General features: G+C 58.7%; 48 protein-coding genes, 1 tRNA gene and 2 pseudogenes (2 of these 51 cut by a window edge). 28 read left to right on the top strand and 23 right to left on the bottom strand.

Annotated features, from left to right (window positions below):
• The 14 genes and pseudogenes from IEU99_RS08630 to IEU99_RS08690 form a co-directional block, all read left to right on the top strand.
• On the top strand, positions 1-1,160 hold the 3' portion of the coding sequence (locus IEU99_RS08630; RefSeq protein ID WP_229718447.1) for an alpha/beta hydrolase-fold protein. It extends 718 nt beyond the left edge of the window; the window shows 1,160 of its 1,878 coding nt (coding positions 719-1,878); the start codon falls outside the window, past its left edge; the stop codon is at positions 1,158-1,160.
• Complete coding sequence (locus tag IEU99_RS08635) at positions 1,161-1,634, top strand: hypothetical protein (protein ID WP_128889068.1); 474 nt, start codon at positions 1,161-1,163, stop codon at positions 1,632-1,634. It begins immediately after the preceding gene.
• The gene (locus IEU99_RS08640; RefSeq protein WP_128889069.1) at positions 1,631-2,530 is read left to right on the top strand and encodes a cutinase family protein; all 900 of its coding nucleotides are present in this window, start codon (positions 1,631-1,633) and stop codon (positions 2,528-2,530) included. The genes IEU99_RS08635 and IEU99_RS08640 overlap by 4 nt, the downstream gene beginning before the upstream one ends.
• A gap of 63 nt (positions 2,531-2,593) precedes the next feature.
• Positions 2,594-4,372 (top strand): FadD32-like long-chain-fatty-acid--AMP ligase, encoded by a 1,779-nt coding sequence (locus IEU99_RS08645; RefSeq protein WP_128889070.1) that lies wholly within the window; start codon positions 2,594-2,596, stop codon positions 4,370-4,372.
• Positions 4,373-4,385: 13 nt separating this feature from the next.
• Complete coding sequence (locus tag IEU99_RS08650) at positions 4,386-5,075, top strand: glycosyltransferase family 2 protein (protein WP_128889071.1); 690 nt, start codon at positions 4,386-4,388, stop codon at positions 5,073-5,075.
• The gene (locus IEU99_RS08655; protein ID WP_128889072.1) at positions 5,072-5,896 is read left to right on the top strand and encodes a phytoene/squalene synthase family protein; all 825 of its coding nucleotides are present in this window, start codon (positions 5,072-5,074) and stop codon (positions 5,894-5,896) included. Before IEU99_RS08650 ends, IEU99_RS08655 begins: the two co-directional genes overlap by 4 nt.
• The gene (gene crtI, locus IEU99_RS08660) at positions 5,893-7,368 is read left to right on the top strand and encodes a phytoene desaturase family protein (RefSeq protein ID WP_128889073.1); all 1,476 of its coding nucleotides are present in this window, start codon (positions 5,893-5,895) and stop codon (positions 7,366-7,368) included. Before IEU99_RS08655 ends, crtI begins: the two co-directional genes overlap by 4 nt.
• Positions 7,369-7,668: a lycopene cyclase domain-containing protein gene (locus IEU99_RS08665; protein WP_128889074.1), complete on the top strand. Its 300-nt coding sequence runs from the start codon at positions 7,369-7,371 to the stop codon at positions 7,666-7,668.
• On the top strand, positions 7,665-7,922 hold the full coding sequence (locus tag IEU99_RS08670) for a lycopene cyclase domain-containing protein (protein WP_128889075.1): 258 nt from the start codon (positions 7,665-7,667) through the stop codon (positions 7,920-7,922). The genes IEU99_RS08665 and IEU99_RS08670 overlap by 4 nt, the downstream gene beginning before the upstream one ends.
• The gene (locus IEU99_RS08675; RefSeq protein WP_128889076.1) at positions 7,919-8,752 is read left to right on the top strand and encodes a prenyltransferase; all 834 of its coding nucleotides are present in this window, start codon (positions 7,919-7,921) and stop codon (positions 8,750-8,752) included. Before IEU99_RS08670 ends, IEU99_RS08675 begins: the two co-directional genes overlap by 4 nt.
• Before the next feature lie 25 nt (positions 8,753-8,777).
• A pseudogene (locus IEU99_RS11070) lies at positions 8,778-8,933 on the top strand (acyl carrier protein); the annotation flags it as partial.
• 108 nt (positions 8,934-9,041) lie between these two features.
• Positions 9,042-13,421 (top strand): annotated as a pseudogene (locus IEU99_RS08680) (alpha/beta fold hydrolase); the annotation flags it as partial.
• Positions 13,422-13,473: 52 nt separating this feature from the next.
• A complete protein-coding gene (locus tag IEU99_RS08685; protein WP_371869483.1) occupies positions 13,474-15,021 on the top strand; it encodes an acyl-CoA carboxylase subunit beta in 1,548 nt (515 codons plus the stop codon).
• A gap of 215 nt (positions 15,022-15,236) precedes the next feature.
• A complete protein-coding gene (locus tag IEU99_RS08690; protein ID WP_229718449.1) occupies positions 15,237-16,517 on the top strand; it encodes an MFS transporter in 1,281 nt (426 codons plus the stop codon).
• On the opposite strand, the gene IEU99_RS08695 is transcribed toward IEU99_RS08690, so the two are convergent.
• A complete protein-coding gene (locus IEU99_RS08695) occupies positions 16,509-17,360 on the bottom strand; it encodes a LysR family transcriptional regulator (RefSeq protein WP_164931122.1) in 852 nt (283 codons plus the stop codon). The genes IEU99_RS08690 and IEU99_RS08695 overlap by 9 nt on opposite strands.
• 70 nt (positions 17,361-17,430) lie before the next feature.
• Between IEU99_RS08695 and IEU99_RS08700 the strand changes: the two genes are divergently transcribed.
• A complete protein-coding gene (locus tag IEU99_RS08700; RefSeq protein ID WP_128889081.1) occupies positions 17,431-18,306 on the top strand; it encodes an SLAC1 family transporter in 876 nt (291 codons plus the stop codon).
• On the opposite strand, the gene IEU99_RS08705 is transcribed toward IEU99_RS08700, so the two are convergent.
• The 5 genes from IEU99_RS08705 to trmB are packed head-to-tail and all read right to left on the bottom strand — an operon-like array spanning position 18,239 to position 23,059.
• Positions 18,239-18,544, bottom strand: coding sequence for a DUF3054 domain-containing protein (locus IEU99_RS08705; protein WP_123959294.1), 306 nt, complete (start codon positions 18,542-18,544; stop codon positions 18,239-18,241). The two genes, IEU99_RS08700 and IEU99_RS08705, sit on opposite strands and share 68 nt — an antisense overlap.
• Positions 18,541-19,566, bottom strand: coding sequence for a lysylphosphatidylglycerol synthase transmembrane domain-containing protein (locus tag IEU99_RS08710; protein WP_128889082.1), 1,026 nt, complete (start codon positions 19,564-19,566; stop codon positions 18,541-18,543). Before IEU99_RS08710 ends, IEU99_RS08705 begins: the two co-directional genes overlap by 4 nt.
• 4 nt (positions 19,567-19,570) lie before the next feature.
• Positions 19,571-21,748, bottom strand: coding sequence for an MMPL family transporter (locus IEU99_RS08715; RefSeq protein ID WP_128889083.1), 2,178 nt, complete (start codon positions 21,746-21,748; stop codon positions 19,571-19,573).
• Positions 21,741-22,340 (bottom strand): NYN domain-containing protein, encoded by a 600-nt coding sequence (locus IEU99_RS08720; RefSeq protein ID WP_338323370.1) that lies wholly within the window; start codon positions 22,338-22,340, stop codon positions 21,741-21,743. Before IEU99_RS08720 ends, IEU99_RS08715 begins: the two co-directional genes overlap by 8 nt.
• Positions 22,337-23,059: a tRNA (guanosine(46)-N7)-methyltransferase TrmB gene (gene trmB, locus IEU99_RS08725; RefSeq protein ID WP_128889085.1), complete on the bottom strand. Its 723-nt coding sequence runs from the start codon at positions 23,057-23,059 to the stop codon at positions 22,337-22,339. Before trmB ends, IEU99_RS08720 begins: the two co-directional genes overlap by 4 nt.
• 218 nt (positions 23,060-23,277) lie before the next feature.
• On the opposite strand from trmB, the gene IEU99_RS08730 reads away from it, so the two are divergent.
• A complete protein-coding gene (locus IEU99_RS08730; protein ID WP_123959304.1) occupies positions 23,278-25,065 on the top strand; it encodes a phosphoenolpyruvate carboxykinase (GTP) in 1,788 nt (595 codons plus the stop codon).
• Here IEU99_RS08730 and IEU99_RS08735 read toward each other — a convergent pair.
• Positions 25,043-25,723: a class I SAM-dependent methyltransferase gene (locus IEU99_RS08735; protein WP_123935818.1), complete on the bottom strand. Its 681-nt coding sequence runs from the start codon at positions 25,721-25,723 to the stop codon at positions 25,043-25,045. The two genes, IEU99_RS08730 and IEU99_RS08735, sit on opposite strands and share 23 nt — an antisense overlap.
• Before the next feature lie 19 nt (positions 25,724-25,742).
• On the opposite strand from IEU99_RS08735, the gene IEU99_RS08740 reads away from it, so the two are divergent.
• Entirely contained in the window at positions 25,743-26,813 is a 1,071-nt protein-coding gene (locus tag IEU99_RS08740; RefSeq protein WP_128889086.1) for a glycosyltransferase family 4 protein, read from the top strand.
• Here IEU99_RS08740 and IEU99_RS08745 read toward each other — a convergent pair.
• The gene (locus tag IEU99_RS08745) at positions 26,714-27,973 is read right to left on the bottom strand and encodes a hypothetical protein (RefSeq protein ID WP_128889087.1); all 1,260 of its coding nucleotides are present in this window, start codon (positions 27,971-27,973) and stop codon (positions 26,714-26,716) included. The two genes, IEU99_RS08740 and IEU99_RS08745, sit on opposite strands and share 100 nt — an antisense overlap.
• Complete coding sequence (locus tag IEU99_RS08750) at positions 27,958-28,680, bottom strand: porin PorA family protein (RefSeq protein WP_164931123.1); 723 nt, start codon at positions 28,678-28,680, stop codon at positions 27,958-27,960. Before IEU99_RS08750 ends, IEU99_RS08745 begins: the two co-directional genes overlap by 16 nt.
• Positions 28,681-28,710: 30 nt before the next feature.
• On the opposite strand from IEU99_RS08750, the gene IEU99_RS08755 reads away from it, so the two are divergent.
• Positions 28,711-29,709 carry an acyltransferase family protein gene (locus tag IEU99_RS08755; RefSeq protein WP_229718450.1) on the top strand — a complete coding sequence of 333 codons (999 nt, stop codon included), beginning with the start codon at positions 28,711-28,713 and terminating at the stop codon, positions 29,707-29,709.
• A 1,881-nt stretch (positions 29,710-31,590) separates the two neighbouring features.
• Here the strand turns inward: IEU99_RS08755 and IEU99_RS08760 are convergent.
• Positions 31,591-34,278 (bottom strand): alpha-(1->3)-arabinofuranosyltransferase domain-containing protein, encoded by a 2,688-nt coding sequence (locus tag IEU99_RS08760; RefSeq protein WP_308488785.1) that lies wholly within the window; start codon positions 34,276-34,278, stop codon positions 31,591-31,593.
• Positions 34,233-34,433, bottom strand: coding sequence for a DUF2613 domain-containing protein (locus IEU99_RS08765; RefSeq protein ID WP_123932966.1), 201 nt, complete (start codon positions 34,431-34,433; stop codon positions 34,233-34,235). Before IEU99_RS08765 ends, IEU99_RS08760 begins: the two co-directional genes overlap by 46 nt.
• Positions 34,434-34,454: 21 nt before the next feature.
• On the opposite strand from IEU99_RS08765, the gene IEU99_RS08770 reads away from it, so the two are divergent.
• Positions 34,455-36,071 (top strand): VanW family protein, encoded by a 1,617-nt coding sequence (locus IEU99_RS08770; protein WP_229718452.1) that lies wholly within the window; start codon positions 34,455-34,457, stop codon positions 36,069-36,071.
• On the opposite strand, the gene IEU99_RS08775 is transcribed toward IEU99_RS08770, so the two are convergent.
• Genes IEU99_RS08775 through IEU99_RS08785 form a run of 3 tightly spaced genes read right to left on the bottom strand, consistent with a single transcriptional unit; the run spans position 36,068 to position 39,753 of the window.
• Complete coding sequence (locus IEU99_RS08775; protein WP_128889091.1) at positions 36,068-36,850, bottom strand: potassium channel family protein; 783 nt, start codon at positions 36,848-36,850, stop codon at positions 36,068-36,070. The genes IEU99_RS08770 and IEU99_RS08775 overlap by 4 nt on opposite strands.
• Positions 36,851-36,853: 3 nt before the next feature.
• Positions 36,854-38,998, bottom strand: coding sequence for a YhgE/Pip domain-containing protein (locus IEU99_RS08780; RefSeq protein WP_128889092.1), 2,145 nt, complete (start codon positions 38,996-38,998; stop codon positions 36,854-36,856).
• Positions 38,995-39,753, bottom strand: coding sequence for an ATP-binding cassette domain-containing protein (locus IEU99_RS08785; RefSeq protein WP_229718453.1), 759 nt, complete (start codon positions 39,751-39,753; stop codon positions 38,995-38,997). The genes IEU99_RS08780 and IEU99_RS08785 overlap by 4 nt, the downstream gene beginning before the upstream one ends.
• Positions 39,754-40,018: 265 nt before the next feature.
• On the opposite strand from IEU99_RS08785, the gene IEU99_RS08790 reads away from it, so the two are divergent.
• The 5 genes from IEU99_RS08790 to IEU99_RS08810 all read left to right on the top strand — a co-directional run bounded on the left by IEU99_RS08790 (position 40,019) and on the right by IEU99_RS08810 (position 44,999).
• Entirely contained in the window at positions 40,019-42,241 is a 2,223-nt protein-coding gene (locus IEU99_RS08790; protein ID WP_128889093.1) for a carbon starvation CstA family protein, read from the top strand.
• Positions 42,238-42,399 carry a YbdD/YjiX family protein gene (locus IEU99_RS08795; RefSeq protein ID WP_123932974.1) on the top strand — a complete coding sequence of 54 codons (162 nt, stop codon included), beginning with the start codon at positions 42,238-42,240 and terminating at the stop codon, positions 42,397-42,399. Before IEU99_RS08790 ends, IEU99_RS08795 begins: the two co-directional genes overlap by 4 nt.
• 39 nt (positions 42,400-42,438) lie before the next feature.
• Complete coding sequence (locus IEU99_RS08800; RefSeq protein WP_128889094.1) at positions 42,439-44,013, top strand: Na+/H+ antiporter NhaC family protein; 1,575 nt, start codon at positions 42,439-42,441, stop codon at positions 44,011-44,013.
• Entirely contained in the window at positions 44,010-44,612 is a 603-nt protein-coding gene (locus tag IEU99_RS08805) for a DUF998 domain-containing protein (RefSeq protein WP_128889095.1), read from the top strand. The genes IEU99_RS08800 and IEU99_RS08805 overlap by 4 nt, the downstream gene beginning before the upstream one ends.
• Positions 44,613-44,783: 171 nt before the next feature.
• Positions 44,784-44,999, top strand: a complete 216-nt coding sequence (locus IEU99_RS08810) for a hypothetical protein (RefSeq protein ID WP_128889096.1) — start codon at positions 44,784-44,786, stop codon at positions 44,997-44,999.
• A gap of 202 nt (positions 45,000-45,201) precedes the next feature.
• On the opposite strand, the gene IEU99_RS08815 is transcribed toward IEU99_RS08810, so the two are convergent.
• The 5 genes from IEU99_RS08815 to IEU99_RS08835 form a co-directional block, all read right to left on the bottom strand.
• Positions 45,202-45,771 carry a TetR/AcrR family transcriptional regulator gene (locus tag IEU99_RS08815; RefSeq protein ID WP_128889097.1) on the bottom strand — a complete coding sequence of 190 codons (570 nt, stop codon included), beginning with the start codon at positions 45,769-45,771 and terminating at the stop codon, positions 45,202-45,204.
• Between the two features lie 20 nt (positions 45,772-45,791).
• Positions 45,792-46,652, bottom strand: coding sequence for a CPBP family intramembrane glutamic endopeptidase (locus IEU99_RS08820; RefSeq protein WP_128889098.1), 861 nt, complete (start codon positions 46,650-46,652; stop codon positions 45,792-45,794).
• A gap of 48 nt (positions 46,653-46,700) precedes the next feature.
• Positions 46,701-47,603 (bottom strand): PrsW family intramembrane metalloprotease, encoded by a 903-nt coding sequence (locus IEU99_RS08825; protein ID WP_128889099.1) that lies wholly within the window; start codon positions 47,601-47,603, stop codon positions 46,701-46,703.
• A complete protein-coding gene (locus IEU99_RS08830; RefSeq protein ID WP_128889100.1) occupies positions 47,600-48,208 on the bottom strand; it encodes a hypothetical protein in 609 nt (202 codons plus the stop codon). Before IEU99_RS08830 ends, IEU99_RS08825 begins: the two co-directional genes overlap by 4 nt.
• A gap of 209 nt (positions 48,209-48,417) precedes the next feature.
• Positions 48,418-48,491, bottom strand: a tRNA-Gly gene (locus IEU99_RS08835).
• Between the two features lie 61 nt (positions 48,492-48,552).
• Between IEU99_RS08835 and dcd the strand changes: the two genes are divergently transcribed.
• From dcd to IEU99_RS08855, 4 genes are all read left to right on the top strand, one after another.
• Entirely contained in the window at positions 48,553-49,116 is a 564-nt protein-coding gene (gene dcd / locus IEU99_RS08840) for a dCTP deaminase (protein ID WP_123932982.1), read from the top strand.
• A 4-nt stretch (positions 49,117-49,120) separates the two neighbouring features.
• Positions 49,121-50,347 (top strand): UDP-glucose dehydrogenase family protein, encoded by a 1,227-nt coding sequence (locus IEU99_RS08845; protein ID WP_206423907.1) that lies wholly within the window; start codon positions 49,121-49,123, stop codon positions 50,345-50,347.
• Between the two features lie 99 nt (positions 50,348-50,446).
• Positions 50,447-52,054, top strand: coding sequence for a sodium-dependent transporter (locus IEU99_RS08850; RefSeq protein WP_229718454.1), 1,608 nt, complete (start codon positions 50,447-50,449; stop codon positions 52,052-52,054).
• On the top strand, positions 52,055-52,213 hold the full coding sequence (locus tag IEU99_RS08855; RefSeq protein WP_128889101.1) for a methionine/alanine import family NSS transporter small subunit: 159 nt from the start codon (positions 52,055-52,057) through the stop codon (positions 52,211-52,213).
• Between the two features lie 64 nt (positions 52,214-52,277).
• On the opposite strand, the gene IEU99_RS08860 is transcribed toward IEU99_RS08855, so the two are convergent.
• The 4 genes in view from IEU99_RS08860 to IEU99_RS08875 are tightly spaced (at most 13 nt apart) and all read right to left on the bottom strand, a layout consistent with a single transcriptional unit that may run on beyond the window.
• On the bottom strand, positions 52,278-53,459 hold the full coding sequence (locus tag IEU99_RS08860; protein ID WP_128889102.1) for a YibE/F family protein: 1,182 nt from the start codon (positions 53,457-53,459) through the stop codon (positions 52,278-52,280).
• Between the two features lie 13 nt (positions 53,460-53,472).
• Positions 53,473-54,720 (bottom strand): pyridoxal phosphate-dependent aminotransferase, encoded by a 1,248-nt coding sequence (locus tag IEU99_RS08865; protein WP_128889103.1) that lies wholly within the window; start codon positions 54,718-54,720, stop codon positions 53,473-53,475.
• Positions 54,721-54,729: 9 nt separating this feature from the next.
• Positions 54,730-55,335 carry a DUF1707 SHOCT-like domain-containing protein gene (locus IEU99_RS08870; protein WP_128889104.1) on the bottom strand — a complete coding sequence of 202 codons (606 nt, stop codon included), beginning with the start codon at positions 55,333-55,335 and terminating at the stop codon, positions 54,730-54,732.
• Positions 55,328-57,671, bottom strand: the 3' portion of a protein-coding gene (locus IEU99_RS08875) for a heterodisulfide reductase-related iron-sulfur binding cluster (protein WP_128889105.1). Its footprint extends 593 nt past the window's final position; only the last 2,344 of its 2,937 coding nucleotides appear in the window; its start codon lies off the right edge, out of view; the stop codon is at positions 55,328-55,330. The genes IEU99_RS08870 and IEU99_RS08875 overlap by 8 nt, the downstream gene beginning before the upstream one ends.

A 57,671-nucleotide genomic window follows, 5' to 3' on the forward strand; every position in this document is an offset into this window, starting at 1 on the left:
CGGGTGGCTACGATGCCACCGCCATGTGGGGTCCATACGGCTCCCAAGACTGGATCGACCACGACCCCAAGCTGGGTGTAGAAAACCTTCAGGGCAAGACGGTCTATGTTTCTGCCGGCTCCGGCAATGATGACTATGGCAAGCCAGAATCTGTGGCCAAGGCTCCTGCGCAACCCGCCGGCGTTGGCCTTGAGGTGATTTCCCGAATGACCTCACAGACCTTCGTCGACAGGGCAAAGCGCGCCGGCATTGAGCCCGTGGTGTCGTTCCGTCCTTCCGGTGTGCATGACTGGCCGTATTGGCAGTTCGAGATGGTGCAGGCTTGGCCATATATGGCTGATGCGCTCAAGCTCGGCGATGAAGACCGCGGTAGCTCCTGCATGCCCGTGGGAGCCATTGCCGAGGCCACGAAGAACGGCGTGATTGGCGATTGCGTCAATAACGAATACGACGTCCCCGGTGGTAAGGCAGAAGACTTCGTTTCCGGTCGCGCCTATTGGTCGCCAAAGACTGGCGCTCATCCGCTGTGGGGCCGCATTGGATCCCGCTATGCAGAAATGGGCGGCCCGGAGTCCTGGTTGGGCTATCCCACCTCTTCCGAGATCGAGCTGAAGAAGGGCCGTATGGTCACCTTCGAGCACGGCAATATCTACTGGTCGGTGGAAACCGGTCCGGTGGCAGTGCCCAATGACATCATCGAGACCTGGGGCACGCAGGGCTTTGAAAACGGCGACCTCGGCCTGCCCATTAAGCCCATGGAAGAAAAGAATGGCTACCGCATTCAGCAGTTCCAAGACGGCATTGTGGTGAATAAGGATGGCGAGCCCGGGCATTGGCTCAAGGGCGTGATTGCCAAGAAGTACCTTGAGATGGGCACCGTTGAATCCCCGCTCGGGGCTCCGAAGTCCAATGAGATTTCCATTCCAGGTGGCGCCTTCCAGCGCTTCGAGCGCGGCAACCTGTACTGGTCGCTGCCCACCAACGCTCATGCCATCTACTACGGTGACATCTTCGATGCCTGGGGTAAGAAGGGCTATGAGCAAGGCGAGTATGGTTACCCCACCAGCGATCAAAGCGAGATCCCCGCAGGTGGCCAGGAAATCACCTTTGAGCACGGCAAGATCAGCCAGATCAATGGCCAAATCAAGGAGGAGAAGTAGATGAAGCGCCTCGCGGGCTCTGTAGTGGCTGCGGTGTTGGCTTCGGCTACCTTGGCTGCTTGTGGCAGTGCCACGGTGGAAGATGAGTCCACCTCGGTGGCTCCCTTGAGCAAAACGGCAAGCTCGACGCCCTCGCAGTCGAAGAAGTCGAAGGCGACCCAGGAGCAAACTGAGCAAAATCAAGACCGCCCGGCCCAGGAGATCGACCAGGTGCCGGAAGAGAAGCTGGTGTTGAGCAAGCAGGACTCCGCGTATTTGGATCAGCTTGCTAAAGATGGCGTTGATACCAAGGGCGTGGAGCGAGAACTGCTCACTGTCGCCTCCTTGGTGTGTTCTGAGAATGGCAGCCCGATGAATTCGGCTACTGTGCAGGCCGTTGCCGGACAGTTGGTGGAACAGGGCAAGACGGATAAGGATTTCGAGCAGACTGCGCAGGCACTTGAGGCCAGCGCAAAGAAGGCATATTGCGCATGAAAAAACTCCTGATGGCGGCAGCCGCGATCATCATTGTGATCGTGATTGTGTTGGGTGTTGCCCGCTGGTTAGAGCAACGTCCGAATGAGCAGACGGGTGCCCAACAGCCGCCTTTGGCGCAGCCAGAACACTGCGCTGATGTGGAGTTTATTTCTGCTCCCGGTACGTGGGAGTCGAATGCGGTGGATGATCCTTTTGCCCCTCAGGCAAATCCGAATTCCTTGATGTTGCAGATCACCAACCCCCTGACTGAGCAGTTCCAGGGCCAGAAGGTGAAGATCTGGACGCTTCCTTATACTGCGCAGTTCCGCAATATCAACGCTCAAGACGAGATGAGCTACGACGATTCTCGTGAAGAAGGCATTGCCAGGGTGGAGCAGGAATTGCGTGATGTGCACGCAGAATGCCCCCAAACCGATTTCATCTTGGCTGGTTTTTCTCAGGGCGCAGTGCTGCTTGGAGATGTAGCCAATAAGATCGGCGTGCACGGTGAGGTGATCCCTGCAGACAGGATCCGTGGCGTTGCCTTGCTTGCCGACGGCCGCCGTGTGCCAGAAGCCGGCCAGTTCGTTGGCAATCCTGTCGCTGGTGTGGGGGCGGAGGTTGCCCTTGAGCCGGTGAATCTTTTGGTGCAGCCGATTGTTCCCGGTGCCACGATGCGTGGGCCACGCGATGGGGGATTCGGGGTGCTCAATGATCGAGTGATGGAGATTTGCGCTCCCGACGATACGGTGTGCGATGCTCCTCGCAATGTGGTCAATGGTGTGGCGCGGGCTCGACAATTAATTGAGTCCAATGGTGTGCACGGAATGTATGCCACCAACCCGAATGTGATTCCTGGTACCACTGCGGTGCAGTGGGTGATTGATTGGGCGCGAGACCTTATCCAGCAATAACTTGCGTAACTTGCGTAACATTGTTAAGGTTTCGCTACCAAAATATAATCCTGAAGGAGAGTTATGGACATCCAAGCGGCAATGGGTCGTTTCTTTGACGAACAAGGCAACATTGCGCTCACCCCTGAGCTCACGCTCGCGGCCTTGAGCGAAATCGTCTACCAAATGGACCTCGCCGCTGGCCAAGGCGAGCGCCACTGCATGCGTTTTTGGGATTACTCCCAGTCCCGTGAAGGCGAGGCCAAAGACTATAACCGCACCCAAATCAACACTCGCGTCAAGGTCATTGCAGCCCGCCTTCAGCAAACCGCACAACCAGGCGCCCGCGTAGCCATCCTGGCTAATAACAGCCCCGAGTACATCTTCTCGTTCCTCGGCATCCTCTATGCGGGCATGACTCCCGTGCCGCTCTATGATCCCACCGAGCCAGGCCACGCCCACCACCTGGAGGCCGTCATCGGCGATGCACGCCCCGAGATCGTGCTCACCAACTCCACCTCTGCTTCGGCAACCCGCCGCTTCTTTGCCTCCACACCGGGCAGCGAGCGCCCGAGGATCCTCTCAGTGGATGCCCTGCCGGATAGCCTGGCGGCACAGTGGCAACAGCCTCAGCCGGCCACAAATACCGATCCGGTGGATACCCCGGCCCTGCTGCAATACACCTCGGGTTCGACCCGCACCCCGGCAGGCGTGATTCTTACGCACCGTTCGGTGATCACGAACGTGCTGCAGATCTTCCGCTCCGCGCAGGTGATGACCCCGCTGCGCATGGTCACCTGGTTGCCCCTGCACCACGACATGGGCATCATTGTTGCCGCCTTGGTCAATGTTTTGGGTCTGCAATTCGAGTTCATGAGCCCGCGCGACTTCATCCAGCAGCCGGAACGCTGGCTCAAGCAATTGTCTGAAGGCGAAGGCAACGTCTACACCGCAATCCCGAACTTTGCACTGGAGATGTCGGCTCGCGTCGATGCACCCGAAGGCCTCGACCTTTCCAAGGTGGTCGGCTTGATCGTTGGCTCCGAGCCAGTGACCGAGAAGGCAGTGCAGAACTTCCTGGATAAGTTCGAGCCCTTTGGCTTGCAGCGTCAAGCTCTTCGCCCCTCCTATGGCCTGGCCGAGGCAGCATTGCTGGTTTCTACGCCTCAAACTGAGCAGCGTCCAGTCATTCGGCACTTCGACCGCGAGGCATTGGCCAATAACGAAGCCAAGCTCAGCGAGGGCGGCGTACCCATGGTCGGCTGTGGCCAGGTTGTCAATGCCCAGCACTTGGTCATCGTCGACCCAGACACCAAGGCCGAACTGCCAGAAGGCAAGATCGGTGAGCTGTGGGCTCATGGCCAGAACATGGCCGCAGGCTACTTGGGCCGGGAGGCAGAAACCCAGGCCACCTTCCGCAATACGCTCGGAGAGCGCATCACCGAAGGCCTGCCGGAGGATGACTTCTGGATGGCTTCGGGCGATCTGGCCATGATCGTCGACGGCGAGCTCTTTATCACTGGCCGCCTCAAAGACCTCATCATCGTCGCAGGGCGTAACCACTATCCGCAGGATGTGGAGTACACCGTGGATCACGCCAGCGAGCAGGTGCGCCCCTATGCCGTCGCCGCTTTTGCTATCGAAGGCGATGACGTGGAAAAGCTCATCATCTTGGCCGAGCGTGATCCTGAACGCGGCGAAGAAGGCGATGCAGAGGCCATCGAGGCCATCCGCGCGGCCGTCACGCAGAACCACGGTGTGCAGCCAGCCGATATCCGCATCATGGATCCAGATACCATTGCCCGTTCCTCCTCCGGCAAGATTGCACGTCGAGTAGCAAAGCAGCGCTATCTTTCCAGCTAGGATCTAAAGGATCATGCCTAGTGTTGCCGTGATCCTTCCTTGCCACAACGATGCCGCGTTGCTGCGCCGTGCACTCCATCACCTGCACGGTGCCGACGAGCTCATCGTTGTCGATAACGCCAGCACCGATGCATCGGCCGAGGTTGCTCGCGCCTATGGCGCGCGTGTGATCTACGAGCCCCAAGTGGGCATTCCTTATGCGGTGCGTGCAGGCTTTGATGCCGCACGCGCCGATATTTTGGTTCGCATCGACGCTGACGTGCTGCCGGGGGAAGACTTTATCCAGCGCATCCGCGAAGCCTGGGATCAAGCCGATGAGCACACCGTGGCCATGACGGGTTGGGCATGGTTTGAACATCGCCCGCGCTGGCAAAGCATCGCCTACCTTGGCGCCTACTACCTATCTGTGGGTTCTGCCCTGGGGCACTGGCCACTATTTGGCTCGAATTGTTCGCTTCGACGCTCCTGGTGGCTGGAAGCGGGTGTGCAGTTTCCTGATGCCGAGGTGCATGAGGATATGCACATGTCGTTCGCCCTTGGTCCGCGGCAGCGCGTAGGATTGTTGCCGAATCCCGTTTTTATGCACCCCCGAGCACTTGAGGGCGATCTGGGTACGCGTTTTCGCCGCGGCTGGCACACCATCGCGGTGAATTGGCGCACCCAACCGCCTTGGCGCAGGCTTCCCGAAAGGCTTTTGCAATGAACCACATGCTTGAGCATTACGACGCCATGGCCTGCAAAGCCGCTGCCGAAGTGATCTCCCATTACTCCACCAGCTTCGCTGCCGCCACCAGCATGCTGGCACCGCGGGTGCGAAGCGATATCACCAACCTATATGCCATGGTGCGCATCGCAGATGAGATCGTCGATGGCACTGCGCAATCCAATCAACTCGCCTTGCTCGACGCCTACGAGCAACAGGTGCTTTCGGCCAAAGACCAGCGCTTCCACTGCGATCCCGTTGTACATGCCTTTGCCATTTCGGCCAGGCGATGCAAGTTCAAGGATGAACACCTCCGGGCATTTTTCGCCTCGATGCGCCAAGACTTGCAGCAAAACACCTTCGATGAAGAAGCCCTCGCACGCTATATCTATGGCTCTGCTGAGGTCATCGGCCTGATGTGCCTGGATGCTTTTTTGCTCGAAGCAGATGCGGATCGCGAATACCTTGACCCAGGCGCACAAGCCCTTGGCAGGGCTTTTCAAAAAATCAATTTCCTGCGCGATTTGCATGAAGATCATCACCACCTCGGGCGCAGCTACTACCCAGGCATTGATGATGCGAAAAAAGACCAAGTGATCCGCGAAGTGCGCCAGGAACTCGAACTTGCCCGCGAAAGGATGCAGGGCTTACCCATTCAAGCCCGCGTGGGGGTAGCGGCAGCGGTGGAGCTCTATGAGGAGCTCACCAACCGCGTGGCCGATCGCAGCATCGCTGAGATCAGGCAGCGTCGAGTGCGGGTGCCAACGTGGAAGAAACTGGCATTGGCCGCGAAGGCCGCCGTGAAGAAAGGAAAAGTATGAAGGCAGTCGTCATTGGTGCAGGCGTAGCAGGTCTGGCCACCGCAGCGTATTTGGGCTACGAAGGCTATGAGGTCACCGTCGTCGAGAAAAACGACGCCATCGGCGGTCGCGCCGGGTCGCTCGCGGTGGATGGGTTCCGGTGGGACACTGGCCCCTCCTGGTATTTGATGCCCGATGCCTTTGATCACTTCTTTGAGTTTTTTGGATCAAGCACCGCCGAGCGCCTCAATCTGCAAACCTTGGATCCTGCCTATCGTCTTTTCCCAGAGGGGATGCAGCCGCTGGACGTCAGTGGCACCAGGGCAGTGGAGCTGTTTGAGTCCATCGAGCCTGGTGCGGGTAAGGCGCTCGAAGAATACCTTGAAAGCGCTGCGGAAACCTACCAGATCGCGGTGGATCACTTCCTCTACACCACCTTCACTCGGCTGCCTTTGCACCGTGACGTGACTACGCGCCTGTGGCTACTGGTGAAGCTTTTGAGCTCTCATTTGGAGGGTTTTGTTAACGCGCGCTTCCAGGATCATCGCCTGCGCCAGATGCTGACCTACCCGGCCGTGTTCTTGTCCTCTGCGCCGCGCAAGACTCCGGCGATGTACCACCTGATGAGCCACACCGACCTCACCCAGGGTGTGATGTATCCCGATGGCGGTTTTGCTGCGGTCATTGATGCCATTGCCGATGTTGCCCGCGAACAGGGCGCCACGATTCGCCTTGGCGCAGAGGTGGCCCAGATTCGCACCAAGGATGGCAAAGCCACTGGCGTTGAGCTTGTCGACGCCACCGTCCTAGAAGCAGACGTGGTGGTCAGTGCTGCTGACCTCAAACACACCGAGCAGGCCTTGCTGCCCAAGCACCTGCGCACCTATAAGCAGTCCTATTTTGCCAAGCGCAACCCCGGCATTGGCACCGTCTTGCTCTACCTCGGTGTCGAAGGGGAATTGCCCGAGCTGCTGCACCACAACCTGCTCTTTTCCAGGGACTGGGACCCCGATTTTGAGGCCGTGTTTAATGAGCCAGCCGGGGCATCGCGTTCGATCTATATCTCCAAGCCCTCCGCTACTGATAGCGAGGTGGCACCAGAAGGCTACGAGAACCTCTTTGTGCTGGTGCCCGTGCGCGCCGATGAGCACTTCAACCGTGAAGAGCAGGTAGCCGATGCGGCAATTGAACAAATCGCCGCATGGATCGGGGTGGAAGACTTTGCCGAGCGCATTGTCCAGCGCCACGTGGTAGGCCCGAAGCACTTCGCTGAGCAGTACTATGCATGGTCGGGCGGCTCCGTAGGCCCTGCGCACACGCTGATGCAATCCGCCCTCCTGCGCGGCAGCAATGCCTCGAAGAAAGTAGATGGCCTCTACTACGCCGGTGCCACCACCCTTCCCGGCGTTGGTGTGCCCATGTGCCTGATTTCTGCAGAAAATGTGCTCAAGCGCTTGCGTGGCGATACTTCCGACCGAGCGCTGGAGCGCTAGATGGCGGCCAGCTACCTGATATTCCTGCTCATGAGCTCAGCCTGCATGGTGCTGTGCGATTGGCGCTTCAAGCTCAGCTTCTTTGCTCACCCAAAGCGCAGCGCGATCATCATGCTGGCGCTGGTGGCCATGCTCTTGGTCTGGGATGCCCTCGGCATTGCCACCGGAACCTTTTTTCGCGGCGATTCGCCCTATATGACGGGCATCGAGCTCGCCCCGGAAATGCCGATTGAAGAGCCGATCTTTTTGGCCTTCTTGGTCTACTTGAGCATGAATATCGCGGCAGGGGTAAGCAAATGACCTACCTGCTCATCAGCCTGCCGTTTATCATTGCCGCCATCGCCATCAATCGAGGCCGCAGGCCCAAAGCCACCGCCATCACCGTGGTCTCGTTGCTAGTGCTCACTGCCATCTTTGACAATCTCATGATCGCCGCGGGGTTTGTCGGCTATGGCGATGCCCAACGCCTCGGCATCCACGTTGGGCTAGTCCCCATCGAGGACTTCCTCTATCCGCTGGTCGTTGGCCTGATCGTGCCGGTGGTGCGCAAATGATCAAGCAGATCCTCCACGCATCCCGGCCACTGAGCTGGGTCAATACCGCATTCCCCTTTGCTGCTGCCTACCTCTTATCCGGCGGTGGGGTGAATTGGCTGCTCATCCTGGGCACCTTCTTCTTCCTCATTCCCTATAACATCGCCATGTACGGCATCAATGATGTCTTCGATTATGAGTCGGATATTCGCAACCCGCGCAAGGGTGGGGTAGAAGGAGCCGTGCTCCCGCGCCACATGCACACCCCCTTGCTTTGGGCGTCTGCCATCACCACCTTGCCGCTTCTGCTGATCATGGCCACCCAGGGTGCGGTGGCATGGCTGCTCTTTTCGGCGTTTTGCGTGGTGGCATATTCGGCACCGCCACTGCGTTTTAAAGAAAGGCCCGTCCTCGATTCGGCCACCTCATCGGCGCACTTTGTCACTCCGGCGATCATTGGTGCCGCCTATGGGCAGCCTCCCCAGGGCTTCTGGCTTGCCATGGCGTCCTTCTTTCTTTGGGGTATGGCAAGCCATGCGCTTGGCGCCGTGCAGGATGTGCAATCCGACCGCGCTGGGGGCTTGCACTCCATTGCCACCAAACTCGGCCCGGGCCTGACTGTTCGCCTCGTGGTTGGAGCCTATGCCCTTTCAGCGCTGCTGCTATTCTTCTTACCTTCGCCTGCCTGGCTTATTGGATTGGCTGGTTTTGGTTATGCCCTCAACGCTGCTCGCTTTATGGGTGTTACTGTTCAGACTTCTCCAAGTGTGAACCGCGCATGGCGGGTGTTCTTGGTGTTGAACTTTGTGGTTGGTGCAATCCTCACCATGGTGTTGCTGGCGCTAACCTAAAAGGTAAAACGAAAGGTGATATTTCATGACGGCTGAGCAACTGCGCCAATGGTTACGCGATTGGGTTCGTGAAACAACCGGGGCGGAGGATATCGACGATGACCAACCGATGCAGTCTTTCGGTCTATCCTCCCGAGACGTGGTTGCCCTCTCAGGTGAGCTTGAGCGGCTCCTAGGAACCCGCTTAGACCCCACCATCGCCTATGAGTATCCCACCATCAATGGGCTCACGCGCAGGCTCTTACAAGGCGCTCCCCAAAAGAGCGCAGCGGTAGTGGTGGAAGAAAAACCAGCCGAACATGACATCGCCATCGTCGGCATGGCGGCTCGTTATCCTGGGGCAAATAACCTCGAAGAAATGTGGTCCATGCTCGTCGAAGGCCGCGATGGCATTGGCGAGCTTCCCATCGGGCGTTGGAGCGAATACGCAGGTGATGAGGTCACTGCCAAGAAGATGGCAGAGACGAATACCACCGGCGGATATATTGAAGACATTGCGAGCTTCGACGCGGAATTCTTCGGGCTCTCCCCACTTGAAGCCGTCAATATCGACCCCCAGCAGCGCATCATGCTGGAGCTGACCTGGGAGGCCTTAGAACACGCCCATATTCCACCAAGCGCTTTGCGTGGCGAGCCGGTAGGCGTTTTCCTGGGATCTTCCAGCAATGACTACGGCATGCTCATTAGCTCTGATCCCGCCGAGGCCCACCCCTATGCCCTCACCGGCACCGCAAGCTCGATTATTCCCAACCGCATCTCCTATGCCTTCGATTTCCGTGGGCCTTCGGTCAATGTGGATACCGCCTGTTCCTCCTCCCTTGTGGCAACGCACCAAGCCGTGCGCGCCCTTCGCTATGGGGAGGCCGATGTTGCCATCGCCGGTGGCGTAAATATCCTGGCGGCACCATTTGTGTCCACCGCTTTTGGCGAACTCGGCGTCTTTAGCCCCACCGGGAAAATCCACGCATTTTCCGATGACGCCGATGGCTTTGTGCGCGGCGATGGCGCAGGCGTGTTGGTGCTCAAGAGGCTTTCCGACGCCGAAGCCGATGGGGATACCGTCCTCGCGGTGATCAAAGGCTCGGCAGTCAATTCCGATGGACACTCCAATGGCATTACTGCACCGAACCCCGATGCGCAGGTCGACGTCCTCCAACGCGCCTACGCCGATGCCGGCATCGACCCAAGCACCGTGGACTATGTAGAAGCCCACGGAACTGGCACCATCCTTGGCGATCCCATCGAAGCCTCAGCCCTCGGGCAGGTGCTTGGCCGGGATCGTGAACTGGGCGAGCCAACCTTGCTCGGTAGTGCTAAAACCAACTTTGGTCACACAGAAGCCGCAGCCGGTGTGGCCGGTTTGATCAAAACCGTTCTTGCCATGCAGCACAATGTGCTGCCACCCTCGCTGCACTTTTCTGCCCCCAACCGCTACGTGGACTTCGATGCCGAACACATCGAGGTCGTAGAAGACCCCCGCGAGTGGCCCGAATACTCCGGGCAGAAACGAGCCGGCGTATCCGGATTCGGCTTCGGCGGCACCAATGCTCACGTGGTGCTGGAATCCTATGAGCCTCAAAGCCAACCCCAAGCGCCGCTGCTTCACACCGAAACCGGCGTGTTCCCCATCTCGGGGCTGCTGCCTTCGCGGCGTCGTGAAGCTGCCGCCGCCTACGCCCAAGCGGTAGAAGAAGACCTGCCGGCGCTGGCTCGCTCCCTGGCTAAGCGCAACCATGGACGCTCCCGTGCCGTGGTGCAGGCCGCTGATCGCGAAGAAGCCATCAAGCGCCTCAAGCAAGTAGCAGAGGGCAAAACCAGCATTGGCATCGTCGCAGCCGACGCGCCGGGCCAGGGTGCGGTGTTTGTGTACTCGGGCTTTGGTTCCCAGCATCGCAAAATGGCCAAAGACTTAGTGGAGCTTTCTCCATTCGTGGCCGAGCGCTTAGGCGAGCTGGATCGCCTGGTGCAATTTGAAGCCGGATGGTCAATCCTTGAGCTCATCCATGACGATGCCCAAACCTATAACACCGAAACTGCCCAGGTAGCCATCACCGCGATCCAGATCGCCCTGACTGACCTGTTCGCCGCATTCGGTGCGCGCCCCAGTGCCGTGATGGGCATGTCTATGGGTGAGATCGCCGCCGCCTATGCCGCAGGTGGGCTCAGCGCCGAAGATGCCATGGTGGTGGCCATTCACCGCGCAAGGCTCATGGGTGAGGGTGAGGCCTCGCTGCCAGAAGATCAACTCGGCGCCATGGCCGTGGTGGAAATGCCCGCTGATGCCGAATTCGGCGAGGGCATCGAGCCAGCCGTATTCGCAGGCCCAGGCATGACCACCGTTGGTGGCCCGCGCGAAGCAGTGAGCGCGTTGGTGGAGCGACTCCAAGAAGAAGGCAAGTTTGCACGCCTGCTCAACGTTAAGGGCGCAGGGCACACCAGTGCCGTGGACCCTCTGCTTGGAGAGCTCGCGGCCGAGGCATCCATGATCGAGCCGAAGCCTTTGCAGATCCCGCTGTATTCCTCCGTGGAGGCACATACCTATCAGCCAGGCGACGTCGTTCACGATGTGGACTACTGGTTGCGTTGTACCCGCCAGCCGGTCTTATTCCAGGATGCCACCGAGCGAGCGTTTGCCGATGGCTATGAGCTGCTGATGGAGATCTCCCCGAACCCCGTGGCGCTAATGGGGATGATGAACACCGCCTTTAGCGTTGGCAAGGCCGATGCGCAGCTCATTTACTCGCTCAAGCGCAAGGTGGATGCGGGCGAAAGCCTGCGCGATGCGCTGGCAAAACTCTATGTACAAGGCGCACCCGTGGACTTTTCCAAGCTCTATGGCGAAGGCGCTGTACAGCAGGCGCCCGGCGTGCCTTGGAAGCGTCAGCGTTATTGGACCGCGGCGCGCCCACAGTCGCACCACGGTGGCCTGCCCGGCACCAAGGTCACGCTGCCAGGCCAGGTGGCCTTTAGCACCGTGGCCGAGCAGGTGCCGAGTGTGGAAGCACTGATCGAGGCTGCCGTGGAAGCTGTGCTGCCAGGCGCAAGCATCTTGGCGCTCGAAGAACACGCGGCGCTGCCTGCCTCTGGTGAGCTCAGCACCGTTGTCTCCCACAATGTGGCTGGCATCAATGTGCAGGTCTATCGGGTGATGGGCGAGCAGACCATTGCTTTGGCCGAAGGTTTTGCTACCACCTTGACCACCCCGACTGCTGCAGCAGAAGAGGAGTTGAGCACGCAGGCAGACTCCCTGCCGGAACCTGTGTGGGATGGCAGTGAATCGGTGGAGCAGCGCATGCGCACCATTGTTTCTGAGGCGATGGGCTACGACGTTGAGGATCTGCCGCGTGAATTGCCCTTGATTGATTTGGGCCTGGATTCCTTGATGGGCATGCGCATTAAAAACCGCATCGAGCACGAGTTCCAGATCCCTCCTTTGCAGGTGCAGGCGCTTCGCGACGCCTCCGTGGCCGATGTCGTGACCTTGGTGGAAGATCTTGTGGCCGGCAGAACTGCCGAGTCCGAAGAATCCACCCCGGCAATGCCCGAGCCTGAGCCTGAGTCTGAGGAACCCAAAGAGGCACCGAAGCCCAAGAAACCCCAGGGTGTAGGCGTGGCACCGCGCGATGCCTCCGAGCGTCTGGTCTTTGCTACCTGGTCGGGCATCGTGGGCAAGGCCCCTGCTGGCGTGACCAGCGAATTGCAGGAGATTACCCAGGAACAGGCACAGGCCATTGCCGAGCGTCTCAGCGATCGCGCTGGCACCTCCGTCAGCGCCGAGGATGTGCTGGAGGCGGAGACCTTAGAGCCCCTGGCTAACTTGGTGCGCGAAGGGCTTGAGACTGATGTTGAGGGCAATATCCGTGTGCTGCGCGCACGCCCGGAGGGCTCGACCAAGCCCGCGGTATTCATGTTCCACCCAGCCGGTGGCTCAAGCGTGGTGTACCAGCCCTTGATGCGACGCCTGCCGGAAGACGTGCCGGTCTATGGTGTTGAGCGCCTTGAGGGCAGCCTCGAAGATCGTGCCGCGAGCTACCTCGATGAGATTCGGCACTACTCCGATGGTTTGCCCGTAGTGCTTGGCGGCTGGAGCTTCGGTGGCGCCTTGGCCTACGAGGTGGCATCCCAGCTTGAAGGCGTCGACGTGGCCTTTATTGCCCTGCTGGATACCGTTCGCCCGGCCAACCCCGCACCGGATACCCCGGAGGAGACGAAGCGCCGTTGGGAGCGTTACTCGGCCTTTGCCAAGAAGACCTATGGCCTAGATTTCCCAGTGCCCTATGAGCTTTTGGAATCTGCAGGCGAGGACGCGCTGCTGGCGATGATGGCGGAATTCTTGGCCAATACCGATGCCTCAGAGCATGGCCTTTCCGCCGGTGTGCTGGAGCACCAGCGAGCATCCTTCGTGGATAACCGCATCCTGGATCGGCTCGATTTCAGCCGCTGGCAGCAAGTGGATAAGCCGGTGCTGTTGTTCAGGGCTGAGCGAATGCACGATGGTGCCGTCGAGTTGGAGCCTGCCTATGCCGAGATCAACGAAGATGGTGGCTGGGCCGAGATCGTCGAGGATCTTGAAATTGTGCACCTGAAGGGCGATCACCTAGCCGTGGTGGACGAGCCAGAAATTGGCAAAGTTGGCACCGCAATGGCGCAGCGCATTATTAACTTCTAAGGCAATCAACTATCGTGGATGAGTTGGAAGAAACGTCGATGAGGGAGTGATTTTGGAAACCACGGCGGAAAAGCTCGCTGACCTGCGCGCTCGCCTTGAAAAGGCTCAGGATCCGGGTTCTGAGCGGGCGCGCGCGAAGCGTGATGCCGCCGGTTTCACCACACCCCGCCAACGCATCGACCGCCTCCTCGACAAGGGCTCCTTCGTAGAAATCGGTGCGCTCGGCCGCACCCCGGACGATAAGGAAGCGCCCTACTCGGATGGCGTTGTCACTGGCTATGGACGCATCGACGGCCGGCCAGTGGCGGTGTACGCGCACGATAAAACCGTCTATGGCGGATCGGTGGGCGTGACCTTCGGTAGGAAGGTCTGCGAAGTCATGGATATGGCCATCAAGATTGGATGCCCCGTCATCGGTATCCAAGATTCCGGCGGTGCGCGTATCCAGGATGCCGTGACCTCTCTGGCAATGTACTCAGAGATTGCCAAGCGCCAGTTGCCGCTGTCTGGCCGCAGCCCGCAGATCTCCATCATGATGGGTAAATCTGCCGGTGGTGCCGTGTATGCGCCGGTGACGACCGACTTTGTTATCGCCGTGGATAAGCGCGCTGAGATGTATGTGACCGGCCCTGCGGTGATTAAGGAAGTTACCGGAGAAGACATCACCTCCGAGGAGCTGGGATCTGCTCGGCAGCAGGAGAAAAACGGCAACGTCTCCTATGTCGCAGCCGATGAAGAAGATGCCTTCAACTTCGTTCACGATCTACTGCAGCACCTACCGCTGACCTGCGAGGATGAAAACCCCACCTATTGGGCTCCCAGTGATGAAGACGTGGCGATAACGGAGGCGCTGGATACCTTCATGCCCGATGACACCAACGCGGGTTATGACATGCACGATCTGCTCAAGCAGATCTTTGATAACGACGACATCCTAGAGATCCAGGGTGGATTTGCGCCGAACCTAATTACCGCCTTTGCCAGGATCGACGGCCACTCGGTGGGCGTGGTGGCAAACCAGCCACTGGAATTTGCCGGATGCATTGATGCCGATGCCGCCGATAAGGGCGCGCGCTTTATTCGCATCTGCGATGCCTATAACATCCCCATTTTGTTCGTGGCGGATACTCCTGGCTATCTCCCCGGTGTGGATCAAGAAACCTCTGGCCTGATCCACCGCGGCGCCAAGCTGGCCTTTGCGTTGGTAGAAGCCACGGTGCCGAAGATTTCTTTGATCGTGCGCAAAGCCTATGGCGGAGCCTATGCCGTGATGGGTTCAAAGAACCTCACTGGTGATATCAACTTGGCCTGGCCAACGGCTCAGATTGCGGTGATGGGTGCCGCTGCGGCCTCGGTGATGATTCAGGGCAAGCAATTGGCAACCATTGAAGATCCAGCGCAGCGCGAGTACATGAAGAAAGTGTTCATGGACTTCTATGACGAGAACATGACCAGCCCCTATGTTGCCGCCGAGCGGGGCTATATCGATGCAATGATTCAACCCCATGAAACGCGCTTGGCATTGCGGCGCGCATTAAGGCATATGGCCACCAAGGTTGAGCATGATTTGCCGAAGAAGCATACGATTATGCCAATGTAGCATTGTTGATAAAAGTGCCTGATAGGGGTGCTTTTCGCCCGGTCATGGCGCTATGACTTTCGCTGGTGCTGCTCCCAAATGGGGGCAGCGCCTTTTTCTTTTATGACGCTAGTGGTTGATTATTGAATTCTGTGTGGTGATCCCTCTGGGCAGGGAAGTACAACGTTGCACGAGCTGTAGAACACTGGTTAATGCATGAGAAAGGCGCTCGAGCAATGCGGACGAAACAACTCGACGAGCTTCCGGTAACAAAAGGTCACGCCAAAATTCTAGGCACCTCTGGCCTTGGTTGGGCCATGGATGCCATGGATATTGGCCTGATCAGCTTTATCATGGCCGCACTCGTGGCCCACTGGGGCTTAAGCCCGACGGAGACGAGCTGGCTTGGATCCATTGGCTTTGTGGGCATGGCCATCGGCGCCTCCCTCGGTGGATTATTGGCAGATAAATTCGGCCGTAGAAACATATTTGCGGTCACCCTGTTGGTATATGGCATTGCAACTGGGGCATCGGCGGCGTCGACAGGCTTGGGCATGCTCCTTGCCTTGAGGTTCTTGGTAGGCCTTGGCCTCGGCGCTGAACTGCCGGTGGCATCCACCTACGTCAGCGAATTTGCGCCTAAGCGTGTGCGCGGGCGCATGGTAGTAATCCTCGAAGCCTTCTGGGCCGTGGGCTGGATCATGGCCGCACTGATCGGCACCTTCGTCGTCGGGCAATCGGAACAAGGTTGGCGATGGGCACTGGTATTGGGTTGCGTGCCAGCTTTCTACGCCTTTGTGGTGCGCCTGACGCTGCCGGAATCGGTGCGCTTTTTGGAATCCAAGGGCAAATATGAGGAAGCCGATGAGGTAGTCGAGTCACTGCGACGCTCCCCGGTACTGTTTCGCCCCAAGCCCACTCCCTCGCTTCCGGCGGAACGCATCGAGGCCACCAGCATCTTCGCGCCGGCACTGCGCAAACGCACCCTCGCGCTGTGGACGATCTGGCTGTGCATCAACTTCGCCTACTACGGCGCCTTCCTGTGGCTTCCCTCCTTGCTGCACGCATCCGGATACACATTGGTGAAGTCATTCGCCTTCACCCTGGTGATGACCCTAGCCCAGCTCCCCGGCTACGCCATTGCAGCGGTGCTGATTGAGCGATGGGGAAGGCGCGCCACCTTAGCCACCATGCTCATCGGCTCGGCGATCTCGGCAACGGCCTTCGCGCTTGCAGCCCAAGATTGGCAAGTGGTGCTGGCGGGTTGCTGCCTGTCCATGTGCAACCTCGGCGCCTGGGGCGCACTCTACGCCATTGGCCCAGAGCTGTATCCCACCAATTTAAGGGCCACAGGCACCGGCCAAGCAGCAGCCGTAGGGCGCATCGCCTCGATCATTGCCCCGCTCGCGGTGCCACTGATTGCCCAAGGCGCGCTCTTTTTCATCTTCGCCTCGGCCTTTGTTATCGCAGCGCTGGCAACCTTCCTCCTGCCGGAACAGCGCGGCCGCTCAGTCTAAGCGCCCTGCGCTGCCCTCGGTGGCGGTACGCAACAATGCGGCCGCCTCGGGGGCTAACTCGCCTTTCCACACCGCTCGAATATCCCTACGCAAATCCAAACCCTGCACCTGCACACGGCGCAGCCCGGGGCTCAACGTGCGCACCGGAATCACTCCAGGTACACCGAGGGCTAATACCGCCCTGGCTTGGCTTGCCAGCGAAGCGAATTCCGCGGCTGGGGTGGCAAGGCGTATGTGCAGCGCCTGAGCCGCTGCTTCGAGCACCTCGCGCGTACCCGAGCCCTGCTCGCGCATCACCATCGGCACCTTGGCAAACTCTTCGGCGCTAATGCTCTCGCCCCAAGGGTGATCTTCCGGGACCACCACGCATAATTCATCGCTGGCGATCACCATCGATTCAAGCTCTGGCCTGATGCTTTTTCCTTCTACAAAGGCAAGATCCACCGAATCGGAGATCAGCAGCTCTTGGGCCTGGGCACTATTGGCTTGCAGCACTCGCACCTGGCCATGCACCCACCTGGGTAGGTCATATTCGGCCACGGTGTGCGATGCAGCAATGCGCAACACTGGATTGAGCAGCCGGGCAAGGTCATTGGCGCAGGCATTGCTCGCCTGCTGGTATCGCCGCAAAATCTGCAAGACTTCTTCGCCTCTGGCGGTAGGGGTGCAGCCTCGTGCGCTGCGCGAAAACAACGCCAGGCCCAAGGCCTTTTCGGCCTGGGCAATGCGCACGCTAATGCTCTGTTGGGTTCTGCCCGTGGCTCTTGCTGCCGCTGCCATGCCCCCATGGTCTGCCACGGCAAGGATCGCTTCTAGGGTGGCGGCATCAGGCAGCAGGTACATGATTTGATTGTAGCTCCCACAGTTTTTTGCGCTCTCCCGCATCTGCCTGCAGGGTCTTAGGCTTTGCAGTATGAAACTTCGAACACTCGGACCTACTTGGTCAGGTGCCTTGATGGGCACCAGCATCACGGCCACATTGACCTCTATTTTTGGGCTTTCTTGGCTCTCTTATATCCTGCTCATCGCAGCCACCGTCTTGCTGCTATTAGTCAGCCGTAAAGAGCGCTTCTGCACGGCCACTATGCCCGCTTGGGGCATGTATTCCATGGGCGTGCTCGCCCTCGGCACCGCCTACTCCACCATCTTGGGGCTTTGGTGGGTGCATGCAGCCGCCTGGTGTATCGGTGGTGCACTGAGCGTGATTACCTGCCTGTGGTACACGGCGGCACTGCTGCGCGGCAAGGCCGGCCCCGCTGCCTTTACCTGGGGTTTGCCGCTGGTAGCCCCAATGGTGACGGCCACGAGCTCAGCACAACTGGGAGCTCACTTAGCTAGCCCATTCATCATGCACATCGGTATGGCCATGTTCTTCTTGGGCTGGTGCACGGGTGTACCAACCTTTGTGGTGGCATATCTACGCGCCGAGGTGCCGCTGGCGCTTCGCACCACCACCTGGATCCCCCTTGGCATCGTTGGCCAATCCACCGCGGCAGCCCACCTCTTGTGGGGCACCCAGCTCTATGGGGTGATCATGCTCAGCATCGGGGTGCCCCTGGTGGCGTATGCCTTGTATCGCCACTGGTCGGTGGCTTGGTCGATGCCCTATAACCCGAGTTGGTTCGCCTCCACCTTCCCGGTTGGCACCGTGTGCTTGGGCGCGCACCTAAGCGGTTTCGATACCGTCGCCCATGTATTGCTGGTGCTGTTGCTGCTGCACCTTACTTGGGCTGCCACAGGCGGCGCCATCCAAGCAGCAGCACAGCCGACATCAGCGAAGCAACGATAATAAAGCTCCAGTGGGGGATTTCGCCGTGGCGCACACCCCAAATGGCCAGGCCGGTGATGGCGGTGCACAGCCACACCACAAGACCGCGGCCACGGCCAAGCAGATTGCCAAGAACTGCACCAATGGCAAAAGGCCAGAAGGTGTCTAAGACGGCTACAACGCCAAGGCCACCGTGGGCAAGGCGTGCAAGTACAGCGAAAATAAAGACGGCAATGAGGTCGATACCGAGGGTTTTCATGTTGTTCTTCCTGCTTTCAGCCCACCTCGGGCAACCGAGATGAGGTAGATGATCCACCCGAGGATGGTCATAAGGGCAAAGGTCAAGATGCGGTAGACAAAGACGGCGCCGAAGGCACTCGAAGCAGTCATGCCTACTGCTACAAGGCTAGCGGTCATGGCGGCTTCTACAGGGCCAAGACCTGCGGGGGTGATCTGGGCGGTGCCCACGATCTTGGAGGTAACAAAGGCTAAGACCACGCCCAAGAAGGAGGGGTTTTCGCCCACGCGCTCAAGACCCGGCAATTGCTCGGTAACCGCCCAGATGCACAGCCAAAGGCCGATGATTTCAAGCAGCCAATTCAAAAGACTCAGCGTCGCAATGACGATGAAGCGGCGCCACGGCAGATACACGGAGTTGAGTTGGCGGATATGCGAACGGATTTCTGGGATCCAGCGGTCTGGGTCGCGGCGCAGCAGCTTATTAAAGGCACGCACCTCGGTGCAGATGATTTTCGAGGTGGTTTTGGGGTGGGTGGTGGCAAGGTAGACCAGGGAGGCGATGCCCAGCATCACCGCGGCGGTGCCAAGCAGCGGCCAGATGCTAAACGATGCGCCCAGGAACATCACTGCCACCAGCCCAAGGCCGACCAACCACAGGGTGGAAAGCACACCGGAGACGATGATGAACCACGAGCTCACCATCACCGAAACATTCCATTTACGCATCGTTTGGTACTGATACACGGTGCTGATGGCCGCCCCGCCCGGGAAGGTCGAAGACCAGGAGTTGGCCACGAAGGTTAATTCGAGCGTTTTCCAGATCGAGACTTTGGATCTTCCCGCTTGCAGCAGTTGGCGCATCACTTCGGCCATGGCCACCATCGATGCGAGGGTCGCAATGAGCGCGAGGAAGAGGCCGAAGTTATTGGCCTCTAAGACTTCTTGGTAACCACCAGCAAGGAAGGGCATTTTATCGCGCAGGAGGAATGCCGCGATGGCAATGATTACCAGCGGTCCTAAGAAGCGCAGCCACTTCTTCATGGTGTTAGTCCTCGCGTTGGAGTCGGTTGACTAGTTCATTGAAGGGAACCAGTTCATTATTGCCCGTCGCCGGGCGGCCGGATCGGCCAGGCTGTGCTACGCGCACCTGGTTATGCCCAAGGGCAGCAGAAGCCTTCTTCACCCAGCGCGGTGCCCACCAGTTATCTTCTCGCAACAGGTGCATCACTGCGGGCACCAGCATCATGCGGATGATGGTGGCGTCGAAAAGCAAAGCGGCGATCATGCCAAAGGCAATGTATTTCATCATCACGATCTCGGAGAACCCGAAGGCACCGCACACCACAATCATGATCAAGGCGGCGGCGGTGATGATGCCGCCGGTGCGTGCCGTGCCGTAGTTGATGGCCTCATCGGTGCTGGCGCCATTATCGCGGGCTTCCACCATGCGCGATACCAAGAACACCTCGTAGTCGGTGGATAAGCCGTACACGATGGCCATGATCAGCACCAGCACGGGGCTCATCAGCGGGCCGGGGGAGAAGTTGAAGAGGTCCGCTCCCACGCCACCAACGAACATTGCGGTGAGGATACCTAAGGTCGCGCCCATGCCCAGGATGGTCATGATCACTGCCTTTGCGGGCAGGATGAAGGAGCCGAATACCAAGGCCATCAGGATGAAGGTGGCTGCAACGATATACAGGGCCATCAGCGGCAGGCGATGGAAGAGTGCCTCGATGGATTCCACTTCCATGGCCGGGGTGCCGCCGATATAGACCTCTACGCCTTCTGGGACGTCGATATCGCGCAGTTGCTTGACCACGGCGGCGTTATCTTCGCGGTTGCTAATGCCAGCCGATAGGACGGTCACGCCATCTTTGGTGGCCTGGGAGGCCTTGAAGCGGTCGGTAAGCCCGGGCACTTCATTGGCCTGCTGGTAAATCTCTACCAATTCGGCATTATCGGCGCCGCGGACCACCAATTTGATGGGGTCGGTGCGCAGGGTTGGGAAGGTGTCATCGAAACGCTCCTGCGTTTCGCGCACCTGGTTATTTGGCGGCAGGTAGGTTTCGTTGATGCCACCGAACTTGATGCCAAAAAGCGGCGCGGTAAGCGCAAGCAAGCCGATGACGATCACGAAGGTCACGGCCTTGGCGTGGCGCATCGACCAAGCGGGCAGGCGATACCACCAGGTATCGCGAATACGACGAGCCTCGGGGCGGGTTTTGCGCACGGTTCCAAGATCGATGCGCTTACCTAGCAGGCCAAAGATGGCCGGCAGCAGGGTAATTGAAAGCAAGGCGGCCAAACCGACGGCGCTGATTGCACCATAGGCCACGGATTTGAGGAAGGCCTGCGGGAACACGAACAGGCCCGATAAGGCCACTGCCACCATGGCTGCGGAAAAGACCACGGTTTTGCCTGCAGTGGCGGTGGTGATGCGCACTGCGTCTGGAACTTCTTGGCCGCGGGCGAGTTCTTCTCTAAACCTCGACACCATAAACAGGCCGTAGTCGATAGCAAGGCCAAGGCCTAAGAGGGTGACCACGCTTAAGGCAAACACATTGACCTGGGTAAACCCTGCGATCACGGCGAGCACGCCGATGGAACCGAGGATGGAAAGCACGCCTACGATCAACGGCATCAGTGCTGCCACGATGGATCCGAACACGAGCAGGAGCAGCAGGCCCACGGCGGGCAGGGCGTAGATTTCGGCGCGGTGGATATCGCCTGCCATGCCTTCGTCTAAGGCATCGGCTACGGCGGTAGCACCGGCTACTTCCATGCCCTCGAACTGCAGGTCGGGTTTGATTTCGCGGAAATCTTTCAGTGTTTGTTCGCCATCGCCTTGAAGCGATACGGCGGCAAAGGCCGTATCGCCATTGCGCATGATCTCCTGCTGGTTATCGAAATAGCTCACGATCTGCTTGATCTGATCCGGGTGATCGGACTTGAGCTGATTCAGATACGCCTGGATTTCATCCTTGCGCCCGATGTCATCGAATAACAAGATCACATCGCCGCTTGCATCGCGCCCAAATACCTCTTGCTCAATACGAGCGGCTTGGGTGGAAGATGAACCTGGATCATCCCAGCCCTCTTGGCTTAAGCGATCATCGAGCTTGACGCCGAAGATGCCATAGAGCCCCAAAATGATGGCGAGGATGGCCAGCGGGATGACTTTTCGGAAGCGATACGCCGCATTGCCCCATTTATTAAACACTCAGGCTCCTCAAGGGGCGAAGAGGTGCAAGCCAGGCGCCTTCTGGCGGGAGATTATCAAGATCCACGCGCGGTAGTGGCTCGCGGAAGACCCCTGGGACGTCTTCTAGATCCACAAAGTTGATGGATTCGCTGTTCAAAGCCCAGGTGGCGTGTTCGCGGAAGCCAAGGACGGTGACATCGCAGTCGAGGTCTTCGAGGAGGTCTTTGAAGTTTCGGCCATCGGCAGAGGCCACCACGACGCCGGAAAGCTCATCGCGGTTGGCTTGGATGAATTCCACCATGTCTGGATCAACGTCGGTGTCCTCGTTGAGCTTGGGTTTGGCAAACACCGCGAAGCCGACGTTGCGCAGCGCTTCTACCCAGGGCTTGATTTGATCGGCGGCGCCGGGTGTGACGTTGGTAAAGACGGTGGCCTCGGCCTCGGTGTGCTCGCCGGTGGCGTGACTGATGCGACCGGCTTGAGCCAGGAGCCATTTGCCCACGGCATCGAAGCGGGGGCGGTGTGCGGTGGTTGGCCTTCCGCCGATGATGGCGCCAAGACCCATGTCTAAATTGGGCGCATCCCAAACTAGCAGCAGCTTCTTGCTCACTTGCGCCTCCAGAGGAATTCGCGGATGGTGTGGTCTTTTTCTAGCCCCTTGCCCTCAAATTTGGTGATGACTTGGCGGTCGGTCAGTTGCGGGCATTCCGGCCAAGGCCAGCCCATATATTCCAATTGCTTTTCGACGTCTACGAGCTCATCAATCCACTGCGCATAATCGGCGTGATCTGTTGCCACATGCAGCACGCCACCCGGTTTGAGCCTTGAGGCAATGAGGTTGAGCACGCCGGATTGGATGATGCGGCGTTTATGGTGGCGGGCCTTGGGCCAGGGATCTGGGAAGAAGATGCGCACGCCATCGAGGGAGGCCGGGGCGAACATGTGGGTGAGTACTTCCACGCCATCGCCGCGGATCATCCGCACATTGTCGATGTCTTCGCGGATCACCGCGCCAAGGAGTTTGGCCAGGCCTGGCTTGTAGAGCTCCACGGCGATGATATTGGTATCTGCTTCGAGCGGCGCCATGGCTGCGGTGGATGTTCCCGTGCCCGAGCCGATTTCGAGGATGGTGGGCGCTTCGCGGTTGAACCACGCGGGGACGTCGATAAGCTCCTTGGATAGCTCTTTACCCAGACGTGGCCAATGCTGATTCCAGTTGGCCTCTTGGTTATCGGTGAGCGTGCCGCGACGGAAGCTCACGGAACCGAGGCGGGGGTAATCGAGGTCGTTATCGAAGGTTTCGTTGAAATTGGTTTGAGAATTAGGCATCCCCTCAATTTTGCCCTTTTCGCAGGAGAAGAGCAATGAGCAGAAGCTACCCCCAATCGGGGGATTGAATCCCAACGGGTAATGGAGGGTTGGCTTCGTGCTTTCGGGGGTAGAACCGCAGGTGAGCCGATTTTGTGGTGTAAGCAACATTTTGACCCATGATCGGGGGCAAAATAAGTGGCTACGCTGGATTGAGGAATCAACGACAAGGAGACGCGATGCTCAACGAGCGCATTAAAAATCAGGCACTTCTGAGCTGGATTGAGGAAAACGTAGCACTGTTCCAACCCGATAAGGTGGAACTGGTAGACGGCAGCCAAGAAGAGTGGGATCGCCTCACCGAGGAGCTTGTGCAAAGCGGCACGCTAATCAAGCTCAACGAGGAAAAGCGCCCCAATAGCTTCCTTGCGCGCTCGAACCCAGAAGACGTCGCACGCGTAGAATCACGCACCTTCATCTGCTCCGAAAAAGAAGAAGACGCAGGTCCTACCAATAACTGGGCTGAGCCTGAGGCCATGAAGGCCGAGCTGCGTGAACGCTTCCGTGGCGCCATGAAAGGCCGCACCATGTACGTGGTGCCCTTCGCCATGGGCCCTCTTGCCGCCGACGACCCGAAGATCGGCGTGCAGCTCACCGACTCTCCTTATGTAGTGCTTTCCATGCGCATCATGACGCGCATGGGCGATCAAGCCCTTGAGCGCCTCGGCGACGGCGAGTTCGTGCGCTGCCTGCACTCCGTGGGCGCACCCCTGGAACCAGGCGAGCAAGACGTTGCATGGCCATGCAATGACGACAAGTACATCACCCACTTCCCAGAGACCAAGGAAATCTGGTCCTACGGCTCCGGCTACGGCGGTAACGCCATCCTGGCCAAGAAGTGCTTCGCCCTGCGCATCGCCTCGGTGATGGCCAAGGAAGAGGGCTGGTTTGCCGAGCACATGCTCATTCTCAAGCTCACCTCGCCCGAGGGCAAGACCTACCACATTGCAGCGGCCTTCCCCTCTGCTTGTGGCAAGACCAACCTGGCCATGATCAACCCCACCATCGAAGGCTGGAAGGCCGAGGTTGTGGGCGACGATATTGCCTGGATGCGCTTCGGTGAAGACGGCCTCTACGCCTTCAACCCAGAAAACGGCTTCTTTGGCGTGGCACCTGGCACCAACTACAAGTCCAACCCCCAGGCCATGTACACCATGGAGCCAGGCAACACCCTGTTTACCAACGTTGCGCTTACCGACGACGGCGATGTCTGGTGGGAAGAGCTGGAAAACAAGCCCGAGCACGCCATCGACTGGTTGGGCAATGAATGGACTCCGGAGTCCGGCACCGACGCCTCCCACCCCAACTCCCGCTACACCGTGCCGATCTCGCAGTGCCCGATTGCTGCTGAGGAGTTCGAGGATCCCAAGGGCGTGCGCATCGACGCCATCCTCTTCGGTGGACGTCGCCCCGACACTGTGCCGCTGGTGACCGAGACCTTCGACTGGAACCACGGCACCATGGTTGGCGCCCTGCTTTCTTCCGGCCAGACCGCCGCTGCCGAGGGCAAGGTTGGCGCACTGCGCCACGACCCAATGGCCATGCTGCCCTTCATCGGCTACAACGTGGGCGATTACCTGCAGCACTGGATTGACATGGGTGAAAAGGGCGGCGAGAAGATGCCCAAGATCTTCCTGGTGAACTGGTTCCGCCGCGGCGATGATGGCCGCTTCCTCTGGCCTGGCTTTGGCGATAACTCCCGCGTACTCAAGTGGATCGTGGATCGCCTCGAAGGCCGTGTCGAAGCCGACGAGACCCCCGCAGGCCACACCGCCCGCGCCGAGGACCTGGACCTCACCGGCCTGGACACCCCGCTCGAAGACGTGCGCGAGGCACTCAGCGCACCTGCCGAGCAGTGGCAGGCAGAGGTTGAAGATAATGAGGCATACCTCAAGACCTTGGGCGATCGTGTGCCAAAGGAGATCTTTGATCAGTTCGAGGCGCTCAAGCAGCGCGTCGCACGATAACCAGGTTGCTTACTAAAAGCTCGCGTAACCCCGGCACCTTCACCATCCACCACGCCCAGCGTGGGTGGTAGCGGGGGAACGCGAGCTTTTCGCTATCCGGAATCGCCCGATCAGCCCAGCGCAGCCCCTCGGCGCAACTGACCGCAAACATGGTGGTGCCAAAGGAGTTCTTGGGCGGATGCCCGTGCTTTTTGGTGTAGCGATCGCGCGCAAATTCACCGCCAAGATAGTGCTGCCACAAGCCCGTCTCATGCCCACCGAATGGGCCTAACCAGATGGTGTAACTGAGCACCACATCGCCGCCAACGCGCAGCATCTCATCACCCATCACCCAAGGGTGCGGGACGTGCTCGGCCACATTGGAGGAAAACACTACGTCGAAAGCCCCATCGGCAAAGGGCAGAGCCTGGGCATCACCGCGCACATCGCCACCGTCGAGCTCTAAAGAGATGTACGTGCAATCGGCGAAGGCCTCACGGAAATAACCGGGGCCACCACCGACGTCCAAGATGCGCTTGCCACTGATAGGGCCTAAGAGTTCTTCCAGCATACGCCGGGTATCGCGCGCGAGATCCGTGTAGAAGCGCTCGGGATCCTTTTGCTCCTGCGGGAAGGAAAGCAGCAATTTCAGCGACCGGCGCAAAGTGAAAAAACCCATGCGCGATAGCATAACGGCCATGAAGATTCTCCTGCTCTGCTGGCGCGACACCAGCCACCCCCAAGGTGGCGGCTCCGAGCGCTACCTTGAGCGAGTAGGCGAATACCTCTCCGCATGCGGGCACGAGGTGACGTTTCGCACCGCCCACTATCCCGGATCACTCAAACAAGAACAGCGCGGCGGTATCACCTTCTCGCGCGCCGGCGGACGCTTCAGCGTGTACCCGCGCGCGTTGCTGTGGCTGTGGCGCAGGCGTTTTGATGTGGTGGTAGATACCCAAAACGGCATCCCCTTCTTCGCGCGTCTGGCCACGCGCGCACCGGTGGTGGTGCTGAGCCACCATTGCCACCGCGAGCAGTGGCCGGTGGCAGGACGCCTCCTTGGCCGGGTGGGTTGGTGGCTGGAATCGAAGTTCGCGCCCTTTGTCTATCGCAATGCCCAGTGGGTGACGGTGTCTGAACCCAGTGCTACTGAACTGCGCGCTTTGGGGGTGCGCCGCGTAGCCATCATCCGCAATGGCGTGGACCGGGTGAATGCCAGCGCCGCCCAGGAACCCTTCCGCATGGTCACCCTGAGCAGGCTGGTGCCACATAAACACATTGAGCACGCCATCGACGCCGTGCGCGCCATCCCCGAGGCGCACCTGGACGTGATCGGTTCCGGCTGGTGGGAGGAACGCCTGCGCGCTTATGCCGCTGATGTTGCCGATCGCGTGCATTTTCACGGCCACGTGAGCGAGCGCCGCAAGCATGAACTCCTCGCGCGCGCCTGCCTGCACCTTATGCCCTCTGCCAAGGAAGGCTGGGGCTTGGCCGTGATTGAGGCTGGCCTGCACGGGGTGCCCACCATTGGTTATCGCAGTTCAGGTGGGCTTCGTGATTCCGTCCGCGGCGGCCTCCTGGTGGATACCCACGCCGATTTCCTTGCCGCTACGCGCCTTTTGCTTTTCCACGCACAACGCCGCCAAACCCTTGGCGCCATTGCAAGGGACTATGCGCAGCAGTTCTCCTGGGAGGAGACTGGCCGGCGCTTTATGCAGATCATCGGCACTGCGAACCAGGAGAAAATGAGCGCCCAGCCCAAGGGTTGAGGCTTCGTGATACCGCCGATTTCTCGCTGGGAGTCGCCGTCAATCACCAGCCCGATATGGTGTTCGCGCAGCCAGGCATCATCGTCTAGGTGCTTGAGTGCTTCGGTATAGCGGGGCGAGGCTTGATCGGTGATCTCCCCATCCACGCGCAGCTCGCCTGCCTGCACGGAGCTGTTTGCTTTCAGGCGCGGGTCCACCATCACACGCCCCTGGTATTCGACGATGCCGCGGCTGTCCACAATGAGCAGGTCGCCTTCGGATCGGGGCAGATCAGGGGTGGGTACGGTCACGTCGGGAAGCGGGCGGAAGCTCAGGGCGGCGAACACTAAGGCTAGGGGAGGAATGCGCGCGGCACCGGCCACCATGGCGGGCAGGGCGAGCATGAGCAGCTTATTGGAATCGCGAAACAGCGAGGCCCCCGGCAACCACAGCAGCCAGGGTATGGCCAGCATGAGTATCAACCCGGACCAGGCGAGGATCTGCAGGCGCCTAGGCGCAAGGAGCAACAGTCCGAACAGCGCGAGCATGGGCAGCCATACCGCCACCTCCGCGTTCCAGATATTGCCCGTGCGGCTTGCCAGGTAGGCATGCGTGCTGCTGTCCGGCACGGATTGCAAGCTGGGCACAAGCCAGCTCAAAGAGCTCAAGGCGCCAACCAGCAGCATCTTCTTCCACGGGCCGGTGGCAACCCCCACGACCGTGGCGATCACCGCACCGGTGGGTGTGAGCGAACAGGCCCACAGCACCAGCGGATTCTTGGTAGCCACCAGCAGGGGCAGCAGCCAGGCAGCAATCACCAAAGACCAGTGGCCTTGGTGCAGGCGCTCGATGGTGAAGGGGTTACACAGGCACAAAGTGATAGCGGCGATTTTGCCCCAGGTGCGCTGCCCAAAGCGGCTCGCCCCATACGCACCCGCGATTGCCCCTGCAAGCAGCATGAGGCGGGCGGCGTAGGAGGCGTCGAAAAGCTTGCCAAGAACCGCGAGGATGCCGTCTTGGGGGAAGTTGCGCGCGGGAAGATCGCCGAAAGAGACGGCGGGGTGGGGGACCACGACCATGTCGCGAAGTCCCAGCATGCCTGGGGTGGCGAAGGGCCAGAGCAGGAGTGTAATCAGCAGTGCCGACCACAGCACTGGCCAACGAATCAGCGGCGACGCCATAGCGCTACAGCGATAAGGAGTACGGCACACAGCTTGAGCATAAAGCTTGCGATTCGAAGCGCCTGCAAGGTGTGTTTGGTGCGATCAGCGTGTGTTCGGGCTGCGTCCTGGGTGGCTTGATCCCATTCGAGGGTGGTGTCGATCCCAGGCAGTGTGAGGTGCTCCACCTCGTTGAGGATGGTGCCACTTTTTGGCTCCACCCAAATGGTTCGCTCTACATGCTCGCGCTTTTGGTGATAGACATACGCATCGCCGTCTTGGCGCACATAATCCAGCGGTGCGCTATCGCCGGCGAAAACATCATAGAAATCATAGGAGCGCCGCTCAGTATTGAATGGGAAGAAATACTGCAGTCCGTTGCGGGTGAAACGCTCGCGTTTGTCCGTTTTGCCCAGCACGGTCACAGCGATACTGGAATTATTGTCCAACACAGGATAGGTGGAGTGACGAATCAGTTGAAGGTGATCATCGACGCTAATCAGTGTTTTACCTGCATCATTTTTGAGTGTGTCCTGCACATGCACTTTCACCTCGTCTTTGATGCCAGGATCTGAGGTATCAATCTGGCGGGTCAAGGTGGTGTGATCGCCGTGGGCGATATATGTGTGCGAAGAATTGAGGGGGATGGGCATGATGCGGCTAGTGATCAGCGGGGGAACCACCGTGGCAAGCACCAGTAATACCGCGGCAGCGATTACTTTGCGCAATCCGATCTCCAACCTAGAATCTTGAAATTAGTGTCTTCATCGTACCTGCCGCAGCTTGAGGGATTGCGCGGTGTCGCAGCTTTAGGCGTGCTGCTGACTCACACCGCCTTCCAAACAGGTACTCAGAGTGCCGTCCTGGCGCGCTTCGACTACTTCGTGGCCGTCTTTTTCGCCCTCTCCGCGTTCCTGCTCTGGCGCGATTTCCGCCCCCAAGGCTATTTGCGCCGCCGCTTCTGGCGCATCGTCCCAGCCTATTGGGTGTGCGTGGGTCTGACGTTTGCCTTGCTTTTCGACGCCTTCCGCACCCCACCCGAGGCGATCCTCGCCACCTTCTTCTTCGGTCAAATTTATCTGCCCAATGGGTTAGCCGGTGGGCTCACACACATGTGGTCGCTGTGCGTGGAGGTGGCGTTCTACCTGGGGCTGCCGGTGCTGTTTTGGGCCGTGGGCAAGCGGGAAAAGAAGGTGCGCGTGGGCGTGATCGTGGCACTGATGCTTTTTGGTTTTGCCTGGACGCTCATGCCCTGGCCAGAAGGCGGGGTGAACTTCCAGATCTTCCCCTTCTCCTACCTACCCTGGTTTGGGGTAGGCCTGCTGCTGGCGGAGTTTGAGCCCAAGCGCGCCAGTGTGTGGTTCTGGGTTCCGGCACTGGTGGTGGCGTGGATTGCAGGCCAGATGTGGTTCGGCCCGCTGGGGCTGGATCACCCAAGCCCCCTGCAGTTTTTCCGCAAAATCCTGTTCGGCGCGCTCTTCGGGCTCTTCGTCATGCTGGCGGCCTGGAACTCCAGGTTGCTGCGCACCGAGCCCCTGCAGTGGCTGGGGCGCATCAGTTATTCGCTGTTCCTCTGGCACCTCCCGGTACTGTCGATTGTCCTGCCCATGCTGGGCATCAAGCCCTTCAGTGGCCACTTTGTGTTGGTGAGTGCCGTGACCATCGTGATGTCCATTGCCGTAGCGGATTTGAGCTACCGCTACGTGGAGACCAAATTCAGCGCGCGGGGCAGGCGCAAGGTTGCAAGTCGTCCGTGAAAAGGGGCTGCCCTTCCGATTGACCGGAATCGCGGTGTTGCCGCAATGTTGGACGATTGAGTGTTTAGAACAAGCATTTCGAAGCGCCGTGGTGACGAAATCGAAGCGGTGTGGTGACGATCTCGAAGCACTTTCAGATCGAGCGAAAATCCATCCGCCGGTCACGGCTACGGCTGAGCGCTGGAGGGCTGATCGAGGCCAATGCCACCAACCTTTGAGCCCACAAGCCTGACCAGTTCCGGCCTATCGATCGAGTAGGCATTCAGCATCGGTGCGCTAGTGGCCATTCGGTTTCACAGTTTAGGTAATGAACGCGCTGGTGAACAGTACAATTTGAACTGGCCGTCGGCCACATGATCCTGCGATTAGAGAACCCTGGCTCTACGGGCTCCTTTCAGGGAAGCCACCGCATCTTAGAAAGCTCCGCAGAAACGCGATGCGATCATCTGTTCAGTCACCCGAAGTGCTTACGGATGCGTACCTGGAAGACGGGAGCGCTGGCATATGAAGGCGCTTCGAGATCGTCACCACAGCGCTTTGAATTCGTCACCATGGCGCTTCGAAATGCTCGTTCTAAACATCGAGGTGAAGTGCCTTGGCTTTTGTTCCTGGAAATTTGCTTTCATTTCTGGTGTGGTGTCTCGGCTGCGGTTTTTCCAAAATGCTCCCTCGATCTCAGTTGGGGAGCGGCGCCCGAGGGCTTCATGCAGGCGTGTCTCATTCCCCGAATTCACCGAGGTAAACGTCTCGATTTCAACATCGGGACAGATGCTCGTCTAAAGACACCTGGAAGTTCGGCAATTTGGGCCGTTGCCGTCAAAGGATAAACAGGTGACAATGGAAAACTACAATGAGTTCCGAGAGGACGTTGTGCGCTTCGTGGCGGAACAAAGGCCCCTCCTCGAAAGTTAGGGTATGTCGTCGCGATTTCCACGACGAGCGCAACCGCATTCACCGGCATACCTCTCTGTGGTAACTCACACCAGTGAAATATTGCCGATACATCGCAATCATCCGAACCTTCGGACACTCTAGTTTCGACTTGACCCAAATACGGGAACCCCTTGCACTCCGACCCCTTGCTCAACGCTTCGAAAAAGCTCTAAATTTGAAGTAAGTCAACCCATACCAGCAGAGTTGGCACACGATTGAATCGTCTGTAAGGAGGAGGATTATTCGCAATTCCCTTCTCGATGCAACTGTTGCAGTTTGTTAATTTTGAGTTCCAAGTCGGCAACGGTAGTGATTAGTGATAATGCCAACCTATTGGACTCAATTTCCCCCCTGTTATCCGTAAAGTTTTCTAGCAAGAATTTAATTCGGTCAATCAAAATCGACGTGGTCTCAAAATATTCCTTGTCTATAGAGGTGCCTAGCTCGTCGACTAATTGAAAATAAATATTGTCCTTATTGTTCATTTTCTCCCTTCGCGATTGGAGTATTGATCATGAGATTGCATAAGCGGCTTACTTCCTTGCTTGCATAGTACCGCTTATCCTCTCACCCGAGGTGGCCTCCGCTTCTCCAAATTCGCAAAACATCACCATGCAGGCAACAGGACAAGATCGTTCTATCTGGGACAACGTATCCAGAGTATTCGGTTCGCAGTTTGAATGTTTAGCCAAGCTCGCCTACTATGAAGCGACTTTCGGGGGCGTGGGTGCGTGTATTCCGACCAAACATGGAACTTGGTTGCTGAGTGTCCGGTGGCGTGATTAATTTTCGACGAATGTGCGATTCGCCTAAAGGCAGCCTTCTTCGATGAAGAGTTTGGCTACCTTTCGGCGATGCTTTGGGGTCAACGCTGCGTCAGGATGCGATATTTAAGGCTTCCTGTGTGGAGGATCAGATGTTTCAAGCAACGTCCTCGATTAGTACAAACTAGCGCTTCGGCAACAGCGCCGCCGCCACCGCGCCCGCAGCCACCAAGGTGAGCGCCTGCGGGTACGCCGCCGGTGCGCGCATCATCCACATGGCGCATAGCCCCAGGCAAGTGAAGATCCACGCCTCGCGGCCAAAGCGGCTGAACTTGAGCACCGCCCAGGTAATTGGCACCATCACCAGTCCTGGTCCCAGCGCAAGCAGCCCGAGGGGGAACTCGCCGTCATCGGCGGGGGCGGGCTCATAGCGTGGGCGCCTAAAGAACAACAGTGTGATCAAACCTGCACATGCACCGAAGATCAATCCAGCTTGGTAGGGGCGCTCACCTGCAAAGGTGATCTCAACCTTGTCATCGCCGTTGAGCTTGAAGCCCTGGGACGCGGCATTCACCTCCACTGGCTCAAGCTCCTGCCCGTTCTGTGTTGCCCGCAGCCCGGGATTGGTGGCCAGGGTGGTCACCAGCACTGGATCCATGGGCACCGGGGTGGCCTTGCCCAGCGTGACAGTCTTGCGCGTGCGAATCTCATGGGTGCCTGCGGTGAGTGTGACCTCGCCAGCCTGCAATGTTCCATCGATCCACGCCGGGCGGCTCATCTGCAGGGTCATGGTGCGCGGCACGGTAAATTCGCGGTTGCCGTTGAACACGTATTGCTGCACCGAAGGCCCTGCATCCACATGCACTACGCGGCGCACGCCAAAGCCCACCTCAACTAGACCCGTATCCGTTTCGAGGCGAATATCTTGCAGGTTCGGTACATCCACTACCTTTTGCTGTTCCACCTTCACCTCTTGCTCAAAACCATCGGCACTGATCTTCACCTTGCCGGGCTTGGACACGTGCAGCAGGAGCTGCTGTTGGGGTTGATCGGCGTGAATATCCATGCTCTTGCCAAAGAACACCGTGGAGGTATCCCCATCAAAAGCAGAGGAGTCAGGGGTGCTGGCGTGCCCGCCGCGCTCTACCACCTTCACAGGATCGCCCACCGAGGCATAGTCGCGCCCCGGCTCCATCAGTGGCTGCGAAGCCGCGTTGTCCAGGGTGCCAAAATTGCGGTTCACGGCAAGGGGTGTGTCGGTGACGATCTGCGCGTCGCCGCTCACAAGCTTGAAAGTGCCGGGCCCAAGCATGGCCAGGGCCTCGCCGCCACCGGCGACCGTGGTGATGGAATCGGCCACGTACATGCCGCGGCCGGGCTTGAGCGTATAAACGTCTAATTCGCCGAAGTGGTGGTCGGGTGTGCCCAGCTCAGCCTTGGCGTCCTCACTGATGCGGCGGGCGGAATCGTGGCGCACCACCACCGCGCCCACCCCCAGGCGCTCCAAATTGGCCTTATTCACTGGACCATCGAGGTTGCGGATCGCCTCTGGGGGGACCAGGGGAATGCCATCGCGTAATAACCAAGGCACATCCAACAATGGCTGGAAGGGATCATCGCGGGTCCAACCCCAATCCTGGCGGGCAAAGCTGGCCTCGGGCAGGATCAGCACGCGGGTATCCAGGCCGTTCAGGTAGTCGGCTGCCTCGTGGTAGTAGTCGGGCACCTTCTCATAAGCGCCGATGGGAAGCAGGCGGCCGAAGATCGGCCCGACAGCAACCACACCAGCCAACGCCACGGCAATGCGGTGGCGCGCCGGGATCGCAGCAATGCCCACTGCCAGCGGCAGGCGCACGAGGGGATCAAATTTGTGCACGTTGCGAAACATCACCAGCGGGCCGTCCAGCAGCGAGGGGAAGAGTGCGGCGAACACGAAGATGCCCAGACCCAAGGACAACAGCCATAGCCAAAAGCCGCGCACCTTCAAAAGTCCCACCAGGCCGATGCCTGCCACCAGCAAGGTGCCCAGGATGAAGACCGGCTGGTGTACTAGCAGCACGCCGGCTTGGCGTTCCACGTCTGCGAAGGGCGTCCAGGAGGTGGTGCCGCGCAGCACTTCGGCGAAATTGAGCCAGTGGGTGGTCACTTGACCGTTTTCGATGTAATCCACAAAGGGCACTGAGTAGCGGGCGAAGACGAGCAGGGGGATGATCCACCACAGCGAGACGCCGATGACCCCCAGGCACCAGGGGATGAGCGCGCGGCGTCGATAAGCTAAATAGAGGCCTGCCGGGACCAGGGCGGCCAGGGTAGCTGCGGCATTGACCGCGCCCATCATCGCCACTGCCAGCAAGGATCCGCCCACCCAGGGCTTCTTGGCCACCAGCGGCCACAGCACCCATGGGGCGAGCATCACGGGCCAGGTTTCAGAAGAGATGGCAGTAAGTGTGGTCAGCACGCGCGGGGAAAGCGCATATAAGGCCGCGGCCAGGGGTTGCACGCCCAAGCCGAGGCGCTGGAAGAGGATCAGCGCGCCCGAATAGCCCACGCCCAACACGATGGTCCACCACAGCCTTTGGGCAACCCAGTCCGGCATCCAGTCGGTGAGCAGGAAAAACAGGCCTTGTGGGAAAAGGTAGCCGTAGACCTGATTTTGGATCTGCCCCAGGGGGAAGATGGGAGAGTAGGCGTGCAGGGCTTGGGCGAGAAAGCCAGAAGGGTCTGCCGCTAGATCGTGTTTTGTGTCTGCGGCCACCTTGCCCCAGGGCTGCAAGAAGGCGATGGCTAGCGCCCCAAGCCAGCCCCACAGGTGCGCCAGGCGCCTACTTAGCGTGATCCGCCCTCGCGGGAGCCGTATTCTGGGTCGCCCAATAGTGCCTGGTCGGCATCCACAGCGTTGGACTGGGAGGAATCGTTGATCATCGAAATGCCAAAGATCGCGGCGACGCCAATAGCAACACCGACTATCGCGCTGGCGATCGTGGGGCCCAACGTGCGAGCGTTGAGAGAGTCGGAGTCAAAAGCCATGGCAACCAGCTTACAGGTAGATTGGTTGAAGTGAAGAAAGCAGTATTAGCAGGCGCGGGCATCGTCGTGGGTATTGGTGTGCTCTACGGCGCGGATCTTTTGCTCACCCAAGGGCAGGTACCTCGGGGTGCCACGGTGGGTGGAGTTGAGATTGGCGGGATGGATCCCTCGGAAGCTCAAGCGCTGCTAGAACGCGAAATTGATCCCTCGGCACCCGTTGAGGTGCAAGCGGGCGATTTGCGCTCCAGTTTTAACCCGGCAGCGTCTGGTGTGATGCCTGATTGGAAGGCCACGATTGACGGTGCTGGAAAACAAGCGCTGAACCCGATTACGCGAGTACGAAGCTTCTTTAGCACCTATGAAATTCCCGTTGCCAGCACCGTTGATGAGGCGCTGCTTCGCCCGCAGGTGGATCGGATCCGCGCCGAATTATCGCCCGAACCGGTAGAAGCAGGGCTCAACCTTGCAGGTGGGAAGGTCAATGTGGATCCGCAGCCTGCAAACGGCCAGAAGGTCGAAGGGGTAGAGCAGGCCTTGATTGAGCAGTGGCCAGAAGGTGTTGAGCTGGAACCTGAGGTCACGCACCCTGAACTTGACCAAAAGGCCGTAGAAAAAGCGCTTCCCGCCGCCGAGCAGGCCGTGAGTAGCCCCTATGTGATTCATGGCCGCGATGCCGATGGGGTGATTCCCCCGGAGCGTATGGCGGAGGTGGTGAGCTTTGAGCGCCTCGAACCCAAGGTCAATGTAGAAGCAGCCCAGCACATTTTTGAAGAAGGTCTTGGACCTACAGAACGGCCCTTGCGCAATGCCAAAGTGAACTATCCCAGCATGGAGGTCACCCCGCATAGCGATGGGGTGAGCATTGAATGGGAGGCAACACTTAAAGGTTTTGATCCCACCACGGATCAACCGCGTGAGCGTGAGGCCGTGTACAAGGATGAAAAAGCTACGTACACCACGGAGATGGCGCAGCAGGCGAGCTTTGACGACGTGGTGGGTGAATTCACCACCGGCGGGTATAGCGATGCCTCGGGTGTGAATATTGCCCGCGTAGCCCAGATGGTCAACGGTGCGTTTGTTGCACCGGGCGAGACGTTTTCGCTCAATGGCTACACCGAGCCACGTGGCACCGCACAGGGTTTTGTGGAATCTGGGGTGATCCTCAACGGTCGTGCCGATAAGGCCGTGGGCGGTGGCATCTCACAGTTTGCTACCACCTTGTATAACGCTGCCTACTTTGCCGGGATGCAGGATGTGGCCCACACCCCGCATAGCTACTACATTTCGCGGTACCCAGCCGGACGTGAGGCAACCGTGTACGAGGGCGCCATTGACCTGCAGTTTAAGAATGACTCGCCCAACCCGGTGATTATCCAAACCTCCGCAGGTGGGGGTCAGGTAACGGTGAAGTTGCTTGGGGTAAAAACGGTGAATGTGGAGTCGGTCAATGGTGGGCGTTGGGCCTATACCTCGCCGCAGGTGATGCAGGTATCTGGGGCTAATTGCACGCCATCCTCGGGCGCCCAAGGTTTTAGCACCAGCGATACTCGGATTATTAAGAACCTCTCTGGGGCTGAGATTTCTAGGGAAACCCAAACTACTGTGTACGATCCCCAGCCGATCGTGCGCTGTAGCTAATCCTGCTGCCCGTCTTTGAGGCTTTTGCGCAGCTCCGCTACTTCTTGGCGGAGTGCGCGAATCTCGGCTTGTACGGGGTCTTCCTTATCTTCAGCTTCGCCTTCTACCTGCTTAATCAGCCAGGAGGCGATGGTTGCTGTCACCACACCGGCGACGGCAATACCTGCAAGCATGAGCATGATGGCGATGAATCGACCGGCGGCACTGACTGGCGCAATATCGCCATAGCCGACGGTGGTGACAGTCACGATGGACCACCATAGGGCGTCGCCAAAGTTAGCGATCTGGCTTTCTGGATAGCCCTGCTCCACGTCGTAGATGGAAAGCGAAGCCACCAGCACCAGCAGCACCGAACTGACTGCGGTGTAAATGGCGACGGTGACTGAGCGGTTCTGAGTGGAGTAGCGCTGCAATAAGAACAGGATCGGCACGATGCGCAGGATTTGCAGCGGGCGAAACATTGGCAGGACCACCAGCAGCAGTTCGTGGAGGTGCCGCCAGAACCATCGCTTGCGTTGTTCTGCAAGGGATAGGCGCACCACGTAGTCAATAATGAACGCCACCCACGCAATGGAAAGACCAACTTCTGCGATCTGCGTCCAGAGTTGGTCTGATTTACCCAGTGCGGACCAGGCAAAGAGGATGAGAAAGACCATCGAGACAATCAGCATGGGGCCTTCCACCCGAAGTTCCCAACGCTTTAACTTAGAGGCGTCTTCTGGGACTTCCGGGTGGAAGACGATTCGATATGCTCGCGCGATGCTTTCTCGAAGGGTCATTGCCTAGATATTAATGGCTGGGTGCAAGCGCTTCATTGTCCAGGTGCGGTCGCGGCGTGCACCCAGCGCTGTGGCCGTCAGGCAGCCGGCCAGCACCAGCAGGAGCACCACAATGGCAATGGGCAGGCGCTCATCGAGGGATCCGTAAATGAGCTGACGGAAGCCATTGACGGTGTAGGTCATGGGGTTGACCGGGGCGAAGAACTCAACGATCTTCGGTTCTGTCTGCACCGGATAGAGGCCACCGGAGGCGATGATCTGCAGCATGAGGAAGGCCATGGCCGCAACCTTGCCTGGTCCAGGCCCAAGCAGCACGTTAAACATTTGGTTCAGTGCCGCAAATACCACCGCGACCAGGATGGAGAAGAGCCAAAGTGCTACCGGGTACACCGGGTTGAGGCCAACGCCGAAGATGGTCACCAGGAACACTGCCGTTGCTTGCAGGGTGACGATCAGCGCTGCCGGCCAGAGGCCATCGAGTGCGGCGCGCAGTGGGGCAACGCCACTTGCTACTGCGCGTGCCTGCATGGGGCGAAGCAGCAGGAACACGATGATGCCACCGATAAACAGTGCCAGGGAGAAGAAGAAGGGTGCAAGGCCTGCGCCGAAGGTGTTCTCGCCGGCATCATTGCCCGAGGTGAGCATCACCGGCCCGCCCACCACGGTGGCGGTGTCGAGGCGCTGCTGTTCATTCCACTGAGGCACCTGGCGGGCACCCTCGGCGAGCTTATCGTGCAGCTCGCTGGAGCCATCTGCAAGCTGCTTGGCGCCATCTTCTGCTGTGACCATATTGGTGGCCAATTCGCCGGCGCCGGCATGCAGTTGGGTAATGCCGCTTGAGAGCTCATTGGCGCCGGCGGAAAGCTGGGTTGCGCCCTGGTTTAGAGCCAGTGCGCCTTGGTTTAAGGCCTGGGCACCATCGTTGAGTTGTTTCACACCATTTTGCAGCTCGCCGAGTTTGCCTGGCAGTTGCTGGGTGCCCGAGCGTAGTTCTTCTACGCCGCCACGAAGTGGGGCGTTGGGATCAGAGAGTTGATAGGCCAGTTGTGCCGTGCCGTCGGAAAGCTCGCGGATTTGGGCGGTGTAGATGGAGTCTTTGCCCAGGGCATTGGTGTCGATGGCAACGGCAAGCTGATCAAGCTGATCTGCCAGAAGGTTGGTTTGGCGGCCGGGAATCAGGCGCAATTGGCGGGCGATCTCGCGGGCCGTCTCAGAGTTTAAGGTTTGCAGCTCGGTTACTTCATCGGCCTTGGCCTGCAGGGCCTGCACACCATCATTGATGGCAGAAGCGCCCTTGCCTGCTTGGTCGATGCCGCCGGCGAGTTCACCAACGCCACCAGTCAGTGCGCTGAGTTTTCCAGTGGCCTCATCTACCGCGGCGTTTAACTCTGCGGTGCCGCCAGCAAGTTGCCCTGCGCCGTTGGCCAGCTTCGAGGTGCCGTCGGAAAGCTCATTGGCACCGGCGGCGAGTTGCTTGGAGCCGTCTTCGGCATCGCCAAGTTTGGTGTTGAGTGTATTGGCACCGTCGGTGAGCTTCACTAAGCCGCTTTCGAGGCTGTTCGCGCCGTTTTCGAGCTTGCCGGCACCTTCGGCGGCCATGCGCAGGCCCGTGCCTGCATCCACGACGCCTAAGAGGATCTGATCAACCACCTGGGCGCCCAGCTCATCGGAGACAACCTGCAGCAGCTCGCGCATCGCATTTTGGCCGATCAGGGTAGAGAGGTAGCCATTGGCGTCGTTGTAGGTCACGCGCAATTGGGCTTTTTGGGGATCATCGGTGGTGGGGGAGGCTACTGCCTGGGAGAAATTCTCAGGAATCTCCAGCGCGAAGTAGTATTCGCCGTCTTTCACGCCCTTGGAAGCGTCCTCAGCCGAGGTCTCTGTCCAGGTCAGCTCTTTATTTTCGTGGAGGGCTTTGACGATCTGGTCGCCGGCTTCGAGCTCTTTGCCCTGCACGGTGATGCCCTTATCGGAGTTCACCAGCGCGATGGGTAGCTTGCTTACGTTGCCAAAGGGGTTCCAAAACGCCCAGAGGTAGAGCGCGGAGTACAGCAGTGGCATCAAAATCACTGCGACGATGGCCACGCGCGCGAGTTTTGCTCGTTTGAATCGGCGAAGTTCCGTGCCGATGTGGAATCCGGAAATCATTTCTCGTCCTTATGGTGGCGGCCGGTGTTCTCGGGCTGGAGGTGGCCTTCGTCGGTAAACAGTTCAATCTGGTGGTGCTCTACGCCCTCGACGGGGTTCACGGCATTGAGCACGACGGGGATCTTTTCTGCGATTCTTTGCAGCGAGTGCAGCAGCACCAGGCGATCTTCTTGTTCGCGAACCTGCTCAAAGTCGTCCATGACCAGCATCTTGATCTCGGCTCCATTGGCGGGCCTTAAGGCAAGGCAAATGCGCAACAGGATGCGGTCCAGGCTGGATAGTTGCGAGATATACACATCCATTGGTGGTAGATCGCGGTGGCCAAACACGAAGGAACAAAGCTCGTCGCGGTAGGCCTCATCTGCCGGTTTGCTCCAGGAGATCCAGAGTTTTGACCAGGCTCGATGCTCTGTGAGGATCTCGTGAACCTTCACCGATCGGTCGAGTGCGTCGATCGACTCCACGCCGGCGATGGCCACCATGTTGCGGATCTTTTTGGGCTCAGATTCGCCGAGGACGGTGATCTCGCCTTCGTTTACCTTCATGCGCCCGGAAATGGTGAGCGCGAGCGCGGTGCGGCCTGAGCCGCCACGACCATTGAGGATGGTGAGTCCTTCACCTGGAATTTCAACATCGAGCGGCCCGTAGGCTGGGCCTTCTTCGCCTCGCACGGCAATGTCGTGGGCAACGACTGCCGGTTCAACCTCGACCGGGTCGCCGGAGGCTTCAACAGCGGGTTCAATTGCTTTTGCCAAGACCGTGATCTTTCTGCTGCTAGTACAGCCATTTGCGACCGTAAGTGAGTGTGTACCCTCCGGATAATAGGGCAAGCCGGAGTGTTTACAAAGCCGAAATGGTTGTTAAGTGGTCATTTTGTGTCGCGATGGGTTCTGCGCCAGGACTGAGAGCTATGTCATGGGTGCCTATAGAGTGTTGGCTATAAAACACTAATCTTGAGGCTATACCACCTTCCCCTCGAAGGTGAACCCCTCAAATGTGGAGCCTAAAAGGAGGCGAAAAATGACCACCGCAGTCAGCAGACCACCCAACCACGTGGAACCTGAGCAGCTCGAACGTGACCACAGCACCTGGACATTAAAAAAGGTGCTGCTTTGGTCAGCCATCGCATTGCTCGGCGGCGTGGCCTGGGTGATGATCGCGTTTGTGCGCGGCGAAACAGTCAACGGCATCTGGTTCGTCTTCGCTGCGGTGTGCAGTTATTTCATCGCCTACCGCTTCTACGCCAAATTCATCGAAGATAAACTCGTGCGCCCGGACGATTCCCGTGCCACACCGGCCGAATATAAAGAAGACGGCAAAGACTACATGCCCACCGATCGTCGCGTGCTCTACGGGCACCACTTCGCGGCGATCGCCGGCGCCGGCCCGCTCGTTGGCCCAGTGCTTGCCGCACAAATGGGCTTTTTGCCCGGCACCATCTGGATCATCGTGGGCGTGATCTTCGCCGGCGCCGTCCAGGATTACCTCGTCCTGCACTTCTCCATGCGCCGCGGCGGACGTTCACTTGGCCAGATGGCCAAGGATGAACTCGGCCCCATTGGTGGCTACGCAGCAATCATCGCCACCTTGGCCATCATGATCATCATCACCGCCATCTTGGCCCTCGTGGTGGTCAATGCTCTTGGTGAATCCCCCTGGGGTGTGTTCTCGGTGGGTATGACCATCCCGATCGCGCTGTTTATGGGCATCTACCTGCGCTATATCCGCCCCGGTGCCGTGATGGAAGTATCGGTGATCGGCTTCGTGCTGCTCATCGCCGCCATTATCGCCGGTGGCTATGTGGGCTCCTCGGCGTGGGGCATTGAACACCTCACCCTGGAGCGCACCACTTTGGCGTGGGCTGTGATCATCTATGGCTTCGTGGCCGCCGTATTGCCGGTGTGGCTCTTGCTCGCACCGCGCGATTACCTTTCTACCTTTATGAAGATCGGCACCATCGTCCTTCTAGCCATTGGCATCGTGGTGGTGCGCCCTGAGATCTCCGTGCCGGCAATGTCCGAATTCGCTTCGCGTTCCGACGGCCCGGTCTTTACCGGCCCGCTGTTCCCCTTCCTCTTTGTCACCATCGCCTGCGGTGCGCTCTCTGGCTTCCACGCCCTGATTGCTTCTGGCACCACACCGAAGCTGGTAGAAAAAGAGCGCCAAACCCGCTTCATTGGCTATGGCGGCATGCTCATGGAATCTTTCGTGGCCATCATGGCCTTCGTTGCGGCCTTGACGGTGGATCGCGGCATTTACTTCGCCATGAACTCCGGACCAGGCGCCACCCTCGGCACCGTCGAGGGTGCGGCCGCCTTTGTCAACTCCCTCGGGCTCACCGGCGTGAACCTCACCCCAGATCAGCTTTCCAGCACCGCAGAGGCGGTAGGGGAGCACACCATCGTCTCTCGTACCGGCGGTGCCCCCACCCTTGCCGTTGGCATGGCAGGCATCATGCACCGAATGCTGCCTGGTTTGGATCTGATGAGCTTCTGGTATCACTTCGCCATCATGTTTGAGGCTCTCTTTATCCTCACCGCCGTGGACGCCGGCACCCGCGTTGCCCGCTTCATGCTCCAAGACACCCTGGGCAATTTCATTCCCAAATTCCAAGATTCCTCCTGGCGTTTGGGCGTGTGGATCACCACGGCAGTCATGGTTGCCGGCTGGGGCGGCATCTTGGTGTTGGGCGTGACCGATCCGCTTGGCGGCATCAACACCTTCTTCCCCCTCTTCGGTATTGCCAACCAACTGCTCGCAGCCATCGCCCTGGCCGTGTGCTTGAGCATCGCCGCGCATAAGGGCCGCGTGAAGTACCTGTGGATCATCATCGTTCCTTTGCTTTTCGACGTCGTGGTCACCGTCGTAGGGTCCTATTACAAGATCTTTTCTTCAGACCCGAAGATCGGCTATTGGGCCAACCACTTCAAGGCCAAGGAGGCCTTGGAATCGGGAGCCCAAAGCTACGGCACCGCCAGCTCGCCTGAGGCAATCGAAGCCGTGGTGCGCAATACCTTGGTGCAGGGTTCGCTTTCCATCCTCTTTGTGGTGCTTACCCTGATCGTGGTGGGAATCTCCGCCTTGCGCACCATTCAGGCGATTCGCAAGAAGAAGATCGTGGATCACGATGACCCTTATGTGGAGTCCCAGATCTACGCACCTGCAGACCTTGTGCCCACCCACTCCGAGCGTGAGCTTGAGAAGCAGTGGAAGCAGTACAAAGAGGCAAAGGCGAGGGCATGATCAAGTTCCTCAAAGGCGTGATGGGTGCAGATAAATACGAGCGCTATGTGGAATTCCACGAGCGTTCCGGTTGCACCCACGCGCCGATGAGCCGCAAAGAGTTCTGGCGCGAGCACTACAAGGAACAAGACCGCAACCCAGGGGCGAGGTGTTGTTAGGGGTAATCTAATTGCGAAAAACTACGCAAGGAGCATGACATGGTCGAAGCCCACCCGGTGCTAACAATTTTGCCACCGATCATCGCCATTACCTTGGCGATCATTACCCGCAAGGTGCTATTAAGCCTTGGCCTCGGCATCATTGCCGCCGGCATCCTGCTGGCCGACTTTGCCCCGGGGGCTTCGATTGCCAATGTATGGAATGCTTTTGCCGCCAACTTCTATAGCGAAGGCGAAATCAATACGGGCTCCATCTACATCATGGTGTTCCTCTTGCTCCTTGGCGTGATCACCGCCTTGATCTTGATGAGCGGCGGCTCTGCCGCCTTCTCGCAGTGGGCTGCTTCAAAGATCAAAAGCCGCAGAGGCGCCCAGGGCCTTGCAGTGCTGTTGGGCATCGCCATCTTCATTGATGATTACTTCAATGCACTTGCCGTGGGCCAGATTGCCAAGCCCGTGACCGATAAATACAAGGTGGCCCGCGCCAAGCTTGCTTACGTGATCGACTCCACCTCTGCTCCGGTGGCGGTGCTGGCACCCTTTTCCTCTTGGGGTGCATCCATCATCGGCCTGCTCGCCCCGGTGGTAGCGGCCTCGGCCTACACCGGAAGCCCCATGCAGGCCTTCCTCAGCGCCGCTGCAGCCAACTACTACGCCATTGGTGCTGTGATCTTCGTGCTGCTGGTGGTGTTCTTCCAAATCGATATCGGTTCCATGCGCCGCGAGGAATACCGCGCCATTGCCAAGGGCGAAACCTTCTCTGCAGAAGACGAGATCCCCGGCGAGCTCTCCGAGGATCTGCCGGTGCATGATCCAGGCAAGATCCGCGCCCTCGTCATTCCCTTCATCGTCCTCGTCGTAGGCGTGGTGGGTGCAATGATGATCACCGGTGGCCTTGAAGGCGGCTCCTGGTCTTTGCTGGACATGTTTGCCAACACCAAGGTCAATGAGTCGCTGATCATCGGCGGCACCTTGGGCACCATCGCGGCACTGGCCTGCTATATCGCCGTGACCCGCAACAACCCCGATTTCCATGCAGGTGTGCTCGGACGTGGCGTTGCAGGTGGCGCAAAGTCCATGATGCCCGCCATCGCCATCCTGCTGCTGGCATGGACCTTGGGCAGCCTCATCGGAGAACTCGGCACCGGCAACTACCTGGCCTCCCTGGTACAGGGGGCAAATGTTTCGGTGAACTGGCTGATTCCTCTGATGTTCCTCATCGCAGGCTTCATGGCCTTTTCCACGGGCACATCCTGGGGCTCCTTCGGCCTGCTTATTCCCATCGCAGGTGAGATCATGGTCTCGCTGAATGAGCCGGACTTCCTCGTACCGGCCATCGGTGCCGTGCTCGCAGGCGCGGTGCTGGGCGATCACTGCTCGCCGATTTCCGATACCACCATCTTGTCGTCCACCGGTGCTGGCTGCTCGCACATTGTTCACGTGGCAACCCAGTTGCCCTACGCACTCATTGGCGGCACGGCGGCACTGCTTGGTTATGTCACGCTGGCGATCACCACCTCTGCGGGCATTGGGCTCATCGTCACCCTGCTGAGCCTGCTGGCCTTCGCGCTGATTGCCAATAAGATGACCACCACGCTGGAGCATTCCGCTTGAGTGCTCGTGCGTGGCTGATCGCGGCGGCCATAGCCTATAACTCCTGGATACTAGGCCCGCTGCTCAACCCAGCGCTCGATGCGCCCTTGGTAAGCGAACTCGCCGCCACCGGCCAACCTTGGGCATGGGTGTTCCGGGCGGGTGATCTGCTCGCGGTGTTGTTGCTGCTTCCCACCGTGCGCAAGGGCCATGTATTTTGGTGGCTCTTTTTGCTCTCCACCGCGGTTGAAGCAACATTCCCGCTGCACTGCGTATCCCAATTCACCTCTGATGAACTACTCAGAAGCGCTGCGTGCATGACGCCGAGCGCCTGGGCCCATGAGGTGAGTTCTACGTCCGCAGGCATCGGATCAATCGCCACCGTGATCTTCGCGTGGCGCGCCGGGCACAAAGGCACGCTCTTGGGCGCTCTCCACGTTATTGCGGTGCTGGCGCTCACTGCGGCGATTGTGCTTCAGCTTCCCGGCACTTTCGAATTACAGCGCGTATCCATCATGGCGCTGAGCCTGTGGTGGATCTTCGCGTATGAGCGCCGCGATGGCTTCGGGCCGATCAAGCATCAAGCGGTGCGATCCTTTCATAGGCACAAAAAGCGCTGATAATTGCTGGGCTTGGCGGCGAAGTTTCCGCACCCAGCGCCCCGGCCTGCAAGCGTATGCGGCAATCACCACGGTTCGGGTGCGTAATGGGTGGCTGCGCTGTATCTCGCGCAACTCATTGGCCCAAAAGGAATAGCATCGCCACTCCTGCACGATTGCGCGCAAGGTTGCATGGGGGATGAGTTTTTCAATAGGTATGCGCAAGCAGGCTTTTCGACGCTCCTCGTAGCTCCCATCCACCAAGATCAATCGAGTAAAGCGTTCGGGGTGCAGGCGGCAGGCGGCTTCGCCGATAAACGAAGCCATCGAGTGCGCCACCAATTGAGCCTGGTCGATGTCGCGATCATCCATGAACTCAATGACCCGATTGACCTGGCCTTCGAGTGAGAGGGGAGAGTGGCTGTCGAGTCTGTCTGTGGCATATGCATTGGGAACGTGAGCCTTGACGTTGTTCCAGGCGCTAGCGGGAATTCCAAGCCCTGGCAGCAGGATGGTTGGCAGTGTGAGCACAACTTCATCTTTGCATGCGGTTGGCAGGGGATTCACTAGCAATGTTTGCAAAAGGCGTATTCGGTGTCAGCGCATTGCTTTATTCGATGGTTTCAGTGTCGTTGTTTGTTGCCATGAGCATGAGCAAATCGAGGGCGGGTTTTGCCTGCTCTTGAGTGATTTGATTGCTGGCCATCGCTGCTGCGATTCCGTCGGCTGCCCGCTCGATGACGATGCTTTTCGCGGGATCCAGACGATCCTGGGCAACTTGATCTGACCACCATTTATTGTCTTCATCGACCAGTTTTCGGATGGCGGCATCCGAGGTTACTCCGATCCAGGGCAAAGTAGGCCCGCAGAGACCGTTGATGGTTGGCCCTTCAATGAGGAGTGTTCGAAGATATGCGCGTAAAAATCTACCTTCGGCCGGCTCATCCATTGCAATGTGCGAGGCTACTTTCGCCCGGAATTGAACGATCATGTCTTCAACGACGGCGTGGAACAGTTGATCTTTCGAGGGGAAATGGTGGAGCAGTCCGCTTTTGGAAATTCCGACGGCCTTGGCAATGTCACTTAATGAAACATCGGTGCCATTGATCGAAATAAGCCACCCGGTACGATCCAAGATCCTACGGCGAGTGGCTTGAGCTTCATCATCTCGCATCGTCATGTATGCGATGATACCGGGTGTTATCGGGCCGTTTTGCGAAGCTTGCTCAGCAGGAACGCGATGATGACGACTCCCACGAAGGTGGTCACAATCGAACCTTCGAACCCGAATGAGCCGCCAGAGATAAGCTCGGACCCCTTCGGTGCTGAAGCAAATAAAGAACCTGGAGTGGTGTTGCCCGATACTAGTGATCCGAAAATGAAGCCTTGGCTGAAGTTCCACATACCGTGAGCTAAACCGGTAAGCAGCAGATTGCCCGTCTTGATGTAAATCAAGCTGAACACAATTGAGGCAACAAGGAGATTCAGAATTGGCATGAGGGTCATACCGGGGTTGAGTCCGTGAAAAAGGGTGAAGAGCAACGAGGTGACAATTACCGACCAGGTATTACCCATGACCTTTGAAAAATGTGGCATGAGGTATGCGCGATAAATGAGTTCCTCCCAGGTGCCTTGAAAAGCGAAGAACACCACCCCGGTAACCAGGGCACCAACCATTGAGGTATCGAAGACATATGTAGTGCGGGTGCCGCCGAGCACGTTGATGATCAGACCTACCGCGCTGAGGGCAAGGATTCCCCAGACTGCGCCGGTGATGGCCCTGCTTGCCCAGTGCTGCTTCTTGATTCCAAGGTCGCCAAAGGAAATCCCTGAAGTTTTGGCCATGAGCCATGATCCGAGGGTGACGGCAGCGATCATGCCCACGGCGCCTGCAGGAGAAATGAGCTGTTCTGGGTCGCTGCCTATAAGTGGAGCGAGCCCATACTGGAACACGCCTGGGATGATCAGGAGTACGACGAGCGCAACGAGAATCGGTAGCGCGATAAGTTTCTTCTTGGTGTCTGAGGGTATTGCTGCTACGTGCTGCTGGTAGGTGTTCAAGGAAAGAACCTTTCTGGGATCAAGCGAAAAAATTAGAGCTCAAAGCTACTAGGGCTGCGGGTTGGGGCTGCTCATCGGTTGAGGTGTTCTTGCTGCATTGCTGTCCATCGGGTCGTCGGAAAGCGTTCGGGCTTTTCTCAAGGATTTCCAGAAAAGCACTAGGCACACGAAGGCTCCGAAGGGGACGATGAAGAAAGCTTTTATCAGCGGGAAGATGCCGTCAGCTTGCAAATTGAAAGCGAAGTGGAGCAAAAATCCGAACAGCGGCCATGCCAAGGCATTGGCAACGCGTTTGGCGGTAGACATGTGAGGCGAAAATAGGGCAACGGAGATGCCATATCCGGCTAGCGCGGTGAAAACCACGTGCGCCCCGGGGCCGATCAATAATCTCGCTGCCCAGGCGGTAATTGCCCCTTCTGCATCTGAGTTGAGGTTTGACATGGCTTGGGTGGTGGCGTTGATGACGTTTTCGAAGAGTTCGAAACCGAGTCCGACAAGACCACCAATAATCAGGCCTGACCACGGTTGATTCCAAACCGAAGAAGCGGCAATGAGGATCAGGGCGGTGAGCAAACATTTGCCCAGTTCTTCGGGATACCCGCCTGTGAGAGAAAAACGAATGGTATCGATACCGGATGCAGTGGCGATACTGTGAATTGCAGGCGCAAGGGTACTGGCAAACCACAGAGTGCCTAATCCGCCCGCGATGAAGGCGAGAAATGAATATCGGAATCCTCCAGCCCAGAGTCGGGAACGCCGCAATAGGGCCGCGATCAGGAAATAGAAAAGGAAGATTCCCGCGAATCCGGCAAGGGTGAGAGCCGGACTCAGTGTGAATAAAAGGCTGAAGGCGTTGCGGTACGCATAGGCCCCAGCGATAGTGATCGCAATGGTTAACAGAAGGGCAAGCCGACGGATCCGCATGTCGTTGAGCATGGTTTCTACTTTCAAAATTCTGAGTGTTGGATGACGTCGGAGCTCACTTCCTGCACGTCTGTCGGGTTTCCGCGCAAAACCATTACGGAAAGAGGGGCAGATTCTCCCCGACTCAACTTCTCAGTGCTCTCGGCAGATGCGAATGCAAGAGATATGAGGCGATCAGGCGTGCCGGCTTCTGTGGGTTCGTCCCAGGGTTTTGCAACGAGAATCTCTCCGCCGTCCGGTAGAGGCTGAGAGCTCAATTCTCTTGCCTCGATGTTGTGGTAGATGGTTTTTCTTATGGCCCGCGCGGTGGCGATAGACGGATCTTTCACATCATTGCCGTGATAGAAGGTCATGGATACGCCATTGCATTTGTAGTGTTGAGCGCCAATTGTGAGCGACGGTACTGTTTCGCAAGACACCTCGGTGGGGTGGTAGATCGCGGCTTGCTCGACCTCGTCGATATCGGCAATGCGTATCTCTGTCTGAGGATGTGCCGCGGGGTCGTCTGCAGTTGTTTCACCAATCGCTACCTCGGCGATCAGCGGTACGGCAGTCAGGAAAGCGCCTAAGCCGATAGTCAGCATGAAAGGCCTCAACAAACTGCCTTTTTCCGTGGGTTGATGGAGTTTCACAAAACTATGTCCGTTCCGAAATTCGTGTCCTAGTGCCCTGATCGGGTGGTATAAGAAACACTTTACCGTACGATCGGTCGGTGAGTTTAATAGATGGATCCGTAGAGCGCACGTTGTTGCTGGTGTCAGGGCCTTCGAAAGGAGCGGCTGTGGTGTCGGAATGCCTGGAAAATAAAAAAGAGGCGCCATGTGGCGCCTCGATGTCAAAGTGGAGCCGGCGACGAGAATCGAACTCGCGCTCTCAGCTTGGGAAGCTGATGTTCTGCCATTAAACTACGCCGGCGCTGGGTTCACTTTAGCACTTCGAGGTGAGACTCTGATAACCCTGCACTACACTGCAAATCGTGCTGTATTCCGACCACGACATCAAAGAGGCCATCGATGCCGGTGACCTCAAAATTGAGCCCTTTGCCCCCGAGCTGATCCAGCCTTCTTCGGTGGATGTGCGCATGGACCGCTTCTTCCGCGTGTTCAATAATTCGCGTTATACCCACATCGATCCGAAGCAGCAGCAAGATGAGCTGACCAGTTTGGTTGAGGTGGCCGAAGACGAACCCTTCGTGCTGCACCCTGGTGAGTTTGTGCTTGGTTCCACGCTGGAGAAGTTCACCTTGCCTGCTCATATGGCAGGCAGGCTTGAGGGGAAGTCTTCTTTGGGGCGTCTTGGTTTGCTTACGCACTCAACTGCGGGATTCATCGACCCCGGCTTCTCCGGCTACATCACCTTGGAGCTTTCCAATGTGGCAAATCTGCCTATCACCTTGTGGCCGGGCATGAAGGTTGGACAGCTCGCGCTGTTTAAGATGACGAGCCCGGCTGAGGTTCCTTATGGTTCTGGGGCATTGGGCTCGAAGTATCAGGGGCAACGAGGCCCGACACCGAGCAAGGCTTACTTGAACTTTAGGTAAAAATATGCGAATCAGCGTCATTGGATGCGGTTACCTTGGAGCTACACATGCGGCCTGTCTGGCGGCGTTGGGGCATGAGGTGGTCGGCATCGATGTCGAAGAAGCAAAAATTCAGACTCTTCGATCCGGAAAAGCGCCCTTTTATGAACCCGGCTTGAACGAGTTGTTACAGAAAAACAACGAGAGGCTGCGTTGGAGCACTGAGCTTGCCGACGCAGCCTCTTGCTCTATCCACTTCCTCGCTGTAGGAACCCCCCAAGGCCAACAAGGCCTCGACCTGAGCGCCCTCGAATCAGTGGTGCGTGGGCTTGCAGGGGTACTGCAGGGTGAGGATCACTTGATCGTTGGCAAATCCACCGTCCCGCCCGGCACCGCGGCGCACTTGGAATCGCTATGCGATATTGAAGTGGCTTGGAATCCTGAGTTTTTAAGGGAAACCCGCGGCGTGGAAGATACGCTGCGACCAAGCCGCATCGTCATCGGCGCCCGCACTGCCCGAGCAGATCAGCTCCTGCGTGAACTGTGGGCCGTGCCCATTGGGCGTGGCTGCCCGGTAGTTTCGTGTGATCGCGAAACAGCAGAGATGGTCAAGCTGGCCTCCAATGCTTTTTTGGCCACCAAGCTGAGCTTTATTAACGCCATCGGAAACGTGTGTGTAGAAGTAGGCGCGGATACCTCCACTTTGGCCAAGGCAATGGGCTTGGATCCTCGTATTGGCCAGAAGTTTATGCACGCCGGCTTGGGCTTTGGTGGGGGATGCTTGCCAAAGGATATTCGTGGCCTTGGGCATATTGCCGAAGAAGTGGGCGCCACCTCTGCTGTGGGGTTGCTACGCCACGTAGATGCAGTCAATGCTCGCCAGCGCCAGCGCGCCATCGAAGGCTTAGGTGATGTGCGCGGCAAGCGTGTGGCAGTGCTTGGCACCGCGTTTAAGGCGGGCACCGACGATACCCGCGATTCGCCAGCAATTGATGTGGCTTCGCAGATCAAAGCAGCCGGTGGCACACCATGTAGTTATGACCCGATGGCACCGTGTGACGTCGATAAGCTCGAAGCAGCCTTACGTGGTGCGCATGGTGTGGTGATTGCAACCGAGTGGCGAGAATTCGCCATGATCGATCCGGCGTGGGCCAGGGGGCTTGTGGTGGAACCACTAGTGGTGGATGCTCGCGGAGTGCTGGATAAAGGCGCCTGGCAAGCCGCCGGGTGGAAGGTGGTCAGACTCGCCTGAGTAAATAACCAACGCGAGATTTGGGCTTTGCTGCATCTTTGCGCTTAGATTTCAGCAGACAGGGCACACCCTCAGCCCTGGGCAAAGGAGCAAGCAACAGTGTCTAAAGCACGTGAAACCTTCGCCGGACGTTCCATGTTCATCTTCGCCGCCATCGGCTCGGCGATTGGACTCGGCAACATCTGGCGATTCCCCTATATCTCATACGATAACGGCGGCGGCGCCTTCCTCTTTCCCTACGTCATCGCACTGCTGACTGCTGGTGTGCCGGTGCTCATCCTCGACTACGTACTCGGGCACCGTTTTCGCGGCTCGGCGCCACTGATCTGGCGTCGAATTTCCAAGCGCACAGAAGCAGTGGGCTGGGTGCAAGTAGGCATTACCTTCATCATCGCCGTCTACTACTGCGTGATCCTCGCGTGGGCTGCCATGTACACCTGGTACTCCTTCAAGCTGAGCTGGGGTGAAGATCCCAACGCCTTCTTCTTCGAGCAGTACCTCCACGCCGATACCACCTCCCTGAACTCCACTGAGGTGATCTGGCCAATCTTTATCGTGCTTGGCGTTGTATGGCTCGCACTGACCGCCGTGATGGCGATGGGCGTGCGCAAAGGCATGGGTTTGCTTTCTCAAATCTCCGTGCCGGTGCTGATCCTGCTCTTCTTAATTCTTGTGGTGCGCGCCTTGTTCCTCCCCGGCGCCTCCGTGGGCCTAGAGGCATTTTTCACCCCCGATTGGTCGGCGCTGTTTAACCCGCAGGTATGGATGGCCGCCTATGGCCAGATCTTCTACTCGCTGGCCATCGCCTTCGGCATCATGATGACGCAGGCCTCCTACCTCAAGCGCCGCTCAGATATCTCGGGCCTTGGCGCAGTCGTTGGGCTTTCCAATTCTGCCTTCGAGGTGCTCGCCGGCATCGGCGTGTTCGCCACCTTGGGCTTTATGGCCGCAAGCCAGGGAAGCGCGGTAGATGAGGTTGTCAGCTCCGGTATTGGCCTGGCCTTTGTGGCCTTCCCAACCATCATCAACGCGATGCCAGGCGGCCCCTTCTTCGGCGTGCTGTTCTTCGGCTCACTCTTCCTCGCTGGTTTCACCTCACTGGTCACCATCGTGGAAGTAGTCGTTGCTGGCATCCAAGAAAAGCTCCACCTGGGTCGCCGCCGTGCATCGGTGCTCGTATGCATTGCCTGCGCCATTCCGTCCATGGTGTTCTTCCCCGTCACCACAGGCCTTGCCACCTTGGACATCGTGGACAAGTTCGTCAACGTGGTGGGCATCGTCTTTATCGCGCTGGTGTCTATTGTGCTGATCGGCTGGATACTCAAGCGCCTGCCTGAGCTGCGCGCCCACGTCAATGCCGTCAGCTCCATCCGCCTTGGTCGTTGGTGGGATCTCTCGCTGATGGTGATTACTCCCATCGTGCTGGGTACCACCTTCGTGCTTGAGGTAGCCACGTTGCTCAGCGAAGGTTATGAGGGCTATCCAAGTGGCAAGGTCCTGATCTTTGGCTGGGGCTTGGCTATCTTCCTCTACGGCGGGGCACTGATTATGTCGAAGATTCCGTGGCCAAAGGGCACCATCGTCGATGGTCCGCCGCAGGGAGACTTCGGTGTTCCTCTAACGGGTAAGGGTGCGCCTTTTGGCCAGCATCTGGATAACCCCTATGAGTCTTTGAATGAGCGTCGAGCACGATTGGAGCGCAAGTAAATGTCGACAACAACAATCGTGGTGATGGTGCTCTACCTCGCGGTGGTGTGGGGTTTGCTGCTGCTTGCCGCAATCCACTTGGCTCGTACTGATGACGAGGCGATTGGAACACTAGGCGCCGCTGATCTTGATGATCTGCCCCAATACACACGCACATAACGCAACAACAGCCCGGGCTTAGGCTCGGGCTTTTGCTTTTCGACGAACCCCTGTGCGCTGAGTTCTATGGCCTAGCCCTATGCCGCGCGTGGCGAGGGGCTTTGTGTTCCTCCCGCGGCGTGGTCCAGGCGGCAATCAAGGTGGTGATGGGGACGGCAAGCGTGAGCGCCAAGATGCCGATGGCTGAACGCAGCAACTCGGTGGCCATGACGTCGCTGGTGAGTGTCTGAGAAAGGGATCGTTCAGAAAGGCTGAGCAGTAACAGCAGCGGCAAGGACGCGCCGGTGTAAGTCAGAACCAAGGTGTACATCATGGAGGCAATATGGTCTTGCCCCACCTTCATGGCGCCAAAGAAAAGGCGCAGGGGACGTGCCTTGGGGTCTAGGGAGGAGAGTTCTTGCACCGTGGATGCCTGAGCAATAGTTACGTCATTGAGCACTCCCAAGGCGCCGATAATAAAACCGCACAGCATGAGCCCCTGAATAGATACTTGCGGCAAATACAGTAGGACTTGGAGGTTATCCTCCTGGCCTAGGCCGCGAACATGCGTGTGTTGGAGCGAAAGCTGCGCCAGGGCTGCGGCAACGCACAGGGCGGTCAACGTTCCTGCTAATGCGGAAGCGCTTTTCCAATTCATGCCGTGCACAAAGAAAACGGCGAGCAGGAGGATCACTGAGCCGCTGAGTAGCGCCACGGCTGCCGGATTAGTGCCATTGGCAAGCGCTGGCAGGGTGAAGACCGCTACCACCGCCATTGCCATCACTAGGCCAATGATTGCTCGCACCCCTCGCCATAACGCAAGGGCACTGACAGCGGCGATGGTCAGCAGCGCCCACAGCAGCAGCGGGGTATCACGTTTGAAATCCACAAACGCGAGCTGCTCATTGAGCAAGATGTGCTGGCCTACTTCAAGATCCGGCTCGCCGGGGGTTCCGGTGTTCAGGATTAAGGTTCTGTCACCGTCTGCGAGCTCGGCAATGACCCAGGTGCAATTGGCGTCTTGGCCTGGAATGTGGCGCGGGGAGGTGCTAAAACGCTGACCCACCTGATCGCTGGTGCAACTGCCCTCAGTGACGGCGACGACGGTGGCGTCGACAAGCTTTTGCCCAAGGCTGAATGTTTGGCTAAAGCTCGGGGAAACTTCGGGGGCCGTGCGTGGCCAAAATACGGCGAGGCCAATCGCGGTGCCGAGCGTGCAGCAAAGAAGAAAGATGATGAGCAAGCGCTGGGGTAGGGACTTGCTCATTGGCTGATGCTCCTTATTGCTTATAGTCGGCGAGGAAGTTGCCTAGGCGGTCCAGGGCCTCGGAGAGCTGGGAGGCCCAGGGGAGGGTGACTACTCGGAAGTGGTCGGGCTTATCCCAGTTGAAGCCGGTGCCTTGCACCATCAAGATTTTTTCTGCGCGCAACAGATCCAGCATGAGCTGGGCGTCGTCATGAATATCATAGTAGTTGAGATCAATTTTCGGGAAGGCGTAGAGCGCGCCCATGGGCTTCACGCAGCTAATGCCAGGGATCTGGTTCAGCTTCTCGTATGTGACATTGCGCTGTTCGGTCAAGCGGCCGGAGGCGGAAGTGAGATCATAAATCGACTGCCTACCGCCTAATGCCACCTGGATGGCATGTTGGGCTGGAACATTGGGGCACAAGCGAGTACCGGCGAGCAAGTCCAAGCCTTCAATAAAACCGCGTGCATACTGCTTGGGGCCAGTCACCACCATCCAGCCGGCGCGGTAGCCAGCCACGCGGTAGGCCTTAGACAAGCCGTTATAGGTGATGCACAGCAGGTCGGGTGCCAGGGTGGCAATGGAGATGTGCTCGGCATCGTCATAGAGGATGCGATCATAGATCTCATCAGCGAGAATCAGCAGGTCATGCTCGCGGGCAATGTCCACGATCTGCTGCAGCACCTTGCGCGAATACACCGCACCCGTGGGATTATTCGGGTTAATCACCACGATGGCCTTGGTGTTTTCATTTACCTTGGATTTGATGTCTTCGATGGAAGGGTTCCAATCGTCTTCTTCATCGCACAGGTAATGCACCGGCTTACCACCGGCCAGGGAAGTCGCGGCCGTCCACAGGGGATAGTCCGGCTTGGGAATGAGTACCTCATCGCCGTCGTTGAGCAAGGCCTGGGTGGTCATGGAAATCAGCTCTGACACACCATTGCCCAGATAAACGTCCTCCACGTCGAAGGAGGGGAAGCCGGGGATCACCTCATAGCGAGTCACAATGGCGCGGCGAGCAGGGATGATGCCCTTAGAAGTGGAATAGCCCTGGGAGGTGGGCAGCGCGGCGATCATGTCGCGCATAATCACATCGGGTGCCTCAAAGCCGAAGACGGCGGGGTTGCCGGTGTTGAGCTTTAAAATGCGGTGCCCGTCGAGCTCCATGCGCTCGGCTTCGGCCGTCACTGGTCCGCGAATCTCATACAGCACATCTTTTAGCTTCTCGGACTGGTCAAAAGTGCGGCGAATGCGGCGCTGGTTCTCGTTGCTGCTCATTCCCACATGTTAGCGCTGACGGAAGCGCTTGAGAACATCAGAGGCAATTTCTGTTGCCGCCGTATTCATTTCCTCGCGACGCATCTTGCGCTGGGCGCGCTGCTGCGCCTTTTGCGCTTGAGCCTGAGCCTCTAAGGCTGCAATTTCCTCACGCTGTGCGGCAGTGATCTCGCGGATGCGCTCCCGTTCCAACTGCTTAGGGCTCGGGGCATGCCAAGAAGCAGGGCCTACCTTCATCACATAGAGCAGGATGTACACGGCAGGGATAAGGAAGAAGAGCGGAGCAAGCTGCTCCCAACCCGAGATAAGCGCCAGCACAGCGACGGAACTTAAACCCATGATCCCGCCACGGATATTGCGCCCCGACTTCCGCGAAGCCTCGATTTCCTCCAAGCTGTACATCTGCGTTGGAGCAATAGTGCGCTGATGCTGGGGAAGGTCGTCGAACATCTGCAGCAGTTCGCTTCGCATGGTGGCCGCAGCCACTTGCTGCACGCGCTCGTCATATTCCACAAACGTCAGGCGCCCTTGGGCGTAGTGGGCACCAAGTTGCTCCATTGCTTGTCGACGTTCTTCGTCGCCAATTCGGTAATCGGGTGAATACGGGTTAGTCATTTTCCTCCTCCTGCTGCTGATTAAGTGTAGGCGCTGGAGGCACAGGCGGTGCCGGCGGTGTGGCGTTGCCGGGTGCGGGCGGTGTTGCTTTACCTGGGGCAGGTGGTGTTGCTTTACCTGGTGCTGGGGGCACGGGTGGTGCCGGTGGTGTTGCTTTACCTGGGGCAGGAGGCGTCGCCCCGCCGGGTGCTGGTGGTGTGGCGTTGCCGGGTGCGGGCGGCACGGGTGGTGCCGGTGGCGTTGCCCCACCTGGCGCAGCGGGTACTGCTGCACCGGGAGCAGGAGGCGTCGCCCCGCCGGGCGCGGGAGGCGTGGCTGGTGCCGGTGGCGTTGCTTTACCTGGAGCGGGTGGCGTTGCCCCACCGGGTGCGGGCGGCACGGGTGGAGCAGGAGGCTTCGCCCCACCGGGTGCGGGAGGCGCGGCTGGTGCCGGTGGTGTTGCTTTACCTGGAGCGGGAGGCGCGGCTGGCGCAGGAGGCTTCGCCCCGCCTGGTGCTGGTGGCGTGGCTTTACCTGGGGCAGGAGGCGTTGTCCCACCGGGCGCAGCGGGTACTGCTGCACCGGGAGCAGGAGGCGTCGCCCCGCCGGGCGCGGGAGGCGTTGCCCCACCTGGCGCAGCGGGTACTGCTGCACCGGGAGCAGGAGGCGTCGCCCCGCCGGGTGCGGGAGGCGCGGCTGGCGCAGGAGGCTTCGCCCCGCCGGGAGCAGGAAGCGTTGCCTCACCGGGCGCAGGAGGTGCGGCTGGTGCCGGCGGTGTGACCCCACTGGGAGCTGGCACGGCAGGGGCAGGCTTGGTTTGGGCGGCAGGTTCTGGGGTAGGAGGCGTCTGTGGCTTTTCCGCTTTCCTGCGCATCGGCTCGTCCAAGAAGGCAGGTTCGTGACGAGGCGGCAGTTGGCCGTCGATAAGCACGGCATCGCGAAGCATTTGAGCTACGTCTTTCACGGCCGGGCGGGACTCTTGGGTTTTGACGCCCGTGGTGAGCATGGTGTTGCAGAAGGGGCAGCCTGTGGCGATTTCCTCCGCGCCCGTGCCCACTGCTTCGGCGGCACGGTTTTCATTGATGCGGGTGCCGATGGTTTCTTCCATAAACATGCGCGCGCCACCTGCGCCACAGCAGAAGCCCTCGTTTTTATTGCGAGGCATCTCTTGAAGCTGCACTCCAGAAACACCGAGGAGCTCGCGTGGGGGATCAAACACCTTGTTGTGGCGGCCCAAGAAACAGGGATCGTGGTAGGTGATCGGCTTGCGGTTTTCTGCACTGCGCGGCACGGGTTTGAGTAGGCCTTCGCGCACCAGGCGGTTGAGCAACTGCGTGTGGTGGAAGACCTCAAAGTGCCCGTCAAAGTCCGGGTACTCGTTGAGCAGGGTATTAAAGCAGTGCGGGCAGGTGGTGATGATCTTGCGCTTTGGCATGCCCTCGAAGGCGGCGTTGAGCGTTTCCACGTTCTCGGTGGCCAGCATCTGGAAGAGGAACTCGTTGCCCGCGCGTCGCGCCGGGTCGCCGGTGCAGGTTTCGTCTTTGGAAAGCACCGCGAACTTCACGCCTGCGGTATGCAGCAATTCCACGACAGCGCGGGTGGTCTTGCGGGCTTCATCATCGAAGGCGCCGGCGCAACCAACCCAGAAGAGGTACTCGAATTCTTCTACGCCCTCGCTAATGACGGGCACTTCGAGGCCATCGCGGCGTGCCTCTTCAATCCAAGTGGCGCGCTCGCGGGCGTTGCGGCCCCAGGGGTTGCCTTTGGTTTCAAGGTTTTTAAACAGGCTCGTCAGCTCAGAGGGGAACTGGGATTCGGCCAATACTTGGAAGCGGCGCATGGCGGAAACGTGGTCGAGGTGTTCAATATCCACGGGGCATTGCTCCACGCAGGCACCGCAATTGGTGCAGCTCCACAGCACGTCCTCGCTGATCACATCGCCGACGATGGGGCCAAGTGAACCCCCGATGGCTGCGTCACGCAGATCTGTCATGAGCATCTTGGGGCTCAAGGGCTTTTCGGTGTGCCATGCGGGGCATTGTTCCTGGCAGCGGCCGCACTCGGTGCAAGTGGTGGCGTCGAGAAGCATCTTCCAGGGAGCATCTTCGAGCGTTCCCACGCCCACCGATTCCTCCAAATCGATGGTGGGCAGGCCGCCGAGTGCTTTGGAGTCGATATTGCGGCGGAAGAAGATATTGAAAAATGCCAAGAAGCGGTGCCAGGCCACACCCCAGCGCAGGTTCAATGCGATCACCACGAGCCACACCATGCCGCTTAAGAGCTTGACTAAAGCAAAGATGCTCACCAGGTTCGGCGAAGCCGGAAGGAGCGTGGCGATGTGGCGGGTGAGGAAGTCT

The organism is Corynebacterium pelargi (assembly GCF_014635485.1).
GTDB classification, from domain to species: domain Bacteria; phylum Actinomycetota; class Actinomycetes; order Mycobacteriales; family Mycobacteriaceae; genus Corynebacterium; species Corynebacterium pelargi.

Bases quoted from the DNA above. Each gene is read 5' to 3' on its own strand.
- IEU99_RS08695 (WP_164931122.1), bottom strand. From the start codon at position 17,360: ATGTACCTGCTGCCTGATGCCGCCACCCTAGAAGCGATCCTTGCCGTG.
- IEU99_RS08855 (WP_128889101.1), top strand. From the start codon at position 52,055: ATGTCGACAACAACAATCGTGGTGATGGTGCTCTACCTCGCGGTGGTG.
- IEU99_RS08665 (WP_128889074.1), top strand. From the start codon at position 7,369: ATGGCGGCCAGCTACCTGATATTCCTGCTCATGAGCTCAGCCTGCATG.
- trmB (WP_128889085.1), bottom strand. From the start codon at position 23,059: ATGCCTAATTCTCAAACCAATTTCAACGAAACCTTCGATAACGACCTC.
- IEU99_RS08860 (WP_128889102.1), bottom strand. From the start codon at position 53,459: ATGAGCAAGTCCCTACCCCAGCGCTTGCTCATCATCTTTCTTCTTTGC.
- IEU99_RS08845 (WP_206423907.1), top strand. From the start codon at position 49,121: ATGCGAATCAGCGTCATTGGATGCGGTTACCTTGGAGCTACACATGCG.
- IEU99_RS08710 (WP_128889082.1), bottom strand. From the start codon at position 19,566: ATGAAGAAGTGGCTGCGCTTCTTAGGACCGCTGGTAATCATTGCCATC.
- IEU99_RS08635 (WP_128889068.1), top strand. From the start codon at position 1,161: ATGAAGCGCCTCGCGGGCTCTGTAGTGGCTGCGGTGTTGGCTTCGGCT.
- IEU99_RS08675 (WP_128889076.1), top strand. From the start codon at position 7,919: ATGATCAAGCAGATCCTCCACGCATCCCGGCCACTGAGCTGGGTCAAT.
- IEU99_RS08815 (WP_128889097.1), bottom strand. From the start codon at position 45,771: ATGACGATGCGAGATGATGAAGCTCAAGCCACTCGCCGTAGGATCTTG.
- IEU99_RS08745 (WP_128889087.1), bottom strand. From the start codon at position 27,973: ATGGCGTCGCCGCTGATTCGTTGGCCAGTGCTGTGGTCGGCACTGCTG.
- IEU99_RS08640 (WP_128889069.1), top strand. From the start codon at position 1,631: ATGAAAAAACTCCTGATGGCGGCAGCCGCGATCATCATTGTGATCGTG.
- IEU99_RS08735 (WP_123935818.1), bottom strand. From the start codon at position 25,723: ATGGGTTTTTTCACTTTGCGCCGGTCGCTGAAATTGCTGCTTTCCTTC.
- IEU99_RS08765 (WP_123932966.1), bottom strand. From the start codon at position 34,433: ATGGCTTTTGACTCCGACTCTCTCAACGCTCGCACGTTGGGCCCCACG.
- IEU99_RS08705 (WP_123959294.1), bottom strand. From the start codon at position 18,544: ATGAAAACCCTCGGTATCGACCTCATTGCCGTCTTTATTTTCGCTGTA.
- IEU99_RS08655 (WP_128889072.1), top strand. From the start codon at position 5,072: ATGAACCACATGCTTGAGCATTACGACGCCATGGCCTGCAAAGCCGCT.
- IEU99_RS08730 (WP_123959304.1), top strand. From the start codon at position 23,278: ATGCTCAACGAGCGCATTAAAAATCAGGCACTTCTGAGCTGGATTGAG.
- IEU99_RS08810 (WP_128889096.1), top strand. From the start codon at position 44,784: ATGGGGGATGAGTTTTTCAATAGGTATGCGCAAGCAGGCTTTTCGACG.
- IEU99_RS08645 (WP_128889070.1), top strand. From the start codon at position 2,594: ATGGACATCCAAGCGGCAATGGGTCGTTTCTTTGACGAACAAGGCAAC.
- IEU99_RS08865 (WP_128889103.1), bottom strand. From the start codon at position 54,720: ATGAGCAGCAACGAGAACCAGCGCCGCATTCGCCGCACTTTTGACCAG.
- IEU99_RS08740 (WP_128889086.1), top strand. From the start codon at position 25,743: ATGAAGATTCTCCTGCTCTGCTGGCGCGACACCAGCCACCCCCAAGGT.
- IEU99_RS08650 (WP_128889071.1), top strand. From the start codon at position 4,386: ATGCCTAGTGTTGCCGTGATCCTTCCTTGCCACAACGATGCCGCGTTG.
- crtI (WP_128889073.1), top strand. From the start codon at position 5,893: ATGAAGGCAGTCGTCATTGGTGCAGGCGTAGCAGGTCTGGCCACCGCA.
- IEU99_RS08780 (WP_128889092.1), bottom strand. From the start codon at position 38,998: ATGATTTCCGGATTCCACATCGGCACGGAACTTCGCCGATTCAAACGA.
- IEU99_RS08670 (WP_128889075.1), top strand. From the start codon at position 7,665: ATGACCTACCTGCTCATCAGCCTGCCGTTTATCATTGCCGCCATCGCC.
- IEU99_RS08790 (WP_128889093.1), top strand. From the start codon at position 40,019: ATGACCACCGCAGTCAGCAGACCACCCAACCACGTGGAACCTGAGCAG.
- IEU99_RS08800 (WP_128889094.1), top strand. From the start codon at position 42,439: ATGGTCGAAGCCCACCCGGTGCTAACAATTTTGCCACCGATCATCGCC.
- IEU99_RS08795 (WP_123932974.1), top strand. From the start codon at position 42,238: ATGATCAAGTTCCTCAAAGGCGTGATGGGTGCAGATAAATACGAGCGC.
- IEU99_RS08690 (WP_229718449.1), top strand. From the start codon at position 15,237: ATGCGGACGAAACAACTCGACGAGCTTCCGGTAACAAAAGGTCACGCC.
- IEU99_RS08700 (WP_128889081.1), top strand. From the start codon at position 17,431: ATGAAACTTCGAACACTCGGACCTACTTGGTCAGGTGCCTTGATGGGC.
- IEU99_RS08775 (WP_128889091.1), bottom strand. From the start codon at position 36,850: ATGACCCTTCGAGAAAGCATCGCGCGAGCATATCGAATCGTCTTCCAC.
- IEU99_RS08870 (WP_128889104.1), bottom strand. From the start codon at position 55,335: ATGACTAACCCGTATTCACCCGATTACCGAATTGGCGACGAAGAACGT.